The 46540-nt window shown below is 41.4% G+C and carries 59 protein-coding genes, 1 rRNA gene and 2 other annotated features; all 60 genes read right to left on the reverse strand.

From position 1 onward, the window contains the following. Positions 1-238: 238 nt before the first annotated feature. Positions 239-628 carry a 30S ribosomal protein S11 gene (rpsK, locus tag HNR31_RS17165; RefSeq protein WP_181557413.1) on the reverse strand — a complete coding sequence of 130 codons (390 nt, stop codon included), beginning with the start codon at positions 626-628 and terminating at the stop codon, positions 239-241. 25 nt (positions 629-653) lie between these two features. Beyond that, complete coding sequence (rpsM, locus tag HNR31_RS17170; RefSeq protein WP_044895215.1) at positions 654-1019, reverse strand: 30S ribosomal protein S13; 366 nt, start codon at positions 1017-1019, stop codon at positions 654-656. Positions 1020-1041: 22 nt separating this feature from the next. Continuing rightward, on the reverse strand, positions 1042-1155 hold the full coding sequence (rpmJ, locus tag HNR31_RS17175; RefSeq protein WP_000868344.1) for a 50S ribosomal protein L36: 114 nt from the start codon (positions 1153-1155) through the stop codon (positions 1042-1044). A gap of 34 nt (positions 1156-1189) precedes the next feature. Beyond that, entirely contained in the window at positions 1190-1408 is a 219-nt protein-coding gene (gene infA / locus HNR31_RS17180; protein WP_003247618.1) for a translation initiation factor IF-1, read from the reverse strand. Next, positions 1386-1721 carry a KOW domain-containing RNA-binding protein gene (locus HNR31_RS17185; RefSeq protein WP_181557414.1) on the reverse strand — a complete coding sequence of 112 codons (336 nt, stop codon included), beginning with the start codon at positions 1719-1721 and terminating at the stop codon, positions 1386-1388. The genes infA and HNR31_RS17185 overlap by 23 nt, the downstream gene beginning before the upstream one ends. A 21-nt stretch (positions 1722-1742) precedes the next feature. Continuing rightward, entirely contained in the window at positions 1743-2489 is a 747-nt protein-coding gene (map, locus tag HNR31_RS17190; protein WP_181557415.1) for a type I methionyl aminopeptidase, read from the reverse strand. Further along, on the reverse strand, positions 2489-3139 hold the full coding sequence (locus HNR31_RS17195; protein WP_181557416.1) for an adenylate kinase: 651 nt from the start codon (positions 3137-3139) through the stop codon (positions 2489-2491). Before HNR31_RS17195 ends, map begins: the two co-directional genes overlap by 1 nt. A 54-nt stretch (positions 3140-3193) precedes the next feature. Further along, positions 3194-4486, reverse strand: coding sequence for a preprotein translocase subunit SecY (gene secY / locus HNR31_RS17200; RefSeq protein ID WP_181557417.1), 1293 nt, complete (start codon positions 4484-4486; stop codon positions 3194-3196). After that, positions 4486-4926 carry a 50S ribosomal protein L15 gene (gene rplO / locus HNR31_RS17205; protein WP_181557418.1) on the reverse strand — a complete coding sequence of 147 codons (441 nt, stop codon included), beginning with the start codon at positions 4924-4926 and terminating at the stop codon, positions 4486-4488. Before rplO ends, secY begins: the two co-directional genes overlap by 1 nt. A 30-nt stretch (positions 4927-4956) precedes the next feature. Continuing rightward, a complete protein-coding gene (gene rpmD / locus HNR31_RS17210) occupies positions 4957-5145 on the reverse strand; it encodes a 50S ribosomal protein L30 (protein WP_181557419.1) in 189 nt (62 codons plus the stop codon). 13 nt (positions 5146-5158) lie between these two features. Next, complete coding sequence (rpsE, locus tag HNR31_RS17215) at positions 5159-5659, reverse strand: 30S ribosomal protein S5 (protein ID WP_003397684.1); 501 nt, start codon at positions 5657-5659, stop codon at positions 5159-5161. A gap of 19 nt (positions 5660-5678) precedes the next feature. Further along, positions 5679-6041 carry a 50S ribosomal protein L18 gene (rplR, locus tag HNR31_RS17220; RefSeq protein WP_181557420.1) on the reverse strand — a complete coding sequence of 121 codons (363 nt, stop codon included), beginning with the start codon at positions 6039-6041 and terminating at the stop codon, positions 5679-5681. 32 nt (positions 6042-6073) lie between these two features. After that, on the reverse strand, positions 6074-6610 hold the full coding sequence (gene rplF, locus HNR31_RS17225) for a 50S ribosomal protein L6 (RefSeq protein WP_181557421.1): 537 nt from the start codon (positions 6608-6610) through the stop codon (positions 6074-6076). 30 nt (positions 6611-6640) lie between these two features. Further along, entirely contained in the window at positions 6641-7039 is a 399-nt protein-coding gene (rpsH, locus tag HNR31_RS17230) for a 30S ribosomal protein S8 (RefSeq protein ID WP_181557422.1), read from the reverse strand. A gap of 33 nt (positions 7040-7072) precedes the next feature. After that, the gene (rpsN, locus tag HNR31_RS17235; RefSeq protein ID WP_003397678.1) at positions 7073-7258 is read right to left on the reverse strand and encodes a 30S ribosomal protein S14; all 186 of its coding nucleotides are present in this window, start codon (positions 7256-7258) and stop codon (positions 7073-7075) included. 33 nt (positions 7259-7291) lie between these two features. Further along, positions 7292-7831: a 50S ribosomal protein L5 gene (gene rplE, locus HNR31_RS17240; RefSeq protein WP_181557423.1), complete on the reverse strand. Its 540-nt coding sequence runs from the start codon at positions 7829-7831 to the stop codon at positions 7292-7294. A 27-nt stretch (positions 7832-7858) separates the two neighbouring features. Then, positions 7859-8170: a 50S ribosomal protein L24 gene (gene rplX, locus HNR31_RS17245; RefSeq protein WP_181557424.1), complete on the reverse strand. Its 312-nt coding sequence runs from the start codon at positions 8168-8170 to the stop codon at positions 7859-7861. Between the two features lie 37 nt (positions 8171-8207). After that, complete coding sequence (gene rplN, locus HNR31_RS17250) at positions 8208-8576, reverse strand: 50S ribosomal protein L14 (RefSeq protein ID WP_181557425.1); 369 nt, start codon at positions 8574-8576, stop codon at positions 8208-8210. 44 nt (positions 8577-8620) lie between these two features. Continuing rightward, on the reverse strand, positions 8621-8884 hold the full coding sequence (gene rpsQ / locus HNR31_RS17255; protein WP_181557426.1) for a 30S ribosomal protein S17: 264 nt from the start codon (positions 8882-8884) through the stop codon (positions 8621-8623). A 23-nt stretch (positions 8885-8907) separates the two neighbouring features. Further along, complete coding sequence (gene rpmC, locus HNR31_RS17260) at positions 8908-9108, reverse strand: 50S ribosomal protein L29 (protein ID WP_181557427.1); 201 nt, start codon at positions 9106-9108, stop codon at positions 8908-8910. Further along, positions 9098-9532 carry a 50S ribosomal protein L16 gene (gene rplP / locus HNR31_RS17265; protein WP_181557428.1) on the reverse strand — a complete coding sequence of 145 codons (435 nt, stop codon included), beginning with the start codon at positions 9530-9532 and terminating at the stop codon, positions 9098-9100. The genes rpmC and rplP overlap by 11 nt, the downstream gene beginning before the upstream one ends. 2 nt (positions 9533-9534) lie before the next feature. After that, positions 9535-10191, reverse strand: coding sequence for a 30S ribosomal protein S3 (rpsC, locus tag HNR31_RS17270; RefSeq protein ID WP_181557429.1), 657 nt, complete (start codon positions 10189-10191; stop codon positions 9535-9537). A 3-nt stretch (positions 10192-10194) separates the two neighbouring features. Continuing rightward, on the reverse strand, positions 10195-10536 hold the full coding sequence (gene rplV / locus HNR31_RS17275) for a 50S ribosomal protein L22 (RefSeq protein ID WP_181557430.1): 342 nt from the start codon (positions 10534-10536) through the stop codon (positions 10195-10197). A gap of 17 nt (positions 10537-10553) precedes the next feature. Beyond that, positions 10554-10832 carry a 30S ribosomal protein S19 gene (gene rpsS / locus HNR31_RS17280; protein WP_181557431.1) on the reverse strand — a complete coding sequence of 93 codons (279 nt, stop codon included), beginning with the start codon at positions 10830-10832 and terminating at the stop codon, positions 10554-10556. A gap of 57 nt (positions 10833-10889) precedes the next feature. Then, complete coding sequence (rplB, locus tag HNR31_RS17285; protein WP_181557432.1) at positions 10890-11720, reverse strand: 50S ribosomal protein L2; 831 nt, start codon at positions 11718-11720, stop codon at positions 10890-10892. 34 nt (positions 11721-11754) lie between these two features. Then, on the reverse strand, positions 11755-12042 hold the full coding sequence (gene rplW, locus HNR31_RS17290; protein WP_181557433.1) for a 50S ribosomal protein L23: 288 nt from the start codon (positions 12040-12042) through the stop codon (positions 11755-11757). Beyond that, complete coding sequence (rplD, locus tag HNR31_RS17295) at positions 12042-12665, reverse strand: 50S ribosomal protein L4 (RefSeq protein WP_181557434.1); 624 nt, start codon at positions 12663-12665, stop codon at positions 12042-12044. The genes rplW and rplD overlap by 1 nt, the downstream gene beginning before the upstream one ends. 27 nt (positions 12666-12692) lie before the next feature. Next, on the reverse strand, positions 12693-13328 hold the full coding sequence (gene rplC / locus HNR31_RS17300) for a 50S ribosomal protein L3 (RefSeq protein ID WP_181557435.1): 636 nt from the start codon (positions 13326-13328) through the stop codon (positions 12693-12695). 25 nt (positions 13329-13353) lie between these two features. Further along, complete coding sequence (gene rpsJ, locus HNR31_RS17305) at positions 13354-13662, reverse strand: 30S ribosomal protein S10 (protein WP_003247558.1); 309 nt, start codon at positions 13660-13662, stop codon at positions 13354-13356. Between the two features lie 307 nt (positions 13663-13969). Further along, positions 13970-15157 (reverse strand): elongation factor Tu, encoded by a 1188-nt coding sequence (gene tuf / locus HNR31_RS17310; protein WP_181557436.1) that lies wholly within the window; start codon positions 15155-15157, stop codon positions 13970-13972. A 134-nt stretch (positions 15158-15291) separates the two neighbouring features. Then, a complete protein-coding gene (fusA, locus tag HNR31_RS17315) occupies positions 15292-17370 on the reverse strand; it encodes an elongation factor G (protein WP_181557437.1) in 2079 nt (692 codons plus the stop codon). A 149-nt stretch (positions 17371-17519) separates the two neighbouring features. Further along, positions 17520-17990, reverse strand: a complete 471-nt coding sequence (rpsG, locus tag HNR31_RS17320) for a 30S ribosomal protein S7 (protein WP_181557438.1) — start codon at positions 17988-17990, stop codon at positions 17520-17522. Between the two features lie 47 nt (positions 17991-18037). Beyond that, positions 18038-18460, reverse strand: coding sequence for a 30S ribosomal protein S12 (rpsL, locus tag HNR31_RS17325; protein WP_027410231.1), 423 nt, complete (start codon positions 18458-18460; stop codon positions 18038-18040). A gap of 104 nt (positions 18461-18564) precedes the next feature. Next, a complete protein-coding gene (locus HNR31_RS17330) occupies positions 18565-18813 on the reverse strand; it encodes a 50S ribosomal protein L7ae-like protein (protein ID WP_181557439.1) in 249 nt (82 codons plus the stop codon). Positions 18814-18946: 133 nt separating this feature from the next. Continuing rightward, positions 18947-22549: a DNA-directed RNA polymerase subunit beta' gene (gene rpoC / locus HNR31_RS17335; RefSeq protein WP_181557440.1), complete on the reverse strand. Its 3603-nt coding sequence runs from the start codon at positions 22547-22549 to the stop codon at positions 18947-18949. A 172-nt stretch (positions 22550-22721) separates the two neighbouring features. After that, positions 22722-26288, reverse strand: coding sequence for a DNA-directed RNA polymerase subunit beta (rpoB, locus tag HNR31_RS17340; protein ID WP_181557441.1), 3567 nt, complete (start codon positions 26286-26288; stop codon positions 22722-22724). A 233-nt stretch (positions 26289-26521) separates the two neighbouring features. Next, on the reverse strand, positions 26522-27124 hold the full coding sequence (locus HNR31_RS17345) for a class I SAM-dependent methyltransferase (RefSeq protein WP_181557442.1): 603 nt from the start codon (positions 27122-27124) through the stop codon (positions 26522-26524). Between the two features lie 105 nt (positions 27125-27229). Next, complete coding sequence (gene rplL, locus HNR31_RS17350; RefSeq protein WP_181538847.1) at positions 27230-27598, reverse strand: 50S ribosomal protein L7/L12; 369 nt, start codon at positions 27596-27598, stop codon at positions 27230-27232. A 55-nt stretch (positions 27599-27653) separates the two neighbouring features. Further along, positions 27654-28154: a 50S ribosomal protein L10 gene (gene rplJ / locus HNR31_RS17355; protein WP_181557443.1), complete on the reverse strand. Its 501-nt coding sequence runs from the start codon at positions 28152-28154 to the stop codon at positions 27654-27656. Positions 28155-28196: 42 nt separating this feature from the next. After that, positions 28197-28343 (reverse strand) — a sequence feature (ribosomal protein L10 leader region). 50 nt (positions 28344-28393) lie between these two features. Continuing rightward, positions 28394-29095 carry a 50S ribosomal protein L1 gene (gene rplA, locus HNR31_RS17360; protein WP_181557444.1) on the reverse strand — a complete coding sequence of 234 codons (702 nt, stop codon included), beginning with the start codon at positions 29093-29095 and terminating at the stop codon, positions 28394-28396. Between the two features lie 111 nt (positions 29096-29206). After that, on the reverse strand, positions 29207-29632 hold the full coding sequence (gene rplK / locus HNR31_RS17365) for a 50S ribosomal protein L11 (protein WP_027410223.1): 426 nt from the start codon (positions 29630-29632) through the stop codon (positions 29207-29209). Between the two features lie 304 nt (positions 29633-29936). Next, positions 29937-30470, reverse strand: a complete 534-nt coding sequence (gene nusG, locus HNR31_RS17370) for a transcription termination/antitermination protein NusG (RefSeq protein WP_181557445.1) — start codon at positions 30468-30470, stop codon at positions 29937-29939. 124 nt (positions 30471-30594) lie between these two features. Beyond that, positions 30595-30777, reverse strand: coding sequence for a preprotein translocase subunit SecE (gene secE, locus HNR31_RS17375; RefSeq protein ID WP_181557446.1), 183 nt, complete (start codon positions 30775-30777; stop codon positions 30595-30597). A gap of 69 nt (positions 30778-30846) precedes the next feature. After that, positions 30847-30996 (reverse strand): 50S ribosomal protein L33, encoded by a 150-nt coding sequence (rpmG, locus tag HNR31_RS17380; protein WP_181557447.1) that lies wholly within the window; start codon positions 30994-30996, stop codon positions 30847-30849. Positions 30997-31109: 113 nt separating this feature from the next. Then, positions 31110-31757 (reverse strand): RNA polymerase sporulation sigma factor SigH, encoded by a 648-nt coding sequence (sigH, locus tag HNR31_RS17385; protein ID WP_181557448.1) that lies wholly within the window; start codon positions 31755-31757, stop codon positions 31110-31112. 68 nt (positions 31758-31825) lie between these two features. Beyond that, entirely contained in the window at positions 31826-32338 is a 513-nt protein-coding gene (locus tag HNR31_RS17390) for an NYN domain-containing protein (protein WP_181557449.1), read from the reverse strand. Positions 32339-32343: 5 nt separating this feature from the next. Continuing rightward, positions 32344-33081: a 23S rRNA (guanosine(2251)-2'-O)-methyltransferase RlmB gene (gene rlmB, locus HNR31_RS17395; protein ID WP_181557450.1), complete on the reverse strand. Its 738-nt coding sequence runs from the start codon at positions 33079-33081 to the stop codon at positions 32344-32346. Positions 33082-33083: 2 nt separating this feature from the next. Next, entirely contained in the window at positions 33084-33503 is a 420-nt protein-coding gene (locus HNR31_RS17400; protein WP_181557451.1) for a Mini-ribonuclease 3, read from the reverse strand. A 7-nt stretch (positions 33504-33510) separates the two neighbouring features. Then, complete coding sequence (gene cysS, locus HNR31_RS17405; RefSeq protein WP_181557452.1) at positions 33511-34911, reverse strand: cysteine--tRNA ligase; 1401 nt, start codon at positions 34909-34911, stop codon at positions 33511-33513. Continuing rightward, positions 34889-35557 (reverse strand): serine O-acetyltransferase, encoded by a 669-nt coding sequence (gene cysE / locus HNR31_RS17410; protein ID WP_181557453.1) that lies wholly within the window; start codon positions 35555-35557, stop codon positions 34889-34891. Before cysE ends, cysS begins: the two co-directional genes overlap by 23 nt. 65 nt (positions 35558-35622) lie before the next feature. Continuing rightward, positions 35623-35852, reverse strand: a binding site (T-box leader). Positions 35853-35895: 43 nt separating this feature from the next. Continuing rightward, complete coding sequence (gltX, locus tag HNR31_RS17415) at positions 35896-37356, reverse strand: glutamate--tRNA ligase (protein WP_181557454.1); 1461 nt, start codon at positions 37354-37356, stop codon at positions 35896-35898. A 73-nt stretch (positions 37357-37429) separates the two neighbouring features. After that, a complete protein-coding gene (ispF, locus tag HNR31_RS17420; protein ID WP_181557455.1) occupies positions 37430-37906 on the reverse strand; it encodes a 2-C-methyl-D-erythritol 2,4-cyclodiphosphate synthase in 477 nt (158 codons plus the stop codon). A gap of 17 nt (positions 37907-37923) precedes the next feature. Next, on the reverse strand, positions 37924-38610 hold the full coding sequence (ispD, locus tag HNR31_RS17425; RefSeq protein WP_181557456.1) for a 2-C-methyl-D-erythritol 4-phosphate cytidylyltransferase: 687 nt from the start codon (positions 38608-38610) through the stop codon (positions 37924-37926). Between the two features lie 23 nt (positions 38611-38633). Then, complete coding sequence (locus HNR31_RS17430; RefSeq protein ID WP_181557457.1) at positions 38634-39728, reverse strand: PIN/TRAM domain-containing protein; 1095 nt, start codon at positions 39726-39728, stop codon at positions 38634-38636. Positions 39729-39841: 113 nt separating this feature from the next. Next, positions 39842-41221 (reverse strand): DNA repair protein RadA, encoded by a 1380-nt coding sequence (gene radA, locus HNR31_RS17435; protein ID WP_181557458.1) that lies wholly within the window; start codon positions 41219-41221, stop codon positions 39842-39844. A gap of 82 nt (positions 41222-41303) precedes the next feature. Beyond that, entirely contained in the window at positions 41304-43736 is a 2433-nt protein-coding gene (gene clpC, locus HNR31_RS17440) for an ATP-dependent protease ATP-binding subunit ClpC (protein WP_181557462.1), read from the reverse strand. Further along, positions 43736-44824 (reverse strand): protein arginine kinase, encoded by a 1089-nt coding sequence (locus HNR31_RS17445; RefSeq protein ID WP_181557459.1) that lies wholly within the window; start codon positions 44822-44824, stop codon positions 43736-43738. The genes clpC and HNR31_RS17445 overlap by 1 nt, the downstream gene beginning before the upstream one ends. A 4-nt stretch (positions 44825-44828) precedes the next feature. Continuing rightward, a complete protein-coding gene (locus tag HNR31_RS17450) occupies positions 44829-45377 on the reverse strand; it encodes a UvrB/UvrC motif-containing protein (RefSeq protein ID WP_181557460.1) in 549 nt (182 codons plus the stop codon). 16 nt (positions 45378-45393) lie between these two features. After that, positions 45394-45855 carry a CtsR family transcriptional regulator gene (locus HNR31_RS17455; RefSeq protein ID WP_181557461.1) on the reverse strand — a complete coding sequence of 154 codons (462 nt, stop codon included), beginning with the start codon at positions 45853-45855 and terminating at the stop codon, positions 45394-45396. Between the two features lie 590 nt (positions 45856-46445). Further along, positions 46446-46540 (reverse strand): 5S ribosomal RNA (rrf, locus tag HNR31_RS17460); the annotation flags it as partial.

The raw sequence follows: 46540 nt of genomic DNA on the forward strand, positions 1-46540 counted from the left end.
AACGACGAATTAGCCATATTTGGCATCTTCGCTGATTTCAACCGTCTCGATTTTTGGTTTTTCGATTTCAATCATGATATATACCCTCCTTCAAAACGTCGAAACCCCGACCAAACGATACACGCCTAATCGAAATTCCCCCATGAATAAGTTCCCGAATGTGCGCAGTAGCTGAGTAAAATTTCTCTGCTATATCATATCCCATTATTGACAAGGATACAAATTCTATACAGAGAAATTACACACGGCGACGTTTTGGCGGACGGCATCCGTTATGCGGAACAGGAGTAACGTCTTTAATCGCTGTAATTTCTAATCCAGCCGCTTGAAGTGCACGAATTGCAGCCTCACGACCAGCACCAGGACCTTTTACGTTCACTTCAACAGTTTTCATACCATGTTCCATAGAAGCTTTCGCAGCTGCTTCTGCAGCCATTTGTGCTGCAAATGGAGTAGATTTACGAGAACCTTTAAAGCCTAATGCCCCTGCGCTTGACCAAGCAATCGCATTTCCATGAACATCGGTAATTGTGACGATCGTGTTGTTAAATGTAGAGCGAATGTGAGCAATACCAGATTCAATATTTTTTTTCACACGGCGTTTACGTGTATTTGTTTTACGTGCCATTCGTTGAATTACCTCCTTTACTCAATTATTTTTTCTTGTTCGCTACCGTACGACGTGGGCCTTTACGTGTGCGAGCATTGTTTTTCGTATTTTGACCACGAACTGGTAAACCACGACGATGACGAAGACCGCGATAGCAACCAATTTCCATTAAACGTTTAATGTTTAATGATACTTCTCGACGAAGATCTCCTTCTACTTTAAGACGGTCTACGATTTCACGGATTTTTCCTAATTCTTCTTCTGTTAAGTCACGAACGCGAGTATCTTCAGACACACCTGCTTCTGCTAAGATCTTTTGTGCAGTTGGTTTACCGATACCGTAAATATATGTTAAAGAAATAACTACACGTTTATCACGAGGAATATCTACACCTGCAATACGTGCCATATTATATACACCTCCTTAAAAATTACCCTTGTTTTTGTTTATGTTTTGGATTTTCACAAATAACCATGACTTTTCCTCTTCTACGAATAACTTTGCATTTTTCGCAGATTGGTTTCACAGATGGTCTCACTTTCATGTTCTTTTACCTCCTTATTCATGCGGAGTGCTCATTATTTATAGCGATACGTAATTCTACCACGCGTTAAATCGTACGGAGATAATTCTACCGTAACTTTGTCTCCAGGTAAAATGCGAATGAAGTGCATACGAATTTTACCAGAAACATGCGCTAAAACCGTATGTCCGTTTTCTAGCTCAACTCGAAACATTGCATTCGGTAATGTTTCAACAACTGTACCTTCCACTTCAATTACATCGTCCTTCGCCATGGATCGGCTCTCCCTTCTTCGAATCAGTAACATATTGATTGGCAAATTTCGTTAATGCATAACGTAATTTGCCGTTTGTCACACGACCAGTTTCAATAATGCTGTTTCGTACTTCCGAAGAAATGTAATCAAGCAACTGAATGTGCTGTACATTTTTTCGCTTTGGAACATCAAATGTACGTCTACTTCCGTCTGCAAGTAGAACAAACCGTTCATCAACTACTCCAACAATGACAGCATATTGTCCTGCTTCACGACCATGTGTGATTAACACAATTTGCCCAATTTGGCACGGTGAGCATTTCCCCGACAACGGTCTCACCTTCAAATTGATTTAGAGGGTAGTTAAAATTTCATAGCCGGTCTCCGTAATGGCGATCGTATGCTCAAAATGAGCGCACATTTTTCCATCCACTGTTACAACGGTCCAATCATCTTCAAGCGTCCTTACATAACGGCTTCCGGCATTGACCATTGGTTCGATGCATAGCACCATTCCCGGTTTTAACCGTGGTCCTTTATTTGGTGGACCATAATGTGGAATTTGCGGGTCTTCATGTAAGTTTTGACCAATTCCGTGCCCGACATACTCCCGAACGATGGAAAAGTGATGCGATTCGACATATGTTTGAATCGCGTGGGAAATATTTGATAAACGGGCACCTGGTTTTGCTTCCTGCAATCCCTTATATAATGATTGCTCTGTTACTTCAAGAAGCTTTTTGGTTTCTTCCGCAATCTCCCCAACGGGATATGTCCATGCTGAATCAGCATGATACCCATTGTACTGGGCGCCAATATCAATGCTAATAATGTCGCCTTCCTTTAATACTCGGTCACCGGGTATGCCGTGAACAAGCTCCTCATTCACTGAGGCACAAATGCTTCCAGGGAAACCGTTATACCCTTTAAATGAGGGGATAGCTCCATGTTGTCGAATGACCGTTTCCGCGATGCGATCTAATTCCTTTGTCGTAATCCCTGGCTGAATATGTTTCACTAGCTCTTGATGAGTGAGAGCAACAATTCTTCCTGCCTCCCGCATGATTTCAATTTCACGCGGAGTTTTACAAATAATCATTATTGTAAGCCCCCAAGCAGTTCACAAATATCGGCAAACACTTTCTCAATGTCCTGTTGTCCGTTAATGTGGCGCAAATAGCCTTTTTCCTCGTAAAAGTCGATCAATGGCTGCGTTTGCTTCAGATTGACTTCAAGGCGGTTTGCTACCGTTTCTTCATTGTCGTCGGCACGTTGATACAATTCGCCACCGCATTTATCGCAAACACCCGGTTGGGCAGGCGGATTGAACAAGAGATGATATGTCGCACCGCAGCTTTTGCAAATGCGTCTTCCCGTTAAACGCTCCATTAGAATGTCTTTGTCAACTTGAATATGAATGACATAGTCGATAGAGCGATTTAACTCGGCAAGAAGCGTTTCAAGTGCCTCCGCTTGAGCAACTGTTCGTGGAAACCCATCAAGCAAAAATCCTTTTTGGCAATCGTCTTTGCTTAAGCGTTCACGAACAATGCCGATCGTTACCTCATCTGGAACAAGATCCCCACGGTCCATGTATGCCTTGGCTTCCAACCCTAATGGCGTACCTTCTTTTATCGCCGCGCGGAACATGTCACCAGTCGAAATATGAGGTATTCCATATTTCTCGACGATTTTCTCTGCTTGAGTACCTTTTCCGGCACCCGGCAACCCCATTAAGACTAAGTTCATGATCGTTCCCCCTCAGCTCTATGCGAGGTAGAGGGAATCACTTCCCCAAACCTCTTACTTAATAAAGCCTTTATAATGGCGTTTTACTAGTTGACTCTCAAGCTGTTTCATTGTCTCAAGCGCAACACCGATAACAATTAGCAAGCTTGTTCCACCAATTCGAGCGGAAGACGGCAAATTAGCAAACTTGACAAAGAAAATAGGAAGAATGGCGATTGCGGCTAAGAATAATGAACCGACGAATGTAAGCCGATAAAGAACTTTCGTTACATACTCTTGGGTGTTCTTTCCTGGACGTATGCCTGGAATATAACCACCTTGCTTTTTTAAGTTGTCCGCCATTTGTTCTGGATTCACTTGAACAAAAGCATAGAAGTACGTAAACGCAATAATTAACACCACGTATATAATCATACCAACTGGGTGTGTATAATCAAATATTTTTCGAATCCACAAAGTTACATCATTCGAGCCGAAAAACGACGCAATCGTTAGTGGAGTAAAAATAAACGAAACAGCAAAAATAACAGGAATAACCCCTGCTGGATTCACTTTTAACGGCAAGTGGGTGGAATGACCACCGACTGGGCTACGTCCCTCTAACCGTTTGGCATATTGAATCGGAATTTTCCGCAATGCTTGTTGGACATAAATGACTCCAACAATGACCGCAATAACCGCTAACGCAATCAGAAGAACCGTAACGATTCGTAAAAACAGCTCGTCACCAGCGTTCTCGAATTGCTGTGCATAAATTTGATTAATGGTCGTTGGAATACTGGAAACAATCCCAGCAAAAATGATGATCGATATTCCGTTTCCAACACCCTTAGCTGTGATTTGCTCTCCTAACCACATTAAAAACGATGTACCCGCAGTTAATACCGTCGCAATTAACAGATAGGTTGATATCCCAGGATTTTTAATTAATAATCCACCTGCAAGATTATTAAATCCGTAAGACATTCCAAGTGCTTCGATAAAACCTAGCACAACCGTAAAGTAGCGGGTAAACTGAGCTAATTTACGCCGTCCAACTTCTCCTTGTTTGGACCATTCCGTAAATTTAGGAACAACATCCATCTGTAACAGCTGTACGATGATGGATGCTGTAATATAAGGCATAATCCCCATTGCAAAAATGGAGAAGTTTTTCAAAGCCCCTCCTCCGAATGTATTGAGAACGCCGAAGACATTCATTTGATCTTGGACTTTTAATACATCGACGTTAACATTCGGTACTGGAATAAACGTTCCAATGCGAAAAACAATAAGCATGAGGAGAGTAAAAATGATTTTTTTTCTTATATCACCCACGCGCATAAAGTTGGAGATTGTCCGAAACATTAAATCACCTCAGTTTTACCGCCAGCAGCTTCAATTGCTTCTTTCGCAGCAGAGGAGAATTTATGTGCTTTTACTGTTAATTTTTTCTCAATTTGACCGTTACCTAAGATTTTCACACCAGCTTTTAACTTGCTGACAACGCCCGTTTCAAGTAAAAGTTCAGGTGTTACTTCTGTGCCATCTTCAAAACGGTTAAGCGCATCAAGGTTTACGATCGCGTATTCTTTACGATTGATATTCGTAAAACCACGTTTTGGAAGACGACGGAATAAAGGAGTTTGACCGCCTTCAAAACCAAGTCGTACACCGCCACCTGAACGAGCGTTTTGACCTTTATGACCTCTACCAGACGTTTTACCGTTACCAGAACCGATACCACGGCCCACACGATTGCGTTCTTTGCGGGAACCTAGTGCTGGTTGTAATTCATGAAGTTTCATCGCGAGGCACCTCCTTATATACAATATACATTATTGTTCTAATTCTTGTACTTTTACAAGATGAGACACTTTATTGATCATGCCACGAATAGCTGGATTGTCGTTATGAACAACCGTTTGATGTAATTTGCGTAATCCTAATGTTCTAACTGTTACACGTTGGTCCTCAGGACGACCAATTACGCTACGAGTGAGGGTAATCGCTAATTTTTTCGCCATTGTATTTCCCTCCTTATCCTAACAGTTCCTCAACTGTTTTGCCGCGCAATTTCGCTACATCTTCTGCACGTTTTAATTGTTTTAAACCATCAATTGTTGCACGCACCATGTTGATTGGTGTGTTAGAGCCGATAGATTTTGATAAAATATCGCTAATACCTGCTAGTTCTAATACTGCACGTGCAGGACCACCAGCAATAACCCCTGTACCTTCAGAAGCTGGTTTTAAGATGATTTCTCCTGCACCAAAGTGACCGATCACTTCATGAGGAATTGTAGTACCAACGATTGGCACAGTAATTAAGTTTTTCTTAGCATCTTCAATTGCTTTACGAATCGCATCTGGAACCTCTTGCGCTTTTCCTGTTCCAAAGCCAACATGTCCGTTTTTGTCACCGACAACAACTAAAGCAGCGAAACGGAAGCGGCGTCCACCTTTTACTACTTTTGCTACGCGGTTAACGGCTACCACGCGTTCTTCAAGTTCAAGTTTGTTTGGATCAATGCGACGCATCTCTGTCCCTCCTTTATAATTAGAATTCTAAACCAGCTTCACGAGCAGCGTCAGCAAGTGCTTTTACACGTCCATGATATAAATATCCACCGCGGTCAAACACTACGCTTTTAATTCCTTTTTCTAACGCACGTTTAGCTACTAATTCGCCTACTTTTTGAGCTGCTTCAATATTTCCAGTTGATTCTAGGTCGAATTCTTTATCTAATGTGGAAGCACTCACAATCGTTACTGCTTTTACGTCATCAATAATTTGTGCGTAAATGTGTTTGTTAGAACGGAACACATTTAAACGCGGACGTTCAGCAGTTCCGAATACTTTTCTACGAACACGCGCATGTCTTTTTTTACGAACTGCGTTTTTATCAAGCTTCGTGATCATTTATGTCACTCCTTTCATTTCGCTAAGCAGCATTATTTACCTGTTTTACCTTCTTTGCGACGTACAACTTCACCTTCGTAACGAATTCCTTTTCCTTTGTAAGGCTCTGGAGCACGAACCGCACGAATGTTAGCTGCTAGTTCACCAACGCGTTGTTTGTCCGCACCTTTTACAACGATTTTTGTTTGTGAAGGAACTTCAATTTCTAGTCCTTCTTCTGGTTCGATTTCTACTGGATGAGAGTATCCAACGCTAAGTACAAGCTTTTTCCCTTGTTTAGAAGCACGGTAACCGACACCGACTAACTCAAGAGCTTTCTCGTACCCTTTCGAAACTCCTTCAATCATGTTCGCTAGCAAGCTGCGAGTCGTACCGTGAAGAGCACGGTGTTCTTTTTCGTCGCTTGGACGAGAAACCGTAATCACATTATCCTCTAATTTGATTGTCATATCAGGATGGAAAGTGCGAGTCAATTCGCCTTTCGGTCCTTTCACCGTAACAGTGTTGCCGTTTACTGTAACCGTTACACCGGCTGGGATTTCAACTGGCTTTTTACCAACACGTGACATACATGACACCTCCATTCTTAACAAGACTAATTACCAAATGTATGCTAAAACTTCGCCGCCAGTTCCTTTTTGACGTGCTTCTTTATCTGTTAAAACGCCTTGAGACGTAGAAAGAATCGCGATACCTAAACCGTTCAATACGCGAGGTACTTCATGAGCTTTCGCATAAACACGCAAACCAGGTTTGCTGATGCGTTTTAAACCAGTAATAACACGTTCGTTATTTGGACCGTATTTTAAGAAAATACGGAGGATACCTTGTTTGTTGTCTTCAATGTATTCTACATCACGAATGAATCCTTCGCGTTTTAAAATTTCCGCGATTTCTCTTTTAATTTTAGAAGCAGGAACTTCTAATTTTTCGTGACGTACCATGTTCGCATTACGAATGCGAGTAAGCATATCTGCAATTGGATCTGTCATCACCATTATGTTTTACCTCCTTCCCAATTCACGGGTTAATTACCAACTTGCTTTTTTCACACCAGGAATTTGACCTTTGTATGCTAATTCACGGAAACAAATACGGCAAAGTTTAAATTTGCGATACACAGAGTGTGGACGTCCGCAACGCTCACAGCGAGTGTACGCTTGCACTTTAAACTTTGGCGTGCGTTTTTGTTTCGCGATCATTGATTTTTTAGCCACGTTTTCGCCTCCCTCTTTTTGCGATTGGGATCATTATTTTTGAAATGGCATACCGAGTAATGTTAATAATTCACGAGCTTCTTCGTCCGTTTTCGCTGTTGTGACAATAACGATATCCATACCACGAACTTTGTTTACTTTATCGTAGTCGATTTCAGGGAAAATTAATTGTTCTTTAATCCCTAATGTATAGTTACCGCGACCGTCAAATGATTTTTTAGATACGCCACGGAAGTCACGAACGCGTGGAAGCGATACAGAGATTAATTTATCTAGGAATTCGTACATGCGCTCTCCGCGTAATGTAACTTTTGCTCCGATTGGCATCCCTTCACGAAGACGGAAGCCAGCGATTGATTTTTTCGCACGAGTAACAACTGGTTTTTGACCAGAAATTAATGCTAATTCTTCTACCGCGTTGTCTAATGCTTTCGGGTTTTGTACTGCATCACCAACACCCATGTTGATGACGATTTTTTCGATTTTTGGAACTTGCATTACAGATTTATAGTTAAACTTGCTCATAAGAGCAGGAGTAACTTCTTTTAGATATTTTTCTTTTAGGCGGTTCATGTAAGTACCTCCTTTCTTACATTACGATTATTTATCTAAAATTTCACCGGATTTTTTCGCGTAACGTACTTTTTTACCATCTACGATTTTATATCCTACACGAGTAGGTGTTCCTGTTTTTGGGTCTAAAGGCATAACGTTTGATACGTGAATTGGTGCCTCTTTGCTAATGATACCGCCTTGAGGATTCGCTTGAGATGGTTTTGCGTGTTTTTTCACAATGTTTACGCCTTCTACAAGCACTCGGTTTTTCTTAGGAAACGCCGCAAGAACAACGCCTTGTTTCCCTTTGTCTTTTCCGGAGATTACTTGGACTTTGTCACCTTTTTTTACATGCATCGTAGTTCGCACCTCCTTGAAAGGCTTTCTCTCTTAATTAAATTACTTCTGGAGCTAAAGATACGATTTTCATAAAGTTGTTGTCGCGCAACTCGCGTGCAACAGGCCCGAAAATACGCGTACCGCGTGGGCTTTTATCATCACGGATGATGACGCAAGCATTTTCGTCAAAGCGGATGTAAGAACCGTCTGGGCGACGAACCCCACGTTTTGTACGAACAACGACCGCTTTTACTACTTGGCCTTTTTTAACAACGCCACCTGGTGTTGCTTCCTTAACTGTCGCCACAACAACGTCACCGATGTTTGCATAACGGCGACCAGAACCACCTAGCACTTTAATGACAAGCACTTCGCGTGCACCTGAGTTATCAGCAACTTTCAAACGAGATTCTTGTTGAATCATGTACGAAACCTCCCTTCGGATTTGTTAGCCGATCCGAACCATTATTAAATAATAACTGCTTTTTCTACCACTTCGACAAGACGGAAACGTTTTGTTGCAGAAAGCGGACGAGTTTCCATGATTTTTACGATATCGCCAACTTTTGCTACGTTGTTTTCGTCATGAGCTTTGTATTTTTTGGAGTATTTTACACGCTTTCCGTAAAGCGGATGTTTTTTATACGTTTCTACAAGAACCGTAATCGTTTTGTCCATTTTGTCAGATACGACACGGCCAACGTATACTTTGCGTTGATTGCGTTCACTCATTTCGCGAACCTCCTCTCAAGCATTTATTTATTAGCAGCGATCTCTCTTTCGCGAATAATCGTTTTCATGCGAGCGATATCTTTGCGCACTTCACGAATGCGCGCCGTATTTTCTAATTGGCCAGTCGCCAATTGAAAGCGAAGGTTAAATAATTCTTCTTTCAATGATTTAATTTTTTGTTCAATTTCGGCAGTGGTAAGTTCACGGATTTCTTTAGCTTTCATTTGATTCACCACCAATTTCTTCACGTTTTACGAACTTGCATTTGATTGGAAGTTTGTGAGAAGCAAGACGCAATGCTTCACGTGCTACTTCTTCAGAAACGCCCGCTACTTCAAACATTACTTTACCAGGTTTCACAACTGCTACCCAACCTTCAGGAGCACCTTTACCGGAACCCATGCGCACTTCTAAAGGTTTTGCAGTATAAGGTTTAGAAGGGAAAATTTTAATCCAAACTTTACCGCCACGTCTCATATAACGAGTCATCGCACGACGAGCAGCTTCGATTTGACGGTTTGTAATCCAAGCAGATTCTAATGCTTGTAAACCGAATTCACCAAAATGAACTTCCGTGCCACCTTTTGCACGACCTTTCATGCGTCCGCGATGTTCACGACGATATTTTACGCGTTTTGGCATTAACATGATTATTTTCCTCCTTCCTCAGTTTTCTTTTTAGTAGGAAGGACCTCTCCACGATAAATCCATACTTTCACACCGATTTTTCCGTAAGTTGTATCAGCTTCTGCTGTTGCATAATCGATGTCAGCGCGAAGAGTGTGGAGTGGAACTGTTCCTTCACTATAATGTTCAGAACGAGCGATATCTGCACCACCTAAGCGACCAGATACCATTGTTTTAATTCCTTTTGCACCAGCACGCATTGCGCGTTGAATTGCTTGTTTTTGCGCACGACGGAATGAAACGCGGTTTTCGATTTGGCGTGCAATGTTTTCTGCTACTAGCTTCGCATCCAAGTCTGCTTTTTTGATTTCAAGGATGTTGATATGAACGCGTTTTCCAGTTAATTGAGTTAAAGCTTTACGAAGCGCTTCTACTTCTGTACCGCCTTTACCGATGACCATACCAGGTTTCGCAGTATGAATCGTAATATTTACGCGGTTTGCTGCGCGCTCAATTTCGACTCGAGATACCGCTGCATCAACTAAGCGTTTCGTAATATACTCACGAATTTTAATATCTTCATGTAAAAGGTCTGCATAGTCTTTATCCGCGTACCATCTTGATTCCCAATCGCGGATAATGCCGATGCGAAGACCGACTGGATTCACCTTTTGACCCACTGATTATCCCTCCTTCTTTTCTGAAACAACGATTGTAATATGACTTGTGCGTTTGTTAATCGCGCTAGCACGACCCATCGCGCGAGGACGGAAACGTTTTAACGTTGGGCCTTCATCTACATATGCTTCTGTAATCACTAATTTGTTTACATCCATATCGTAGTTATGTTCTGCGTTTGCAACCGCAGACTTCAATACTTTCTCAATAATTGGAGAAGCAGCTTTTGGAGTGTGGCGAAGAATTGCTACCGCTTCACCTACTTGCTTTCCTCGAATTAAATCGATCACTAAACGAGCTTTACGAGGAGCAATACGGACTGTTCTCGCAACAGCTTTAGCTTGCATAAGTAAGCCTCCTCTCATTAACGTTTTGTTTTCTTATCGTCGCCAGCATGACCTTTAAATGTACGAGTTGGCGCGAATTCACCGAGCTTGTGTCCTACCATGTCTTCTGTAATGTATACAGGCACATGTTTACGTCCATCGTATACTGCAATGGTATGACCAACAAATTGTGGAAAAATGGTTGAACGACGAGACCATGTTTTAATAACTTGTTTTTGCCCTGTTTCATTTAATTTTTCGATTTTTTTCATTAAATGATCATCACAGAACGGACCTTTTTTTAAGCTGCGACCCATAAATGAACCTCCCTTCGTGATTGTTCTACGGTTCTTAAGAACCGTAGTTCAACCCCGTTATTTTTTACGACGACGTACGATAAATTTATCCGATTTGTTTTTCTTTTTGCGTGTTTTGAAGCCAAGTGTTGGTTTACCCCATGGAGTCATTGGTGATTTACGTCCGATTGGTGCTTTACCTTCACCACCACCGTGTGGGTGATCAACAGGGTTCATAACAGAACCGCGGACAGTTGGACGAATACCTAACCAACGAGCACGTCCTGCTTTTCCGATATTCACAAGCTCATGTTGCTCGTTTCCTACTTGACCAACAGTTGCGCGGCAAGCTCCTAAAATCATACGAACTTCGCCCGAAGCTAAGCGAACAAGTACGTATTTTCCTTCTTTACCAAGCACTTGAGCAGATGTACCAGCGGAACGAACTAATTGTCCACCTTTCCCTGGTTTTAATTCGATGTTGTGTACTAATGTACCAACAGGAATGTTTTCAAGCGGTAATGCGTTACCTACTTTAATATCCGCATTTGGACCAGACATGATTTCCATGCCGACTTCTAAGTTCTTCGGAGCGATGATATAACGTTTTTCACCGTCTAAGTAGTGAATTAACGCAATGTTAGCTGAACGGTTTGGATCATATTCGATTGTAGCAACGCGTCCTGGAATGCCATCCTTGTCGCGTTTAAAATCGATAATACGATATTGACGTTTATGACCGCCACCTTGGTGACGTACAGTGATTTTACCTTGGTTGTTGCGACCAGCTTTTTTCTTTAAAGGCGCAAGCAATGATTTCTCTGGCTGATCCGTTGTGATTTCCGAGAAATCAAGAACTGTCATACCACGACGACCATTTGATGTTGGCTTATATTTTTTAATCGCCATGTCGGTTTCCCTCCTTCACTTTTAAACTTTAAGCTTATGCTTCAAATAGTTCAATGTCTTTGCTGTCTGGCGTTAGCGTTACAATCGCTTTACGACGGCGATTCGTAAAACCGCTATAACGACCTACACGTTTGAATTTTCCTTTATAGTTCATGATGTTGACTTTTTCCACTTTTACGCCAAAGATCGCTTCAATTGCGTCTTTTACTTCCGTTTTGTTCGCTTTTACGTCAACTTCAAACGTATATTTTTTTTGAGCTGTTAAATTCATTGAGTTTTCAGTGATAACGGGGCGCTTAATAATATCGCGAGGATCTTTCATTATGCAAGCACCTCCTCTACTTTTTCCACGGCAGCTTTAGTAATGACAAGCTTGTCGTGGTTTAAGACATCAAGAACGTTAATTCCATTTGCCGTAACAACTGTTACTCCCGGAATGTTACGCGCAGATAGTGTAACATTTTCGTTCACATCAGCTGTTACAATGAGTGCTTTACGGTCAACAGAAAGGTTGTTTAAAATTTTCACCATTTCTTTTGTCTTTGGCGCTTCAAGCGTTAAATTATCTAATACAACAATGTTGTTCTCAAGAACTTTAGAAGATAACGCCGATTTAATAGCTAAACGACGAACTTTTTTCGGTAATTTATAGCTGTAGCTGCGTGGAACCGGACCAAATACTGTACCACCACCGCGCCATTGAGGAGCACGAATCGAACCTTGACGAGCGCGTCCAGTACCTTTTTGACGCCATGGTTTACGGCCACCGCCGCTTACTTCAGCACGATTTTTTGTTTTATGCGTCCCTTGACGCAAAGAAGCGCGTTGCATAATAACTGCTTCGAATAATACGTGTTTATTTGGTTCAATACCAAATACGGAATCGTTTAATTCGATTTCTCCAACAGTTGCTCCGTTTTGGTTATACAATGCTACTTTTGGCATTGGATAGTTCCTCCTTTCTTAAAGAAATTATTTCACTTTTGCTTTAACCGCACTTTTAATAACAACTAATCCTTTTTTCGGACCAGGTACGTTTCCTTTAACAAGAATTAAATTGCGCTCTGGATCAACTTTTACAACCGTTAAGTTTTGAACCGTTACACGTTCGCCACCCATGCGACCTGGTAGTTCTTTAGATTTGAATACGCGGTTTGGCGCAATCGGACCCATTGAACCAGGACGACGATGATAACGAGAACCGTGTGACATAGGTCCACGAGATTGTCCATGGCGTTTAATCGCACCTTGGAATCCTTTACCTTTTGAAATACCTGTTACGTCTACAACATCGCCTTCAGCGAAAATGTCAACTTTGACTTCCTGACCAACTTCGTATTCCGCAACGTTTGCCCCGCGGATTTCACGGATGAAGCGCTTAGGTGCAGTATTCGCTTTCGCTACATGTCCTTTTTCTGGTTTATTGGCTAATTTTTCACGTTTGTCTTCAAAACCTAATTGAATCGCCTCATAGCCGTCGTTTTCAATAGTTTTCTTTTGTAAAACGACGTTTGGAGTCGCTTCAATTACTGTTACAGGAATTAAATCGCCATTTTCCGCGAATACTTGCGTCATACCAATTTTTCTACCTAAGATTCCTTTGGTCATTCGTCACACCTCCTATTAAACTAAATTAAAGCTTAATTTCAATATCAACACCAGACGGTAAGTCAAGGCGCATTAATGAATCTACCGTTTGTGGAGTAGGGTTTACGATATCGATCAAACGTTTATGTGTACGCATTTCAAATTGCTCACGAGAATCTTTATACTTGTGAACAGCGCGTAAAATCGTATAAACCGTTCTTTCGGTTGGTAACGGGATCGGTCCAGATACCTTTGCACCAGAACGTTTTGCTGTTTCTACGATTTTTTCAGCAGATTGATCAAGGATTCGATGATCGTAAGCTTTTAAACGGATACGAATTTTTTCTTTTGCCATTATTTTCCCTCCTTCTTCGCCTATTTTAAAAATAGACATTCTCCGTGGAAATTTCCTGACACTCGCCATGGCAAAGCGGCCGGGTGTATCAGCAACCTTCCACTTCATCGCAGTCAAAGACCAACATTAGATATTATACAGATATCAGTGCTCAATTGCAAGTAAAATCTTGTTTACTTACACACTTCTTTTATTATACATGCTGGTATATGCTATTTCAATTCATTGTGAAATTGTTTGAATTTTACTTCATAATACTAAAAAACAGGCTTGTCTAAGACAAGCCTGTTTTAGGTTTAGCTATTAATTACTCAATGATAGAAGATACAGAACCAGCGCCTACTGTACGGCCGCCTTCACGGATAGAGAATTTTGTACCTTCTTCAATCGCGATTGGCGCGATTAATTCTACTGTCATTTCAACGTTGTCGCCAGGCATTACCATCTCTACGCCTTCTGGAAGAGTGATGATACCTGTTACGTCAGTTGTACGGAAGTAGAATTGTGGACGGTAGTTAGTGAAGAATGGAGTATGACGTCCACCTTCTTCTTTAGATAATACGTAAACTTGCGCTTTGAATTTTGTATGTGGAGTGATTGTTCCTGGTTTTGCAAGTACTTGACCACGCTGTACTTCGTCACGAGATACACCGCGAAGAAGCGCACCGATGTTGTCACCAGCTTCAGCTTGGTCAAGAAGCTTACGGAACATTTCCACACCAGTAACTGTTGTAGCTTTTGGTTCATCAGAAAGACCGATGATTTCTACAGCGTCACCAACTTTTAAGATACCGCGCTCAACACGACCAGTTGCAACTGTACCACGACCAGTGATTGAGAATACGTCCTCAACTGGCATCATGAATGGTTTGTCAGTTTCACGTTGTGGAGTTGGGATGTATTCATCAACAGCATTCATAAGCTCAACGATTTTTGCTTCCCATTCAGGGTCGCCTTCAAGAGCTTTTAATGCAGAACCTTTGATAACTGGAACTTCATCTCCAGGGAACTCGTATTCAGATAATAAATCACGTACTTCCATTTCAACAAGTTCTAATAATTCTTCATCGTCTACCATATCGCATTTGTTTAAGAATACTACGATGTATGGTACACCTACTTGACGAGATAAAAGAATGTGCTCACGAGTTTGTGGCATTGGACCGTCAGCAGCAGATACTACAAGGATTGCACCGTCCATTTGTGCTGCACCAGTGATCATGTTTTTCACGTAGTCAGCGTGACCTGGGCAGTCAACGTGTGCATAGTGACGGTTGTCAGTTTCGTACTCAACGTGTGCAGTTGAGATTGTAATACCGCGTTCACGCTCTTCTGGAGCAGCGTCGATTTGGTCGTACGCACGAGCTTCTGCTTTACCTTGTTTTGCAAGAACTGTCGTAATCGCAGCTGTTAAAGTTGTTTTACCATGGTCAACGTGGCCGATTGTACCAATGTTAACGTGTGGTTTAGTGCGTTCGAATTTCGCTTTAGCCATTAGAAATATCCTCCTTATTAATTAAGTGTAATTTTAAAAATTTATAAGTATAGAATGCCTGGGAGCAAATACATAGCATATTTACTCCCAAGTCTTACATAAGTATTTATACTTGAACTATGCCTAGAAATCAATTATTCACCTTTATTTTTTTTGATGATTTCTTCAGCAATGCTTTTAGGAACTTCTTCATAGTGGTCAAATACCATGGAGAATGTTCCGCGTCCTTGAGTATTTGAACGTAATGAAGTTGCGTATCCGAACATTTCAGCAAGCGGAACCATTGCATGTACAACTTGTGCATTACCGCGAGCTTCCATGCCTTCTACACGTCCACGACGGGAAGTGATGTCACCCATAATGTCTCCAAGGTATTCTTCAGGGATAACAACTTCTACTTTCATAATTGGCTCAAGCAACACAGGATCACATTTTGCTGCTGCATTTTTCAATGCAAGAGAGGCAGCGATTTTGAATGCCATTTCACTTGAGTCTACATCGTGGTAAGAACCATCGAATAATTTAGCTTTAATATCAACCACTGGATAGCCAGCAAGAACGCCATTTTGCATTGCGTCTTCAAGACCTGCTTGAATTGCCGGGATGTACTCTTTCGGAACAACCCCACCGACAATCGCATTTTCAAACTCGAAGCCTTTTCCTTCTTCGTTTGGAGTGAATTCGATCCAAACATGACCGTATTGACCGCGACCACCAGATTGACGCACAAATTTACCTTCTACTTGTGCAGACTTACGGAATGTTTCGCGATATGCTACTTGTGGAGCACCAACGTTTGCTTCAACTTTGAACTCGCGACGCATACGGTCAACAATGATATCAAGGTGAAGCTCACCCATACCTGCAATGATCGTTTGACCCGTTTCTTGATCTGTCCATGCACGGAATGTTGGGTCTTCTTCTTGCAGTTTTTGTAAAGCTGTACTCATTTTATCTTGGTCAGCTTTTGATTTCGGTTCAATTGCGATCTGAATAACTGGCTCTGGGAATTGCATAGACTCTAACACAACAAGGTGCTTTTCATCACATAGAGTATCACCAGTTGTTGTATCTTTTAAACCTACAGCTGCAGCGATATCACCTGCATATACGGTTGAGATTTCTTCGCGATGGTTCGCATGCATTTGTAGGATACGACCGATACGTTCGCGTTTGCGTTTTGTCGAGTTCATTACATATGAGCCAGAATCTAATGTACCAGAGTAAACGCGGAAGAATGTAAGCTTACCAACATAAGGGTCAGTCATAATTTTGAACGCTAATGCCGCGAATGGTGCATCGTCACGAGATTCACGAACTACTTCTTCTTCCGTATCTGGAACAATACCTTTAATTGGTGGAATATCCACTGGAGAAGGTAAGTAGTCGACAACACCATCAAGCATTAACTGAACACCTTTGTTTTTGAACGCAGAGCCGCAAAATACAGGGAAAAATTCAACGCTAACAGTTGCTTTTCGAATTGCAGCTTTTAGCTCTTCTACTGTAATTTCTTCCCCTTCTAAATATTTCATCATAAGCTCTTCATCAAGCTCTGCTACTGCTTCGATAAGCTTTCCGCGATATTCTTCAGCCATGTCACGATAGTCTTCAGGAATTTCAATACGCTCAATGTTTTTTCCTAGCTCATCGTGGTAGTGATATGCACACATTTCAACAAGGTCAATGATGCCAGAAAATTGATCTTCTGCACCAATTGGCAATTGAACTGGATGTGCATTTGCTTGCAAGCGTTCATGCAATGTTTTTACAGAATACAAGAAATCTGCGCCAATCTTGTCCATTTTGTTAACGAATACAATACGTGGAACTCCGTACGTAGTCGCTTGGCGCCATACTGTTTCTGTTTGTGGTTCTACCCCAGACTGTGCATCGAGTACAGCAACTGCACCGTCAAGTACGCGTAAAGAACGCTCAACTTCTACAGTGAAGTCTACGTGTCCTGGAGTATCGATGATGTTAATGCGGTGACCTTTCCATTGTGCTGTTGTTGCCGCAGACGTGATCGTAATTCCACGTTCTTGCTCTTGTTCCATCCAATCCATTGTCGCCGCGCCTTCATGCACTTCACCGATTTTATGAACGCGACCAGTGTAGAAAAGAATGCGCTCTGTTGTTGTTGTTTTACCGGCATCAATGTGAGCCATGATACCAATATTGCGAGTTTTTTCCAAGGAGAACTCTCTTGCCATGGTGGTTTTTTCTCCTTCCTTAAGTAAGTATCGTGTTTGAAAAAATCTTTGTAAATATAGGAATATAGGTGAGTGCACGAGAGGGTTCACCTCGCGTCGACTTCACCTATTTCCTATTATACAAAAAATGGATTACACAACCATAATGATTACCAACGATAATGAGCAAATGCTTTGTTTGCCTCTGCCATTTTATGCGTATCTTCGCGTTTCTTAACAGCTGCACCTGTATTGTTAGCAGCATCTAAAATTTCATTTGCTAAGCGCTCTTCCATTGTTTTTTCACCACGAAGGCGCGCATAGTTCACTAACCAACGAAGCCCTAGAGTTGTACGACGTTCTGGACGCACTTCAACTGGAACTTGATAGTTAGCACCACCAACACGACGAGCGCGTACTTCAAGAACTGGCATCACATTTTTTAGTGCTTGTTCAAACACTTCCATTGGATCTTTGCCAGTACGTTCACGAATAATATCAAATGCAGTGTAAAGAATTTTTTGTGCCTTTCCTTTTTTGCCATCGATCATAATTTTGTTGATGAGGCGTGTTACTAGTTTAGAATTGTAAATCGGATCTGGTAGCACATCTCTTTTAGCAACCGGACCTTTACGTGGCATAGTTTTTCCTCCTTTCAAGAAAAAATCCTATTTTTCTTTTGTTCTCATTATTTTTTCGCTGCTTTTGGTTTTTTCGCACCGTATTTGGAGCGACCTTGCATACGGTTTGCTACACCAGCCGTATCTAGCGCACCACGAACGATATGGTAACGCACACCTGGCAAGTCTTTTACACGTCCACCGCGAATCAATACGACGCTGTGTTCTTGTAAGTTATGACCGATACCAGGGATGTAAGCTGTTACCTCGATACCGTTTGATAAGCGTACACGTGCATATTTACGAAGCGCTGAGTTTGGCTTCTTTGGTGTCATCGTACCCACACGTGTGCAAACACCACGTTTTTGTGGAGAAGCAACGTTTGTTTGTACTTTTTTGAAGCTGTTGTACCCTTTGTTTAGTGCAGGGGATTTAGATTTCACAACTTTTCTCGTACGACCTTTGCGTACTAACTGGTTAATTGTAGGCATGATAAATTTCCTCCCTTCACATATAAGTTCAAGCCCACACATCCAGGCGGCTCATTATTTATGCAAAAACAAAGTTTTTGTAGTAAAATCCCACAAAAACAGTTTTAACGAATAATTGCAACAGCAGCAGCTCCTACTTGGATTTTGCATGCTTTTCCAAGTTTTTTCATCGAATCTACTTTTGTTACAGGAACATTCGCTTCTTTTGCTGCCTCCATAATTTTATTAATTATGGCAGAATCAGCATCCTCAGCAAGAATAACTTCCTGCGCTTTTCCTTCTTTCAGAGCTCTCACTGTTTGTTTTGTTCCTACTACGAACTGTTTAGCCTGCAATACTTTTTCATAAGACATATAAAATATCCTCCAAAGTACCAGGTTTTTTGGAACACCTTTATTACATTAACATTTTCTCAAGGCATTGTCAACTCTATTTATAAAAATAATTTGTTACCGACAAGAGCTTCTCTTGTCGGTAACTCGTAAATTATTTATTTGATGTTACTACATCCTCGTCGGCCTTTTTCTTGACTACAGGCTTAATTTTTCGGTAACGAGCCATTCCTGTTCCAGCAGGAACAAGCTTACCGATAATAACATTTTCTTTAAGACCTAGCAGCTCATCACGTTTTCCTTTAATTGCTGCGTCTGTAAGTACGCGTGTTGTTTCTTGGAAAGACGCAGCGGATAAGAACGAGTCTGTCTCAAGCGATGCTTTTGTAATACCAAGCAGCACAGGTCGAGCGGTAGCTGGTCTCTTTCCTTCAAGCAATACTTTTGCGTTTGCATCGGTAAATTGATGCACATCGAGAAGTGTACCCGGAAGCACATCTGTGTCCCCTGCATCAATGACACGAACTTTTCGAAGCATTTGACGAACCATTACTTCGATATGTTTGTCACTAATTTCTACCCCTTGCATCCGGTATACTTTTTGTACTTCACGCAATAAGTATTCTTGGACAGCAGTAATGTCTTTGACTTTGAGAAGTTCTTTCGGGTCAATCGAACCTTCTGTTAGCTCTTGGCCACGCTCAACTTGCTGACCTTCTTGGACTTTCAATCTTGCGTTGTATGGAGCGGTATATGTGCGTGTTTCCACTTCTCCTTTTACAACGATTTCTTGTTGGCGATCGCGTGTTTCATTAATAGAAACAACGACGCCGTCAATTTCTGAAATAACCGCTTGACCTTTTGGATTGCGTGCTTCAAATAGCTCTTGAACACGCGGCAAACCTTGAGTAATGTCGTCTCCGGCTACCCCACCGGTATGGAATGTACGCATCGTTAACTGCGTACCTGGCTCACCGATCGATTGGGCAGCGATGATACCGACCGCTTCTCCGACCTCTACTTCTACACCAGTCGCTAAGTTGCGACCGTAGCATTTTTTACATACGCCGTGTCTTGTATTGCATGTGAATGCGGAACGAATCCACACTTCGTCAATTCCCGCTTTAATAATCTCATTGGCGATATCTTCTGTAATCATCTCATTTTCTCGAACGATGACTTCGCCCGTTTCTGGATGTTTCACCGTTTTTCTTGCGTAACGACCGACAATACGCTCTTCTAGTTTAACAATGACTTCTGTTCCATCTGTTAACGCTCTTACAAGCATACCGCGGTCTGTACCGCAATCATCTTCTCTAACGATAACATCTTGAGCAACGTCAACAAGCCGTCTTGTGAGATAACCAGAGTCTGCTGTTTTAAGTGCCGTATCCGCCAGACCTTTACGCGCACCGTGCGTAGAGATAAAGTACTCTAATACCGTTAAACCTTCGCGGAACGAAGATTTAATTGGCAACTCGATAATTCGACCTGCTGGGTTGGCCATGAGACCGCGCATACCCGCAAGCTGCGTAAAGTTTGACGCGTTACCGCGAGCACCAGAGTCGCTCATCATAAAGATTGGATTTCGCTTATCCAATGATTCCATTAGCTTGCTTTGAATTTTATCTTTCGCTGCACTCCAAATGGAAATAACGCGCTCATAACGTTCTTCATCAGTAATTAACCCGCGTCTAAACTGCTTTAAGACCGTATCGACTTTCGCTTGTGCTTCTTGTAAAATTTCTTGTTTTTCCGGCAATACGACGATATCGGCAACGCCGATGGTAATACCCGCTTTCGTTGAGTATTGGAAACCAAGATCTTTCATGCGGTCCAACATTTTTGATGTTTCCGTGATCTTGAAACGCTTAAATACTTCCGCAATGATGTTTCCAAGAATTTTTTTCTTAAATGGAGGAACAAGCTCGCGTTTGCGAATTTCCTCTTTTACATTTACACCTTTATCAAGGAAGTACTTATCAGGAGTACGTTCCTCTAGGTTTTCTTTTGTAGGCTCGTTAATGTAAGGGAACGACTTCGGTAAAATCTCGTTGAAAATTAATTTACCGACGGTCGTAATTAATAATTTATTATTTTGTTCTTCTGTGAACGTTTCGTTTTTCAATGAACCTGCATGAATGGCGATGCGGCTGTGAAGATGTACATAGCCGTTATGGTACGCCAATAACGCTTCGTCCGTATCTTTAAATACCATTCCTTCACCGATGGCACCTTCGCGTTCCATTGTTAGGTAGTAGTTTCCTAATACCATGTCTTGCGAAGGAGTAACAACCGGTTTTCCGTCTTTCGGATTCAAAATATTTTGCGCTGCAAGCATGAGTAAGCGAGCTTCCGCTTGTGCTTCTGCAGATAATGGAACGTGTACCGCCATTTGGTCACCGTCGAAGTCAGCGTTATACGCTGTACATACGAGCGGATGCAAACGAATCGCACGGCCTTCGACAAGCGTAGGCTCAAACGCTTGAATACCGAGTCTGTGCAACGTTGGGGCGCGGTTTAAAAGTACCGGGTGTTCTTTAATTACAGATTCTAACACGTCCCATACTTCCGGATGTACACGCTCAATTTTCCGTTTTGCACTTTTTATGTTGTGCGCTAATCCTCTTTCAACCAATTCTTTCATAACGAATGGCTTAAACAATTCAAGCGCCATTTCTTTCGGTAAGCCGCATTGATACATTTTTAAGTTCGGCCCTACCACAATAACGGAACGACCAGAATAGTCAACACGTTTACCGAGCAAGTTTTGACGGAACCGTCCTTGCTTACCTTTCAACATATGGGATAAAGATTTTAGTGGCCGATTACCCGGACCTGTCACTGGACGACCGCGACGACCGTTGTCGATTAACGCATCAACCGCTTCTTGAAGCATGCGTTTCTCGTTTTGCACAATAATGCTTGGTGCCCCAAGATCTAAAAGACGTTTCAATCGATTGTTGCGGTTAATGACGCGACGATATAAATCATTTAGGTCAGATGTCGCGAAACGACCGCCATCTAATTGAACCATTGGACGTAATTCAGGCGGAATGACCGGAAGTACGTCTAAAACCATCCATGCCGGATCGTTCCCAGAGTTGCGGAACGCCTCTAACACTTCAAGACGTTTAATCGCCCGAGTACGTCTTTGGCCTTGAGCAGTTTTTAATTCTTCTTTTAATGCTTCGACTTCTTTTTCAAGATCAATATCTTGAAGAAGTTTTTTAATCGCTTCTGCTCCCATGGACGCTTGAAATGATTGACCGTATTTTTCACGATACGCGCGATATTCCTTTTCAGAAAGAAGTTGTTTTTTCTCAAGCGGCGTATCGCCTGGGTCAGTTACTACATAGGAAGCAAAATAAATCACTTCTTCCAAAGCGCGTGGAGACATGTCTAAAACAAGTCCCATACGGCTTGGGATTCCTTTGAAATACCAGATATGTGAAACAGGAGCAGCTAGTTCAATATGTCCCATGCGTTCGCGACGAACTTTAGCGCGGGTTACTTCAACACCGCAACGGTCACAAACAACACCTTTATAACGTACGCGCTTATATTTACCACAATGACATTCCCAGTCTTTCGTTGGACCGAAAATGCGCTCACAGAACAATCCGTCTTTTTCTGGCTTTAATGTACGATAGTTAATTGTCTCTGGTTTTTTTACTTCACCGTACGACCAAGAACGAATTTTTTCTGGTGAAGCAAGTCCGATTTTCATATACTCAAAATTATTTACATCTAGCAAGGGGCCTACCTCCCTCTTCGTCTCTAGGTTTTACCCTTATTGCTTTTAAAACCGTTACACGATTGAAGTTAGCACGTTTATTTTTGTTCCACAGCCCACCGCAAACAGAGGATTGAACCCTTGTCATAATCAGGGGGCTGCGGAACAGACGATCGGCGATAGTGAAAATAGCTTACTCTTTTGTTACAACATCTTTTTCTTCTGTCTTTTCAGCTGTGTCCATCCCTACCGTCACTGAATCAGCTGGTTGGACGTCATCATCCTCATCAAAGTTTTCCATGTTAATTTCTTTCTCATCGCTAGAAAGAATCGTTACATCCATTCCTAAACTTTGCAATTCTTTAATTAATACTTTGAATGATTCTGGAACGCCTGGTTCCGGAACATTTTCGCCTTTGACGATGGCTTCATATGTTTTCACACGACCGACGACATCATCTGATTTAACAGTAAGGATTTCTTGTAACGTATAAGCAGCACCATAAGCTTCCAACGCCCAAACTTCCATCTCACCGAAGCGCTGCCCACCAAATTGCGCCTTACCACCAAGCGGTTGTTGCGTAACAAGTGAGTATGGTCCTGTCGAACGAGCATGAAGCTTATCGTCGACCATATGAGCAAGTTTAATCATATACATAATCCCAACAGATACGCGGTTATCAAACGGTTCGCCTGTTCTTCCATCGTAAAGAACGGTTTTCCCGTCACGAGCCATTCCCGCTTCTTCTAAAATCGCCCATACATCTTCTTCGCGAGCACCGTCAAATACAGGAGACGCGACATGAAGACCAAGCTTTTTCGCTGCCATACCGAGATGTAATTCAAGCACCTGTCCGATGTTCATACGTGAAGGTACCCCTAATGGGTTTAACATGATATCGATCGGTGTACCATCAGGCAAGAACGGCATATCTTCCTCTGGTAAAATTCTTGAGATAACCCCTTTATTACCATGGCGCCCAGCCATTTTATCTCCTTCAGAGATTTTCCGTTTTTGAACGATGTAAACACGCACAAGCTGGTTTACACCCGGTGGGAGTTCATCTCCGTCTTCTCGATTGAAGACTTTAACATCCAATACGATACCGCCGCCACCATGTGGTACACGAAGCGATGTATCGCGTACTTCACGAGCTTTTTCGCCGAAAATAGCATGGAGTAGACGTTCCTCTGCAGTCAGTTCCGTTACCCCTTTTGGCGTAACTTTACCGACAAGCAAATCACCGTCTTTCACTTCTGCACCAATGCGAACGATACCGCGTTCATCCAAGTTGCGTAACGCATCTTCACCGACGTTCGGAATATCGCGTGTAATTTCCTCTGGCCCAAGTTTTGTATCGCGAGATTCAGATTCATATTCTTCAATATGAATGGATGTATACACATCTTCTTTAACAAGCCGTTCGCTCATAATAATAGCGTCTTCGTAGTTATATCCATCCCATGTCATGAAGGCAACAAGCACGTTACGGCCAAGTGCAAGTTCTCCTTTTTCCATGGATGGACCGTCTGCAAGAATTTCGCCTTTTTCTACGATATCGCCTTTTTTCACAATCGGACGTTGGTTGTAACATGTTCCTTGGTTAGAGCGAACGAATTTCAAAAGGCGGTATTTATCAAGATCGCCTTTGACTTCTTGACCATCGACTTCAATTAGGCGACGAACCCAAATTTCTTTCGCCTCGACTCTTTCTACGATTCCTCTATGTTTGCAAATAACAGCAGCTCCGGAATCCTTCGCTGATACATACTCCATTCCTGTACCAACGATCGGTGCTTCTGGCTCTAAAAGCGGCACCGCTTGACGCTGCATGTTCGCCCCCATCAATGCGCGGTTAGAGTCGTCATTTTCTAAGAATGGAATGCAGGCTGTCGCTGCTGATACAACTTGCTTTGGTGATACGTCCATGTAGTCCACACGATCGCGTTTGACAACGATGTTCTCACCGCGGAAACGCGCAACAATATCTTCATCTAAAAACGTTCCATCTTCAGCAATGCGCGCATTTGCTTGGGCAACCACATAGTTATCTTCTTCGTCGGCTGTTAAGTAGTCAATGCGATTTGTCACTTTTCCTGTTTCAGGGTCAACACGACGGTATGGCGTTTCGATGAACCCGAATTTATTCACTTTCGCATACGTAGAAAGCGAGTTAATTAACCCGATGTTCGGACCCTCTGGTGTTTCAATCGGACACATGCGGCCATAGTGAGAATAGTGAACGTCACGCACTTCAAAGCCAGCACGTTCGCGAGTTAAACCACCTGGTCCTAGTGCAGAAAGACGACGTTTATGCGTTAATTCCGCAAGCGGGTTCGTTTGATCCATGAACTGTGAAAGTTGCGAGCTGCCGAAAAACTCTTTAATCGCCGCAATCACAGGACGAATGTTGATCAGTTGTTGCGGTGTAATCGTATTTGTGTCTTGAATCGACATACGCTCACGCACAACGCGTTCCATTCGTGATAATCCAATTCTAAATTGGTTTTGCAATAGCTCACCAACAGAGCGGAGACGACGATTTCCTAAATGGTCAATGTCATCTGTATCTCCTACCCCATGTAGCAAGTTAAAGAAATAGCTAATGGAAGCAATAATATCCCCCGGCGTAATGTGCTTTACATCCTCCGCAATATAGCCGTTACCAATCACATTGATAATTTGTTCGCCATCTGGATCATCCGGCGAATAAATTTTAATTGATTGCAACGTAAACTCTTCATCTACAACGCCACCGGAAGGCTTGTAGACGCGAAAACCAACTCCATTTTCTAATTGCGGCAAGATTCGATCCAATGTTCTGCGGTCGATGATCGTACCTTTTTCAGCAATAATCTCGCCTGTTTCTGGGTCCACAAGTGTTTCAGCCAGACGTTGGTTAAAGAGTCGATTCTTAATATGAAGTTTTTTATTGATTTTATAGCGTCCTACACTCGCTAAGTCATAACGTTTTGGATCAAAGAAGCGAGAAATTAATAGACTTTTTGCGTTTTCAACCGTTGGTGGTTCACCTGGGCGTAAGCGCTCATAAATTTCAATCAACGCTTTTTCCGTGCTTTCCGTATTATCTTTTTCAAGGGTATTGCGAAGATACTCATTATCACCGATTAAATCGATAATTTCTTGATCAGATCCAAACCCAAGAGCACGGAGCAGTACAGTTACAGGTAGTTTACGAGTTCGGTCAATGCGTACATACACAACATCTTTTGCGTCGGTTTCGTATTCAAGCCATGCACCGCGGTTTGGAATGACTGTCGCGGAAAAACCTCGTTTTCCGTTTTTATCGACTTTACCGCTATAATATACACTTGGTGAGCGAACAAGCTGGGAAACAATAACACGTTCAGCACCGTTGATGATGAACGTCCCTGTTTCTGTCATAAGAGGGAAGTCTCCCATAAAGACATCCTGCTCTTTCACTTCACCTGTTTCCTTATTAATCAAGCGAACTTTAACACGGAGTGGTGCAGCATATGTAACATCCCGTTCTTTTGCTTCTTCAACAGAATACTTTGGTTCGCCTAAGCTATAATCAACAAATTCAAGGGAAAGGTTTCCGGCAAAATCTTCAATTGGGGAAATTTCTTTAAACATTTCCCGCAAACCTTCATCAAGAAACCATTGATAAGAGGAAGTTTGAATTTCGATAAGATTTGGCAATTCTAATACTTCACTAATACGCGCGTAACTTCTTCGTTGGCGGTGTCGTCCATATTGAACTAGTTGACCTGTCAACTGATTCACCCCTCAAATTCAAGCATTAATAAAATCGAAGGTAACCCTCAACATGTTTGCCTTACTATCAGACAAAAGAAAAATGGTTTCTATGAAGAAAACCACATTTTCACCTATTTATTGATTTTATAATTTTTCCCATTAAGGGTAAAATTATACCTATTACATATTTGATATCCGATTGAGGCTACACATTTGGCATTTTATAATGGTATCATAAACAAAAAAAGCTGTCAACGTTTTTTCGCCTTTATGATATAATATCCTTTTTTCTTTTTGACCACTTCTACATCAGGAAATAAAGATTGTAATTTTTCAAGCGCTGAAGGGGCACCTTGTTTTTTCTGAATAACAACCCACAGTTCTCCTTGAGGATGGAGATGAGCCATACTTTGTTCGAAAATGGAATAAACCACATTTTTTCCAGCACGAATCGGCGGGTTCGTCAAAATTGCTGCAAACATTTTATCCCCCACTTGGTCAAACAAATCACTTTGGTAGACGAACGCATTGTCAATGTGATTGATTTGCTTATTTTGATTAGCTAACTCAACAGCTCGTTCGTTAATATCAATCATTTCTACACGGCGTTCCGAAAAAGATTTTGCGATCGCTAAACCAATCGGACCGTAACCACATCCCACATCCAAGAAATCCCCTTCGACTTCCGGATTTTCAAATGCCTCAATTAATAAACGCGAACCAAAATCCACTTCTCGTTTTGAAAACACACCACTATCGGTTGTAAAAGTAAATTCGTTCCCCCTTAACGTAAATTTCCATGTTTGTGGATTACTCGAAGAAGATGGAGTTTTCGAATAATAATGTTCACTCAAATGACATCACCTTTTCATTACGTTTTCTATATTATTCATCATACCCATTTCTGTCCAATAAAAAAGCCCGCTACTATGAGCGAGCTTTTTAACATCTAGACATAATTACTTAATTTCTACACTAGCGCCAGCTTCTTCAAGTTTCGCTTTGATTTCTTCAGCTTCTTCTTTAGAAACGCCTTCTTTAACTGGTTTTGGAGTGTTGTCAACTAAGTCTTTTGCTTCTTTTAAGCCAAGGCCAGTGATTTCACGAACAACTTTGATAACTTTGATTTTTTGTGCGCCGCCATCAGCAAGAATAACATCGAATTCTGTTTTCTCAGCAGCAGCGTCGCCACCAGCAGCAGCACCACCAGCAACTACTACAGGAGCAGCAGCAGTTACACCGAACTCTTCTTCAATTGCTTTTACTAATTCGTTTAACTCTAAAACAGTCATATTTTTAACCGCTTCAATAATTTGTTCTTTCGTCATGGTCATGTTCCTCCTTAATCATGATTTTTATTCGATTCCATATAGAAAAATGGGATTAAGCACCTTGTTCTTCTTTTTTATCTGCAACAGCTTTTGCAACAAGAGCAAAGTTGCGGATAGGTGCTTGAAGAACGCTAAGCAACATAGAAAGCAAGCCTTCGCGAGAAGGAAGGGATGCAAGTGCTTTTACGTCTTCTACTGTTGCAATGTTGCCTTCGACGACACCTGCTTTAATTTCTAGTGCTTCATTTTTCTTTGCGAATTCATATAAAATTTTTGCAGGCGCTACTACATCTTCGTTACTGAACGCAATCGCGTTTGGTCCAGTAAGAACTTCGTTTAATCCTTCTAATCCAACTTCAGCAGCTGCGCGACGTGTTAGCGTATTTTTATACACTTTAAACTCAACGCCCGCTTCGCGAAGTTGTTTACGAAGCTCCGTGACTTCAGCAACGCTAAGACCGCGGTAGTCTACGATAACCGTTGATTTGCTCGCGCGGAGTTTTTCAGCAATTTCCGCGACAGTCTGTTTTTTGAGTTCGATTGCGCTGCTCATTTTTACACCTCCTGTAGAAGTTAAAATGAAACACCACTTATACCGCATCACAAAAAACCTCCATGCCTACGTAGACATGGAGGTACTATAAAGTGTATGACGATACACTTTTCTATACGTTCAAACACCTCGGTAGGAAATTAAGCTCATTCGAGCACCTACTGTCTACGGTACAAATGATATTCTCTTTTCAGACAAAATCTATCATACTAAACAGGATTTGAAAAGTCAACCCTGATTTATCGTGCTACAACAAATGTAGAAGGATCCACTTTAATGCCAGGTCCCATAGTTGAAGTAACCGTTACGTTTTTCACGTAAGTACCTTTCGCTGCAGCTGGCTTCACTTTTAAAATCGTTTCGTAAATGGTTGTGAAGTTATCTACTAACTTGTCATTGTCAAAAGAAACTTTACCGATTGGAACATGAATGTTACCTGCTTTGTCAACACGGTATTCCACTTTACCAGCTTTAATTTCTTTTACTGCTTTCTCTACGTCAAATGTAACGGTACCTGTTTTAGGGTTTGGCATTAATCCTTTAGGACCTAGGATGCGTCCTAATTTACCAACTTCGCCCATCATATCAGGAGTTGCTACGATGACATCAAAATCAAACCAACCTTGTTGGATTTTGTTGATATAATCTGTATCGCCTACATAATCCGCACCCGCAGCTTCTGCTTCTTTCGCTTTTTCACCTTTAGCGAATACGAGCACACGTTGAACTTTACCCGTTCCGTGTGGCAACACAACAGCACCGCGGATTTGTTGATCTGCTTTTTTCGGATCTACCCCTAAACGGAACGCAACTTCAACAGTCGCATCAAATTTAGCAACATTTGTTTTCTTTACAAGCTCGATTGCTTCAGTTACAGAATACGCTTTAGAGCGGTCAACAAGCTTTGCCGCTTCTAAATATTTTTTTCCTCTTTTCGCCATGTAAATTTCCTCCTCATTGTGGTTTTAGCGGAATGACCTCCCACGAATAAAGGTTGCGAAAAGGATAAACCCTTGTAGTCGCAACCTTCCACAGCCAGCTCTTCATACACATTAGTCTTCGATAACAATACCCATGCTGCGGGCTGTACCTTCAACCATGCGCATAGCAGCTTCAATGCTCGCCGCGTTTAAGTCTGGCATTTTTGTCTCAGCAATCTCACGCACTTTGTCGCGTTTGATTGTCGCTACTTTATTACGGTTTGGTTCACCAGAACCAGACTCAATACCAGCTGCTTTCTTCAACAATACAGCAGCAGGCGGAGTTTTCGTAATAAATGTAAATGAACGGTCTTCATACACCGTAATTTCAACAGGAATAATCAAACCTGCTTGGTCAGCTGTACGAGCGTTGAACTCTTTACAGAATCCCATAATATTTACACCAGCTTGACCTAAGGCTGGACCAACTGGTGGTGCCGGGTTCGCTTTACCTGCAGGGATTTGTAATTTCACGACTTTAATTACTTTTTTAGCCACGAGACACACCTCCTTAAGTCCGTGATGTGGTATTAGGGGTTGCCCCTCCCACTCATTAGGTTACGAATAATGCTATGAAACATTATTCTGTCATAAGGATGTAACCCTTCACCCTATTTCCTCTCAATTCACACCTTGAGAGATCATGTCCTATCGAAAGATATACATAGCTCCCTTATACATCACGCATAAGTTCATCGCTTTTTAAACAAACCGTTATTTTTACGATATTTGTCTCTGTCTGTGAGACATACCGACTTTAAAATATTATCACTTTTCTTGTTTGAATGCAAGTTGTTTCATATTATATTTTTTGAATTTGTGAAAAGTCCAGCTCTACTGGTGTCTCACGTCCGAACATGTTGACAAGCACTTTTACTTTCTGCTTGTCTACATCGATCTCTTCAATCGTACCTGTAAAGTTCGCAAAAGGTCCTTCCTTTACTTGTACCGTTTCTTTTAATTCGTAATCAACATCAAGTTGTGATAACGGAACTCCCATCCGTTTTAAAATAGCGTTCACTTCTTCTTCAAGCAGCGGCGTTGGTTTTGAACCCGCTCCACTTGAGCCAACAAATCCTGTAACTCCTGGCGTGTTACGCACAACATACCAAGAATCATCTGTCATAACCATCTCAACTAACACATATCCTGGAAATACTTTCCGTTTTGTCACCTTTTGCTTCCCGTTTTTTGTGTCCGTCTCTTCTTCCTCAGGAACAACAACACGGAAAATTTTATCTTGCATCCCCATTGACTCTACTCTTTTTTCTAAGTTCGCTTTCACTTTATTTTCATAGCCTGAATACGTATGAATGACATACCAGTTTTTTTCCATTGATTGGGACTTAAATGTCCTTTCCCTCCCCAAAACGATTTCCTTTTATAAACAAAACAAAAACCCGTTTCCGGGCTTTCTAGTGTCTATGATTATTTTTCATTATACCATATGAAATCGAGACTTATTCAAACACAAAACGAATTAATGAAGAAATTCCCAAATCAACCACCGCAAAAAATACCGACATAAACGCCACAGTTGCTAACACTGTAATCGTATAATTAATCAGTTCCTTACGCTTTGGCCAACTGACCTTCTTCATCTCACGCACAACTTCGCTAAAAAATTTTGTTATTCGCTGCATGATCAGTAACCTCCAACAACTTAAAAGCTGCCTTTACGATTTCTTATTATCGTATCAGGGTGCAAAGATTTATTTTGTTTCACGGTGGAGGGTATGCATGTTACAAACTTTGCAAAATTTATTCATCTCAAGGCGTTCTTGGAGATTTTCCGTATTTTTCATCGTTGAATAATTACGGCTATTACACTTGCTGCATGCTAATATGACTTTTTTGCGCATATACGTCCCACCGTTCTACATACGTCTTTAAAAATTTAACATACACGTATTTCCTGTGTCAATGACTATTATGAGAAGCGTTTTCCATCGTCTTTGGAAACGCAAAACAAATTTTATAAACTAATTTCTCGACACTCTAAATATTTTTCTAGTTTTCGTTTCACTCGCTGAAGCGCATTATCAATTGATTTGACGTGACGGTTAAGCTCTTCAGAAATTTCCTGATAAGAACGACCGTCTAAATATAAAACGAGCACTTTGCGTTCTAAATCACTTAACAGCTCGGCCATTTTTACTTCAATATCATCCACTTCTTCACGATTAATAATTAATTCTTCGGGATCCATCACCTTTGTTCCAGAAATGACATCCATTAACGTTCGATCTGATTCATCATCATAGATTGGTTTATCAAGGGAGACATAGGAGTTGAGAGGGATGTGTTTTTGCCTTGTCGCTGTTTTAATAGCGGTAATCATTTGTCTTGTAATACATAGCTCAGCAAACGCCTTAAAAGAGGTAAGCTTGTCCTCTTTAAAGTCACGAATCGCTTTATATAAACCAATCATCCCCTCTTGGATAATATCTTCCCGATCCGCTCCTACTAAAAAATACGAACGCGCTTTGGCACGTACAAAATTTTGGTATTTATGAATGAGAAAATCTAACGCATCGCCATCCCCCTGATGAACAAGCTCAACTAATTCCTCGTCCTCAAAACGTTCGTACTTCTCCGCTTTTCCTTTGAAGCCTTCGCCCACGCCGATCCCCCCGACCGCACAAATCGCTAGAATTATTATACAGTACAAATTTTTACAGCGTCAACCGCTCATTTTTCGCCTCTTCTCCATTTTTCAAAAATTCTCGCAACTTCGTCGGTTAAAGGAATTTTTGATAGCGGCTTTTTTTCTTGAATTATTTTCACTTTTTTTGAAATATTTTTCTCAATGGTCTCCATTTCTATAAGGAGCTCTCTCGCTGATTTTCGCAATGCACCCTGTCCAAAAATAGCCCATTGCTCCGTATAATCAGATGTAGCAACATACACTTTTGTACGAACATTGATTAAACTTTTCGCTAGTTTTTCAATCCGCTCGTCCGCCGTCTCGTTTTCTCTTGTAAAAATGACCTCTACTTGATAATTTTTATATTTTTTCTCGATTCCTTGTACGAGGTGTGCATCAAAAACAATAATGACTTTATAACCGGTAAACCCTTGGTACTCAGCCATTTTGGAAATTAACAAATCCCTCGCTGACGCAAGATCATCCTCTTCTTTGAGTTTTCGCAGCTCCGGCCAAGCACCAATGATGTTATATCCATCAACAATGAGGATATCCATATCATTTATTCTCCTAAAGGATAACGTTTGCGATACACCTCATACATTAGCAAGCTAGCAGCTACAGATGCATTTAAAGATGTAACATGTCCTCTCATCGGAAGGCGAAATAAAAAATCGCATTTTTCTAAAATTAATCTTCCAATCCCTTTTCCCTCACTACCAATGACAAGCGCTAGCGGCATCGTTCCATCCAACGACCGATAATCATCGTTTGCTTTTGCATCTGTTCCAACAATCCAAACGCCGCGCTCCTTTAACTCGTCAATCGTTCGTGCCAAATTTGTCACTCGCGCCACTGGAATATATTCAATCGCACCTGTCGAGGATTTGGCAACGGTGGCTGTCAAACCAACCGAACGGCGTTTTGGAATAATAATCCCATGCGCCCCTACAGCATCTGCTGTTCTCATAATCGAACCTAAATTATGCGGATCTTCTAACTCATCTAAGATTAAAAAGAAAGGCGGCTCGTTTTTTTCGGCAGCACGTTGAAACAAATCATCCATCTCGTAATAACGATACGCAGCAACTTGGGCAACAATCCCTTGGTGACTTCCTTCTACCATTTGGTCAAGTTTCTTTTTTGGGACATATTGCACGAGCACGCCGTTTTGCTTTGCTAATTGAATAATGGGTTGAATTGTGCTTCGTTGCACTCCTTCTGCAATCCAAATTTTATTGATTTCTCGCTCTGACTTTAGCGCTTCGATCACAGGATTTTTCCCAATAATAAAATCCATCTTTACAACTTCCTTTCCTCGCTTTCGATAATGTCGAAAGAATAACGAATGAGTTCTTCCATTCGATTTTTGTTATTTCCTAAAAAATGATAGCCAATGAGCGCTTCAAAAGCTGTGCTATATCGATACGTTTGTACATCGGTATTTTTCGGAACGGTAGAGGACTTGGCATTTCGACCGCGGCGCATAACCGCCTGTTCATCTTCTGTTAATACCGCTTGTTCTAATAATGCTAACATAATTTTTGCTTGCGCTTTAGCCGACACGTATCGGATTGCCTGTTTATGTAACTCATTTGGTTTTACGTTTCCTTTGGAGAGGAGGCGATGCCGGACATACAGCTCATAAACGGCATCACCGATATAAGCAAGAGCTAATCCGTTTAATTGTTTTACATCTTTAATGGCCTGTAAAAGATTCATTTGGCTCTTATCCTCTTTTCCATCTCGTTCCTTGTGGAGTATCTTCTAAAATAATATTTTTGGCTTTTAATTCGTCACGAATTTGGTCAGCTAAGGCAAAGTTGCGATTTTTTCGCGCTTCGTTCCGCTTTTGAATTAATTCTTCAATTTCCTCATCTAGCAGAGCTTCTTCCTGCAATGTAATTCCTAATACATCCAGCAACTGCTCAAACTCATGTAAAAAGGCATGAATCACTTTTTCGGAGGTATTCTTCTCAAGCAAATATAAATTCGCTTGTTTAGATAACTCAAATAATACTGCAATCGCATTAGCTGTATTAAAATCATCGTCCATTTCTCGAATGAAAGCCTCGCGCAATTGTTGAATTTTTTGAAGCCACTGATCATTATCATTTGTTAAATTGCTGCTGCTTGCAAGACGATGTTTTAAGTTGAAATAGGATGTTTTTAATCGTTCTAAACCATTTTTCGTACTTTCCAACAATTCCTCGCTGTAATTAATTGGATGACGATAATGGACAGAGAGCATAAAAAACCGTAATACTTGTGGATCAATTTGCTTAATAATGTCATGAACGAGCACAAAGTTGCCAAGTGATTTTGACATTTTTTCGTTATTAATATTAAGATAACCATTATGCAGCCAATATTTCGCAAACGGTTTTCCTGTTAATGCTTCCGATTGGGCAATTTCATTTTCATGGTGTGGGAACGTTAAGTCTTGCCCTCCTGCATGAATATCAATCGTGTCACCTAAATATTTGCGCGCCATGGCTGAACATTCAATATGCCAACCCGGTCTTCCTTTTCCCCACGGGCTATCCCAAGAAATTTCCCCTTCTTTCGCGGCTTTCCATAAGGCAAAATCAAGTGGATCGTGTTTCTTTTCCCCGACCTCGATACGCGCTCCTGCCCGCAACTCATCGATCGATTGATGAGAAAGTTTTCCGTACCCAGCAAACTTTCGCGTTTTGTAATACACATCGCCGTCTACTTCGTATGCATAGCCTTTTTCAATCAAATTTTCAATGAATTCAATGATGATATCAATATTTTCTGTCACACGCGGATGAGCGTCCGCCTTTTTGCATCCTAATGCGGATACGTCTTCGAAATACGCTCGGATAAACCGCTCCGCAATAGTCGGAACATCCTCTCCTAACTCTCTTGCTGCTTTAATTAATTTATCATCGACGTCAGTAAAATTAGAAACATATTGAACATCGTAACCGCGAAACTCTAAATAGCGACGAATGGTATCGAACACGATAGCGGCCCGGGCGTTTCCAATATGAATGTAGTTATAGACAGTCGGACCGCATACATACATTTTAACTTTGTTAGGTTCTATCGGTTCAAACACTTCCTTTTTCCTCGTCATCGTATTATAAAGCCGAATGCTGCTCATCTTGAACCTTCCCTTCCTTTAAAGCTCTGATTTCGTTTCGTAATTTTTCAATTTCTGCCTCTAGCTCTTTTAACCGATCAGCAACTGGGTCTGGTAAATCGGTATGATTTAAATCTTTTTTCACTTTGACCCCGTTACGTACGACCACCCGTCCTGGGATCCCCACTACTGTCGAGTTTGGTGGTACATCTTTTAATACTACAGATCCCGCCCCTATTTTTGAATTCTCTCCAATCGTAATGGAACCCAATACTTTTGCTCCTGCCGAAATCAAACAGTTGTCTTTAATCGTTGGATGCCGCTTGCCCTTCTCTTTCCCTGTCCCGCCTAATGTGACTCCTTGGTAAACCGTCACGTTATCACCAATTTCACATGTTTCCCCTATCACGACACCCATGCCATGGTCGATAAAAAAGCGCCGACCAATTTTCGCACCGGGGTGAATTTCAATGCCTGTGAAAAAACGGCTAATTTGCGAGATCAGTCTCGCAATAAAGTAAAATTTCCGTTTATACAACGCATGGGCAATGCGATGAGCCCAAATCGCATGAAGCCCTGAATACGTAAGAATGACCTCTAAATAACTTCTTGCTGCTGGATCTTGCTCAAAAATTACTTCAATATCTTCTTTTAATGTTTTAAACATAATCCTCCCTCCATTTTAACAACATGAATTAGAAACATACTAAAAGAGCGTCTCTGTGTTGATCACACAGAGACGCTCAAATAGCGCGGTTCCACTCTGTTTAGCTAAACGATTTGTTTAGCTCACTCGAATCTGATAACGGAAGGACATCCGCTCCATTCTACTACAGAACGTCTCTGGTTCGAAAGGAGGCTCCGAGGGGCATTTCAAAAACATCGAACATGAATCACTTCCAGCCAAGGTGATTCTCTCTGTAATGCCAATGTTTTTTACTTCTCCTCGTCAACGCTTTACGTGCTATTTACTTTTTTTAGTATATTATCAAATAAACAAAATGGTTAACGAATCGCTTTTTCTAAACGGCTCACAACTTTTTCTTTTCCTAATAGTTGGATAGCGAGAGGAAGTTCAGGACCATGGGTTTGTCCCGTTGTTGCGACCCGAATCGGCATAAATAATTTTTTCCCTTTTTGTCCCGTTGCTTTTTGCACCGACTTAATCGCTGCCTTAATGCCATCGACTGTAAACGGCTCTAACTGCTTAATTTCTTCTAAAAATGCCTTGAGCACTTCTGGAACTTGTTCCTCTGCTAATACTTCTTTTGCTTCCTCATTATACTCAATCTCTTCCTTAAAGAACAGCTCGGATAGTTCCACAATTTCGGCTCCATAGCTCATTTGCTCCTGATATAAAGCGATCAAGTTACGAGCCCATTCTCGCTGCTGTTCGCTCATCTGTTCCGGCAAACGTCCCGCTTTAATTAAGTGAGGAAGAGATAGCTCTACCAATCGGTCTAAATCAAGCTTTTTGATATATTGGTTATTCATCCATGTCAACTTTTGCTTATCAAACATCGAAGGAGATTTCGATAAGCGTGATACATCAAATATACGGATTAGCTCTTCTTTCGTAAAAATTTCTTCTTCCCCTTCTGGTGACCAGCCTAACAGTGCAAAGAAATTAAACATCGCTTCCGGCAAGTAACCGAGCTCTTTATATTGTGAAACAAATTGGATGATTGACTCATCGCGTTTAGATAATTTCTTACGATTTTCGTTTACGATTAACGTTAAATGCGCGTACGTTGGCGCTTCCCAACCGAAGTATTCATAAATCATGAGCTGCTTTGGTGTATTCGATAAATGCTCTTCACCACGGAATACATGGGTAATTTTCATTAAATGGTCATCAATGACAACGGCAAAATTATATGTTGGAATGCCATTGGCTTTGACAATAACCCAATCGCCGATATCTTTTGATTCAAATGACACTTTCCCGCGCACCATATCTTCAAACTCGTACACTTTTCCTTCCGGCACTTTAATGCGAACCGTATACGGTTTTCCTTCCGCTTCGAACTGCGCCACTTGCTCTGGGGTTAAATGGCGGCACTTTCCGCTATATTGTGGAGCCGCAATCCCTGCTGCTTTTTGCGCTTCACGCTCTTGCTCTAATTCTTCAGGCGTGCAGAAACATTTATACGCATATCCTTTCTCTAATAGTTCGTTCACGTATTGACGATATATATCGAGGCGCTCTGTTTGCCGGTAAGGGCCGTACCCGCCGTCTTTGTCAATCGACTCGTCATACTCAATTCCCAACCATTTTAAATTCTCGAGCTGGGACTGTTCTCCGCCTTCTACGTTCCGCTCGATATCGGTATCCTCGATTCGAACAATAAATTTCCCGTTGTGATGACGAGCAAATAAATAATTGAATAGAGCCGTTCTAGCTCCACCAATATGTAAATGGCCTGTTGGACTCGGCGCATATCGTACTCTGACTTCTTGTGACATTGTCAATGACCCTCCAATAATCAAACTATGTACCGTTATTTTAACATTATATCAGTACAAAGTTCAAAACAGATTATTTCTTCTGTAATAAAACGACCGCTTGAGCGGCAATTCCTTCTTCGCGACCAGTGAAACCCAGCTTTTCTGTTGTCGTCGCTTTTACGTTGACTTGAGACAACTCTCCTTCTAGCAGTTGAGCAATTCTTTCTTTCATTTTCTCAATATGCGGAGCCATTTTCGGCTTTTGTGCGATGATCGTACAGTCGATATTCACAAGTTCATATCCTTCTTGCTTCACTAACTTCCATACATGCTGCAAAAGCAAAGCGGAATCAGCATCCTTATACTGTTCATCAGTGTCAGGAAAATGCGTTCCAATATCTCCTGCGCCAATCGCTCCTAAACAAGCATCGGCAATCGCATGTAATAACACATCCGCATCAGAATGTCCGAGCAACCCTTTTTCATAAGGAATGTGAATACCTCCAATGATGAGAGGGCGCCCCTCTACTAACTGATGAACATCGAATCCTTGACCAATCCGAAACATATATTCACTCCTCTTCTTTAGCAGCTTGGCCAATTTGATAAAATGGCTTCAGCAAACAATAAATCATCGGGGGTCGTTAGTTTAATGTTGCGATAGTCCCCTTCAATAATTTTAACTTTCTTACCCATGCGCTCAACGAGACTCGCATCATCTGTTCCTACGTATCCGTCTTTTCTTGCTTGCTCGTGGGCTTCTAGAACAAGGGAAATACGAAAAGCTTGTGGAGTTTGTACAGCCCACAAGCTAGAGCGTTCCACTGTCTCAGCAACAAATCCATCGAAAGCTCTTTTTACAGTGTCTTTCATGGGCACGGCGAGAATTGCGGCACCATGCTCCTCAGCTTCTTTCACAAGCTCATGTATTTTTTCCATCGTGATAAACGGGCGCGCACCATCATGAATAAGTACAATCTCGCTGTTTTTGACCGCTTTTAATCCATTATACACGCTATGTTGCCGTTCTGCGCCGCCGCTTACCATAGAAACCACTTTTTTGATTGGAAATTGCTCGAACAGAGTATGAAATTGCTCTCTCTCTGCCTCATTAATGACAACAATAATTCCTTGACACCAATCGTCTTGCTCAAATACTTTTAATGTATGCACAATGATAGGCTGATGATGAAGCTCGATAAATTGTTTGTTCATCCCAGCCTTCATCCGTTTTCCTTGCCCTGCCGCAGGAATCACTACCTGATATTCCATAACCGATTCTCCTAACTGCTCCCCTATAATGCCTTTTGCAAAAGCTTTAGCTTCGCAAAAATCATTCTTCCTGCTGATGTTTGTAACACGCTTGTGACCAATACGTCAACCCGTTTTCCAATATACTCTTTTCCATCTTCCACAACGATCATCGTACCATCGTCCAAGTAGGCTACTCCTTGATTATGTTCTTTCCCATCTTTAATCACTTGAACATTCAGTTCTTCCCCAGGAAGAACGATTGGCTTGACTGCATTTGCTAAATCATTAATATTGAGTACGCGCACATTTTGCAACTCACACACTTTATTTAAATTAAAATCGTTAGTAACGACAACTCCTGATGTTAATTTTGCAAGTTTGACTAATTTGCTATCGACTTCTTGAATATCGTCAAAATCGCCTTCATAAATTTCGACTTTCATGTCCAATTCCTTTTGAATGCGATTTAAAATATCAAGACCACGACGACCACGGTTTCTTTTTAGCACATCGGACGAATCGGCAATATGCTGCAATTCTTCTAATACAAACCGCGGAATGACGATCGTTCCTTCTAAAAATCCTGTTTGGCAAATATCGGCAATCCGTCCATCAATAATAACACTTGTATCAAGAATTTTTAAGGAACGATTTTTTTGGTTTTCACTTTCTTCCTCTGTTCCTTTTTTCTTAGACATGCGATTAGAAAGGGAAAATAAATTCATTAATTCGTGTCGCTTCTTAAATCCAACTTGAAACCCTAAATAGCCAAGCAAAATGGTTAAAAACACGGGCAACACCGTATTAACGACTTGAAATTGAAACGCTTTAAGCGGCATTACAACTAAAAACGCGACAATTAATCCGAAAATGAGCCCTAAGCTTCCAAATAAAATATCGGTGACAGGTGCTTTCACCAGCGATTCTTCAACCCAGCGAATAAGCTCTACTACATAATCAACTAACCAAAAAGTGATGATAAAGAAAATAAGCGCCCCTACAATAGCCAACATGTACGGGCTATTTAAAATGGCAATGTCATCGAGCTTCAATAATTGAAATAAGTTCGGCAGAAAAATAACCCCTAACGTTCCTCCAATAACGAGAAAAAACAATTGAACAATTCGTTTTACCATTTCTTCACCTCCTCTACTACATTATAAACAGTTTCCATTGTTTGAAACCAATTATAACGACAGTTTTTAATCTTTTTTAAACATTTGATACACATTTGTAACCTTTCTATCAATTACTTGCTTCCTAATGTGTATTCAAGCGCTTCGGCAACGTGAGACACGCCGATGATTTCTACTCCTGCTGGTACATTCCATCCGCCTACATTGTTTTTTGGAATAATAATACGATGAAATCCTAATTTTACTGCTTCCTGTACGCGTTGTTCAATGCGGGAAACGCGGCGGACTTCCCCTGTTAAGCCGACTTCACCGATAATAACATCATAAGGATTCGTAGGCTGATCACGAAAACTGGAGGCAATGCTTACAGCAATCGCTAAATCAATCGCAGGTTCATCCAATTTGACGCCGCCTGCCACTTTTAAGTAAGCATCTTGGTTTTGGAGAAGTAGCCCGACGCGTTTTTCAAGTACTGCCATTAACAAAGAGACGCGGTTATGGTCTATTCCCGTCGCCATTCTCCGCGGATTTCCAAAACTCGTCGGTGAAATTAATGCTTGAATTTCTACTAACACAGGCCGGGTTCCTTCCATAGAGGCAACAACTGTCGACCCTGCCGCTCCTCGTGAACGCTCCTCTAAAAATACTTCGGACGGATTCTCCACTTCCAATAAACCGGTTTCTCTCATCTCAAAAATGCCAATTTCATTGGTGGAACCAAAGCGGTTTTTTACCGCTCGTAAAATGCGGTACGTATGATGACGTTCCCCTTCAAAATAAAGCACGGTATCAACCATATGCTCTAAAATTCTCGGTCCGGCAATTGCCCCCTCTTTTGTCACATGACCGACGATAAAAATGGCAATCCCTTTTGTCTTCGCGATTTTCATTAGCTCTGCTGTGCATTCGCGCACTTGGGACACACTTCCGGGAGCTGACGTAATTTCCGAACGATACACCGTTTGAATTGAATCAATAACGACAAAGGCAGGATTGATTACCTCAATCGCCTCCGCAATATATTCTAAATCCGTCTCTGCTAACACATACAATTCATTAGATGAAACATGAAGGCGATCTGCCCGTAATTTCGTTTGTTTGACCGATTCTTCACCAGATATATATAACACTTTATTTTGTTTCATCGCGAGTTGTGCCGAAACTTGCAAAAGAAGCGTTGATTTTCCGATCCCTGGATCACCGCCAATTAAGACAAGGGAGCCTCTGACAATGCCCCCGCCTAACACGCGGTTCAATTCAGACAGATCTGTTTGTATGCGCGGCTCTTGTGTTGTCGTCACTGTGGTAATCGGTACCGGCTTAGAAATTGTATCGGGAGACGAATGAACGAACACTCCCCTCGTTGTTGGTTTTGCTCGCTCTACTTCCTCTACCATAGAATTCCATGTATAACATCCCGGACATCTTCCCATCCATTTGACCGACTCGTACCCGCATTCTTGACAAACAAACTTTGTTTTTTTCTTTCCCATTTATCTTATTTCCTTTCCTAACCAAAAATTACCATAAAAGAAAAGGTATGCGCCAACGGGTTGCCGCATACCTCAGAGGTTATTAAACTGTCTGCCCAGATAAAATAACAAACTGTCCGTCTTTTACATCGACAACAACCTTCTGCCCTTTTCCGATCGTTCCTTTTAGCAACTCTTCAGATAGGCGATCTTCAATATGCTTTTGCAGCGCCCGGCGCAATGGACGTGCACCGTATTCAGGATCATATCCTTGTTCAGCAATTTTTTCGATCGCTGCTTGAGTCAATTCTAAATCAATGTCTTGTTCTTTTAAGCGTTTGATAAGCTGTTCTGCCATTAGCTTCACGATTTGGGTTAAATGTTGTTTTTCTAATGAATGGAACACAATAATCTCATCAATACGGTTTAAAAATTCTGGACGGAACGCTTTTTTCAACTCGTCCATGACTTTTTCTTTCATGTCTTTGTATTTTTGGGTTTCGTCTTGAACATTAAAGCCGACATATTTATTTCGTTTTAGCGCATCGGCACCAACATTTGACGTCATAATCACAATGGTATTGCGAAAATCAACCGTTCTGCCTTTAGAATCCGTTAGGCGACCATCTTCTAATACTTGTAAAAGAATATTAAATACATCCGGATGGGCTTTTTCCATCTCATCTAACAAAACGACCGAATATGGTTTACGGCGTACTTTTTCAGTTAACTGACCACCTTCTTCGTATCCTACGTATCCAGGAGGTGAACCAACAAGACGAGACGTTGAGTGTTTCTCCATATATTCAGACATGTCAATCCGAATTAAAGCATCTTCATCACCAAACATTGCTTCTGCTAACGCTCTTGCCAGCTCTGTTTTTCCTACACCTGTTGGGCCCAAGAAAATAAACGAACCAATTGGGCGCTTCGGATCTTTTAATCCCGCACGAGCGCGACGCACCGCCTTCGCTACTGCTTTCACTGCTTCTTCTTGACCGATGACACGCGAATGTAAAATCTCCTCTAACTTCAATAACCGTTCTGTTTCCGTTTGTGCTAATTTTGCCACTGGGATTCCTGTCCAGCTTGATACAACCATCGCGATATCTTCAACCGTTACTTCTGAATTTTCTTGACCTTGTTTTTCTTTCCACGCTCGTTTCGTTTCTTCAAGCTGCTCGCGCAAACGTTGCTCAGTATCGCGCAATGAAGCGGCTTTTTCGAATTCTTGGCTTTGAACAGCGGCATCTTTTTCTTTGCGAACTTCCTCTAATTTTTGTTCAAGCTCCTTTAAGTTTGGCGGAGTGGTAAATGAGCGAAGGCGCACCTTTGAGCAAGCCTCATCAATTAAGTCAATCGCTTTATCTGGGAGGAAACGATCTGTAATGTAACGATCCGATAATTTCACCGCTTGAACAATAGCCTCATCGGAAATCGACACGCGATGATGCGCTTCATAACGGTCACGCAATCCTTTTAAAATTTGGATTGATTCTTCTACCGTTGGCTCATCGACATAAATCGGTTGGAAACGGCGTTCTAACGCAGCGTCTTTTTCGATATATTTGCGATATTCATCTAATGTTGTTGCCCCGATACATTGTAATTCTCCGCGAGCGAGAGACGGTTTCAAAATGTTGGAAGCATCAATTGCTCCTTCTGCGCCACCTGCACCAATCAAGGTGTGAAGCTCGTCAATAAACAAAATAATATTTCCAGCTTGTCGAATTTCATCCATCACTTTTTTTAAACGATCTTCAAATTCACCGCGATATTTTGTACCGGCAACCACTGTTCCCATATCGAGCGTCATCACTCTCTTATCGCGAAGTGTTTCCGGTACTTCATTGTTTACGATTTGTTGCGCTAATCCTTCTGCAATCGCTGTTTTTCCAACGCCGGGCTCCCCGATTAAAACAGGATTATTTTTCGTGCGTCGGCTTAATACTTCAATGACACGTTGAATTTCTTTGCTTCTACCAATGACCGGATCCAAGCTACCTTCCCGAGCGATTGCTGTTAAATCGCGCGCAAGACTATCCAATGTTGGCGTACTCACATGGGAAGCGGCTCCACCTTGATGACCGGAAACGGACTCGTTGCTTCCAAGCAGCTGAAGAACTTGTTGACGAGCCTTATTGAGACTTACTCCTAAATTGTTAAGAACGCGCGCAGCGACACCTTCTCCCTCACGAATTAATCCAAGCAAAATATGTTCTGTCCCTACATAAGAATGCCCTAGTTTTCTTGCTTCATCCATGGAAAGCTCGATGACTTTTTTGGCACGCGGCGTATAATGAATCGTTTGGGAGGATTCATGCCCACGACCAATTAGCGCTTCCACCTCTTTTTGAATTTTATCAGGCCCTAATCCTAAAGCCGTTAACGCTTTCGCGGCAATGCCTTCTCCTTCACGAATCAATCCTAATAAAATATGCTCCGTCCCAATATTATTATGCCCAAGGCGTACGGCTTCTTCCTGTGCTAAAGCTAACACTTTTTGCGCCCGTTCCGTAAATCTGCCGAACATCATCATTCATCATCCTCCATTGCTTTTTTCTCTTCCATTTTTAAACGTTCACGAATTAATGTTGCTCTAAGAACATCCCGTTCCTCTGGTCTTAACGCTCCCCCTGCATATTGTTGCAAACAGCCCGGCTGCGTTAGAATCATGAGCTCATTTAAAATGTTGCGCGAAATGTTTTTAATATATCCTAAATCGATTCCTAAGCGTACATCAGACAAACATTGTGCGGCTTCTTTAGACTCAATGACCCGACTATTCGCTAATATCCCGTAAGAACGGAAGACTCTGTCTTCTAATTGTATGTTTAAAGTTTTGACTAATGCCTCTCTTGCCATTCTTTCCTGGGCAATTAACTGTTGAACAACACTTTTTAAATCTTCAACAATATCCTCTTCTGATTTTCCTAATGTGATTTGGTTAGATATTTGAAAAATATTCCCCAATGCTTCACTGCCTTCTCCATACGTTCCTCGTACGACTAACCCAAGCTGGTTAATCGCTGGAATAATCCGATTCATTTGTTGTGTTAAAATGAGAGCAGGAAGATGCATCATCACAGAGGCACGCAACCCTGTACCTACGTTTGTAGGACAACTTGTTAAATAACCTCTTTTTTCATCAAATGCATAATTGACATGCGCTTCAATCCAATCATCAAGCCCATTAGCTACTTGTAACGCTTCCGTTAATTGAAATCCAGGAAATAAACATTGAATACGAATATGGTCTTCTTCATTAATCATAATGCTTACTTCTTCGTTTTCAGAAAGCAAGCATGCTCCAAATGGCGAATCTTCTGCTAAATGGGGACTAATTAAATGTTTTTCTACCAATACCCTTTTTTCAATTGGCTGAAGTTCATTCATTTTTAAAAGTTCAAATCGTCCAATTGAATGATACAATTGATTTGAAAAAGTATTTTCAAACAACTCGACAATTTGCTGTGCTTCTGTAGGGTTAAAAACAGTCGGAAATCGAAAATCAGCGATGTTTCTTGCTAATCGAATTCGGCTGCTTAGCACAATATCGGAATCAGGTCCTTCTTGACTCATCCAAGAGCTGACCGCTGTATTCAAAAATTTCTCAAGCGACATAAGATTACAGATCCCCCTCTCCACGTTCACTTAGCTGAGACTCAAGAGCGCGAATCTGGTCACGAACTTCGGCCGCTTTTTCAAACTCCTCCTTAACTATTAGCTCTTGGAGTTTTTGCTTTAATTGATTAAGTTGTTTTCGAATATGAATCGTACCACCAGTGCGTCTTGGGATCTTTCCAGCATGCGTAGTGTTGCCGCTATGAAGCCGTCTCAGTATTGGTTGTAACTGGCGTGAGAATGTATAATAACAATGGGAACAACCAAATCTTCCTATTTTTGTAAATTGTTCATACGTCATATTACAGCGCTCACATTGTAAAATGTTAGGGCTTTGAAACGCGCTCGGCTTCGCTTCTGTTATCGGAGATTGGAGATTAAGTAAACCGGCTAACAAGTTATTAATAGAGAAGCCTGTATTGTCAGGAAACATAAACATTTCCCCACGCTCTTGGGCACAGTGCTCACAAAGGTGAAATTCTGTCTTTTCGCCATTGATAATTTTGGTAAAATGCATCGTTGCCGGTCTTTGTTTACACTCTTGACATATCAATGTTTTCACCTCTCCCCTATTTATATTTCAATGATATTAACATCGCTTTTAACATTCGGGCTCTTAACTCATCGCGCTGCGGTAAATCAATATACAGTACCGAACGATCCATAACACTGAGCATAATGTTCGCTTCACGCTCTGAAATTACTTTTTCCTCCACTAAACGACGAATAATATCTTCAGCATTGGATTGGCTAATCCGATGTTGGATGAGCTCCAACAGCTGATCAATTAATTGCGCCTCACTTTTTGTTTTTACTTTCATAATTCGAATGTATCCGCCACCGCCACGCTTGCTCTCAACAATATATCCTCGTTCTAATGTAAAACGTGTATTGATGACATAGTTAATCTGTGAAGGAACACATTGAAATTTATCGGCAATTTCACTTCGCTTAATTTCTACAATTTCTTTATCACTCATATTTAGTACTTGTTTTAAATATTGTTCAATGATATCAGAGATATTTCGCACTCTACCTCCTCCTTGCATACGCAGTTGACTTTGACTATATTTGACCTTACCTTTACTATATAGCGAATTGAAGAAAAATGCAAGAAAGTAACAAATTAATGCCAATAATATGATTGCCGTTTTTGAAAAAAATGAAACAAAAACACGCCAATAAATAGGCTAATTCTCTAATATTTTTTAAAATCCTCTGGATATTTACAAATTTTCTTACATAAGGCACAATCTCAAACAAACAGAATTCTTTTCTAGAATGAACAGTAACATATCTTATCACCTAACACACAGAATCTTTTTCGCCAAGACATTTACGAACAATAAGCCAGGCGAAAAAAGGATGCTGCTTCATGCAAAAGTCTATGTTCTCGATCAGTCAAAACTTATCTACATTTTATAACGACAAGTTGGTTTTAAGCATCTGCTACAGCTCATTAATAAATTATCCAACATACATAAAAATTGGTTACTGTAATTAGCCCATAAACAAAATATAATGCTCTTATTTAATTGAGCACAACAATAAAACAAATTACAAACAAAAAAGCATGTCCCACAAATTTTATAAACAGGACATGCTTCCCTAATAAAATAAAGCCTAGCGACGACCTACTCTCGCAGGGGCGCTGGCCCCAACTACCATCGGCGCTGGAGAGCTTAACTTCCGTGTTCGGGATGGGAACGGGTGTGA

It is taken from the genome of Thermaerobacillus caldiproteolyticus (genome assembly GCF_013761245.1).
Classification (GTDB): Bacteria; Bacillota; Bacilli; order Bacillales; family Anoxybacillaceae; genus Thermaerobacillus; species Thermaerobacillus caldiproteolyticus.

Coding starts and splice junctions, on each gene's coding strand:
- secY (WP_181557417.1), bottom strand. CDS start 4,486: ATGTTTCGGACAATCTCCAACTTTATGCGCGTGGGTGATATAAGAAAA.
- fusA (WP_181557437.1), bottom strand. CDS start 17,370: ATGGCAAGAGAGTTCTCCTTGGAAAAAACTCGCAATATTGGTATCATG.
- rplO (WP_181557418.1), bottom strand. CDS start 4,926: ATGAAACTTCATGAATTACAACCAGCACTAGGTTCCCGCAAAGAACGC.
- HNR31_RS17330 (WP_181557439.1), bottom strand. CDS start 18,813: ATGTCTTATGAAAAAGTATTGCAGGCTAAACAGTTCGTAGTAGGAACA.
- nusG (WP_181557445.1), bottom strand. CDS start 30,470: ATGGAAAAAAACTGGTATGTCATTCATACGTATTCAGGCTATGAAAAT.
- HNR31_RS17195 (WP_181557416.1), bottom strand. CDS start 3,139: ATGAACTTAGTCTTAATGGGGTTGCCGGGTGCCGGAAAAGGTACTCAA.
- rpmJ (WP_000868344.1), bottom strand. CDS start 1,155: ATGAAAGTGAGACCATCTGTGAAACCAATCTGCGAAAAATGCAAAGTT.
- rplB (WP_181557432.1), bottom strand. CDS start 11,720: ATGGCGATTAAAAAATATAAGCCAACATCAAATGGTCGTCGTGGTATG.
- rplX (WP_181557424.1), bottom strand. CDS start 8,170: ATGCATGTAAAAAAAGGTGACAAAGTCCAAGTAATCTCCGGAAAAGAC.
- rplW (WP_181557433.1), bottom strand. CDS start 12,042: ATGAAAGATCCTCGCGATATTATTAAGCGCCCCGTTATCACTGAAAAC.
- rplC (WP_181557435.1), bottom strand. CDS start 13,328: ATGACCAAAGGAATCTTAGGTAGAAAAATTGGTATGACGCAAGTATTC.
- ispF (WP_181557455.1), bottom strand. CDS start 37,906: ATGTTTCGGATTGGTCAAGGATTCGATGTTCATCAGTTAGTAGAGGGG.
- radA (WP_181557458.1), bottom strand. CDS start 41,221: ATGGGAAAGAAAAAAACAAAGTTTGTTTGTCAAGAATGCGGGTACGAG.
- rpsM (WP_044895215.1), bottom strand. CDS start 1,019: ATGGCACGTATTGCAGGTGTAGATATTCCTCGTGATAAACGTGTAGTT.
- rplN (WP_181557425.1), bottom strand. CDS start 8,576: ATGATTCAACAAGAATCTCGTTTGAAAGTTGCTGATAACTCAGGTGCA.
- rlmB (WP_181557450.1), bottom strand. CDS start 33,081: ATGGATTTTATTATTGGGAAAAATCCTGTGATCGAAGCGCTAAAGTCA.
- HNR31_RS17390 (WP_181557449.1), bottom strand. CDS start 32,338: ATGGATATCCTCATTGTTGATGGATATAACATCATTGGTGCTTGGCCG.
- HNR31_RS17430 (WP_181557457.1), bottom strand. CDS start 39,728: ATGGTAAAACGAATTGTTCAATTGTTTTTTCTCGTTATTGGAGGAACG.
- rplJ (WP_181557443.1), bottom strand. CDS start 28,154: ATGAGCAGCGCAATCGAACTCAAAAAACAGACTGTCGCGGAAATTGCT.
- infA (WP_003247618.1), bottom strand. CDS start 1,408: ATGGCGAAGGACGATGTAATTGAAGTGGAAGGTACAGTTGTTGAAACA.
- tuf (WP_181557436.1), bottom strand. CDS start 15,157: ATGGCTAAAGCGAAATTCGAACGCACTAAACCACACGTTAACATTGGT.
- rpsS (WP_181557431.1), bottom strand. CDS start 10,832: ATGGGTCGCAGCTTAAAAAAAGGTCCGTTCTGTGATGATCATTTAATG.
- rpsG (WP_181557438.1), bottom strand. CDS start 17,990: ATGCCACGTAAAGGTCCGGTTGCTAAAAGAGATGTGCTACCAGATCCG.
- clpC (WP_181557462.1), bottom strand. CDS start 43,736: ATGATGTTCGGCAGATTTACGGAACGGGCGCAAAAAGTGTTAGCTTTA.
- rplV (WP_181557430.1), bottom strand. CDS start 10,536: ATGCAAGCTAAAGCTGTTGCGAGAACAGTCCGTATTGCTCCTCGTAAA.
- cysE (WP_181557453.1), bottom strand. CDS start 35,557: ATGTTTAAAACATTAAAAGAAGATATTGAAGTAATTTTTGAGCAAGAT.
- rpsQ (WP_181557426.1), bottom strand. CDS start 8,884: ATGAGTGAACGCAATCAACGCAAAGTATACGTTGGCCGTGTCGTATCT.
- rpmC (WP_181557427.1), bottom strand. CDS start 9,108: ATGAAAGCTAAAGAAATCCGTGAACTTACCACTGCCGAAATTGAACAA.
- HNR31_RS17400 (WP_181557451.1), bottom strand. CDS start 33,503: ATGAATCTTTTACAGGCCATTAAAGATGTAAAACAATTAAACGGATTA.
- rpsL (WP_027410231.1), bottom strand. CDS start 18,460: ATGCCTACAATTAACCAGTTAGTACGCAAAGGTCGTACGAGAAAAGTT.
- rpsK (WP_181557413.1), bottom strand. CDS start 628: ATGGCACGTAAAACAAATACACGTAAACGCCGTGTGAAAAAAAATATT.
- rpsE (WP_003397684.1), bottom strand. CDS start 5,659: ATGCGTCGCATTGATCCAAACAAACTTGAACTTGAAGAACGCGTGGTA.
- ispD (WP_181557456.1), bottom strand. CDS start 38,610: ATGGAATATCAGGTAGTGATTCCTGCGGCAGGGCAAGGAAAACGGATG.
- rpmG (WP_181557447.1), bottom strand. CDS start 30,996: ATGCGCAAAAAAGTCATATTAGCATGCAGCAAGTGTAATAGCCGTAAT.
- rplR (WP_181557420.1), bottom strand. CDS start 6,041: ATGATCACGAAGCTTGATAAAAACGCAGTTCGTAAAAAAAGACATGCG.
- rplA (WP_181557444.1), bottom strand. CDS start 29,095: ATGGCGAAAAGAGGAAAAAAATATTTAGAAGCGGCAAAGCTTGTTGAC.
- rpsJ (WP_003247558.1), bottom strand. CDS start 13,662: ATGGCAAAAGAAAAAATTCGTATCCGTTTAAAAGCTTACGATCATCGA.
- rplE (WP_181557423.1), bottom strand. CDS start 7,831: ATGAACCGCCTAAAAGAAAAATATCTAAAAGAAGTTACTCCTGCTCTT.
- rpmD (WP_181557419.1), bottom strand. CDS start 5,145: ATGGCGAAAAAATTAGCGATTACCCTCACTCGTAGCGTAATTGGTCGT.
- cysS (WP_181557452.1), bottom strand. CDS start 34,911: ATGAGCAGCATTCGGCTTTATAATACGATGACGAGGAAAAAGGAAGTG.
- HNR31_RS17445 (WP_181557459.1), bottom strand. CDS start 44,824: ATGTCGCTTGAGAAATTTTTGAATACAGCGGTCAGCTCTTGGATGAGT.
- gltX (WP_181557454.1), bottom strand. CDS start 37,356: ATGTCACAAGAAGTCAGAGTACGATATGCGCCGAGTCCAACAGGCCAT.
- rplF (WP_181557421.1), bottom strand. CDS start 6,610: ATGTCACGTGTTGGTAAAAAGCCAGTTGAAATCCCAGCCGGTGTAACG.
- rplD (WP_181557434.1), bottom strand. CDS start 12,665: ATGCCAAAAGTAGCATTGTATAACCAAAACGGAGCAACTGTTGGAGAA.
- rplP (WP_181557428.1), bottom strand. CDS start 9,532: ATGTTAATGCCAAAACGCGTAAAATATCGTCGTGAACATCGCGGACGC.
- rplL (WP_181538847.1), bottom strand. CDS start 27,598: ATGACGAAAGAACAAATTATTGAAGCGGTTAAAAATATGACTGTTTTA.
- map (WP_181557415.1), bottom strand. CDS start 2,489: ATGATTATTTGTAAAACTCCGCGTGAAATTGAAATCATGCGGGAGGCA.
- rpsH (WP_181557422.1), bottom strand. CDS start 7,039: ATGGTGATGACAGATCCAATTGCAGATATGCTTACTCGCATTCGTAAT.
- secE (WP_181557446.1), bottom strand. CDS start 30,777: ATGCAGCGAATAACAAAATTTTTTAGCGAAGTTGTGCGTGAGATGAAG.